At 53.6% G+C, this 57,213-nt stretch carries 55 protein-coding genes, 1 other RNA gene and 1 other annotated feature (1 of these 57 running past the window's edge); of the genes, 37 read left to right on the top strand and 19 right to left on the bottom strand.

Annotated features, from left to right (window positions below):
- Positions 1-198: 198 nt before the first annotated feature.
- The 7 genes from L579_RS16385 to L579_RS16355 all read left to right on the top strand — a co-directional run bounded on the left by L579_RS16385 (position 199) and on the right by L579_RS16355 (position 7,735).
- Positions 199-996: a GolD/DthD family dehydrogenase gene (locus L579_RS16385; protein WP_021185303.1), complete on the top strand. Its 798-nt coding sequence runs from the start codon at positions 199-201 to the stop codon at positions 994-996.
- A 65-nt stretch (positions 997-1,061) separates the two neighbouring features.
- The gene (locus L579_RS16380; protein WP_021185302.1) at positions 1,062-1,997 is read left to right on the top strand and encodes a D-ribose ABC transporter substrate-binding protein; all 936 of its coding nucleotides are present in this window, start codon (positions 1,062-1,064) and stop codon (positions 1,995-1,997) included.
- Positions 1,998-2,041: 44 nt separating this feature from the next.
- Positions 2,042-2,653 carry a DUF2291 family protein gene (locus L579_RS16375; RefSeq protein WP_021185301.1) on the top strand — a complete coding sequence of 204 codons (612 nt, stop codon included), beginning with the start codon at positions 2,042-2,044 and terminating at the stop codon, positions 2,651-2,653.
- A gap of 10 nt (positions 2,654-2,663) precedes the next feature.
- Complete coding sequence (locus L579_RS16370; protein ID WP_021185300.1) at positions 2,664-4,196, top strand: sugar ABC transporter ATP-binding protein; 1,533 nt, start codon at positions 2,664-2,666, stop codon at positions 4,194-4,196.
- A 17-nt stretch (positions 4,197-4,213) separates the two neighbouring features.
- Positions 4,214-5,281 carry an ABC transporter permease gene (locus L579_RS16365; RefSeq protein WP_021185299.1) on the top strand — a complete coding sequence of 356 codons (1,068 nt, stop codon included), beginning with the start codon at positions 4,214-4,216 and terminating at the stop codon, positions 5,279-5,281.
- An 11-nt stretch (positions 5,282-5,292) separates the two neighbouring features.
- Positions 5,293-6,090, top strand: a complete 798-nt coding sequence (locus L579_RS16360) for a glucose 1-dehydrogenase (RefSeq protein ID WP_021185298.1) — start codon at positions 5,293-5,295, stop codon at positions 6,088-6,090.
- A gap of 208 nt (positions 6,091-6,298) precedes the next feature.
- Positions 6,299-7,735, top strand: a complete 1,437-nt coding sequence (locus L579_RS16355) for a YchO/YchP family invasin (protein ID WP_051337982.1) — start codon at positions 6,299-6,301, stop codon at positions 7,733-7,735.
- Between the two features lie 83 nt (positions 7,736-7,818).
- Here L579_RS16355 and L579_RS16350 read toward each other — a convergent pair whose 3' ends face one another.
- Entirely contained in the window at positions 7,819-8,898 is a 1,080-nt protein-coding gene (locus tag L579_RS16350; protein ID WP_021185295.1) for a porin, read from the bottom strand.
- An 887-nt stretch (positions 8,899-9,785) separates the two neighbouring features.
- On the opposite strand from L579_RS16350, the gene L579_RS16345 reads away from it, so the two are divergent.
- From L579_RS16345 to spy, 6 genes are all read left to right on the top strand, one after another.
- A complete protein-coding gene (locus tag L579_RS16345; protein ID WP_021185294.1) occupies positions 9,786-11,006 on the top strand; it encodes an aspartate aminotransferase family protein in 1,221 nt (406 codons plus the stop codon).
- Positions 11,003-12,034, top strand: a complete 1,032-nt coding sequence (gene astA / locus L579_RS16340; RefSeq protein WP_021185293.1) for an arginine N-succinyltransferase — start codon at positions 11,003-11,005, stop codon at positions 12,032-12,034. The genes L579_RS16345 and astA overlap by 4 nt, the downstream gene beginning before the upstream one ends.
- Complete coding sequence (gene astD, locus L579_RS16335) at positions 12,031-13,500, top strand: succinylglutamate-semialdehyde dehydrogenase (RefSeq protein WP_036626960.1); 1,470 nt, start codon at positions 12,031-12,033, stop codon at positions 13,498-13,500. The genes astA and astD overlap by 4 nt, the downstream gene beginning before the upstream one ends.
- Positions 13,497-14,825, top strand: a complete 1,329-nt coding sequence (astB, locus tag L579_RS16330; RefSeq protein WP_036626958.1) for an N-succinylarginine dihydrolase — start codon at positions 13,497-13,499, stop codon at positions 14,823-14,825. Before astD ends, astB begins: the two co-directional genes overlap by 4 nt.
- 46 nt (positions 14,826-14,871) lie before the next feature.
- Positions 14,872-15,867, top strand: a complete 996-nt coding sequence (astE, locus tag L579_RS16325; RefSeq protein WP_021185292.1) for a succinylglutamate desuccinylase — start codon at positions 14,872-14,874, stop codon at positions 15,865-15,867.
- A gap of 294 nt (positions 15,868-16,161) precedes the next feature.
- Entirely contained in the window at positions 16,162-16,659 is a 498-nt protein-coding gene (gene spy, locus L579_RS16320; RefSeq protein ID WP_036626977.1) for an ATP-independent periplasmic protein-refolding chaperone Spy, read from the top strand.
- A gap of 78 nt (positions 16,660-16,737) precedes the next feature.
- On the opposite strand, the gene cho is transcribed toward spy, so the two are convergent.
- The 5 genes from cho to L579_RS16295 all read right to left on the bottom strand — a co-directional run bounded on the left by cho (position 16,738) and on the right by L579_RS16295 (position 21,337).
- Positions 16,738-17,598: an excinuclease Cho gene (cho, locus tag L579_RS16315; RefSeq protein WP_021185290.1), complete on the bottom strand. Its 861-nt coding sequence runs from the start codon at positions 17,596-17,598 to the stop codon at positions 16,738-16,740.
- A gap of 62 nt (positions 17,599-17,660) precedes the next feature.
- Positions 17,661-18,551 (bottom strand): aromatic amino acid DMT transporter YddG, encoded by an 891-nt coding sequence (yddG, locus tag L579_RS16310; protein ID WP_021185289.1) that lies wholly within the window; start codon positions 18,549-18,551, stop codon positions 17,661-17,663.
- A gap of 66 nt (positions 18,552-18,617) precedes the next feature.
- Positions 18,618-19,445, bottom strand: coding sequence for an ammonia-dependent NAD(+) synthetase (gene nadE, locus L579_RS16305; protein WP_021185288.1), 828 nt, complete (start codon positions 19,443-19,445; stop codon positions 18,618-18,620).
- A 117-nt stretch (positions 19,446-19,562) separates the two neighbouring features.
- The gene (locus tag L579_RS16300) at positions 19,563-20,753 is read right to left on the bottom strand and encodes a multidrug effflux MFS transporter (RefSeq protein ID WP_021185287.1); all 1,191 of its coding nucleotides are present in this window, start codon (positions 20,751-20,753) and stop codon (positions 19,563-19,565) included.
- Positions 20,750-21,337 (bottom strand): TetR/AcrR family transcriptional regulator, encoded by a 588-nt coding sequence (locus tag L579_RS16295; protein WP_021185286.1) that lies wholly within the window; start codon positions 21,335-21,337, stop codon positions 20,750-20,752. Before L579_RS16295 ends, L579_RS16300 begins: the two co-directional genes overlap by 4 nt.
- A gap of 193 nt (positions 21,338-21,530) precedes the next feature.
- Here L579_RS16295 and osmE point away from each other — a divergent pair, with 193 nt between their 5' ends.
- Positions 21,531-21,866 (top strand): osmotically-inducible lipoprotein OsmE, encoded by a 336-nt coding sequence (gene osmE / locus L579_RS16290; RefSeq protein ID WP_013508809.1) that lies wholly within the window; start codon positions 21,531-21,533, stop codon positions 21,864-21,866.
- A 53-nt stretch (positions 21,867-21,919) separates the two neighbouring features.
- Here the strand turns inward: osmE and L579_RS16285 are convergent, their stop codons facing one another.
- The 6 genes from L579_RS16285 to hxpB form a co-directional block, all read right to left on the bottom strand.
- Positions 21,920-22,291: a DUF6515 family protein gene (locus L579_RS16285; protein ID WP_021185285.1), complete on the bottom strand. Its 372-nt coding sequence runs from the start codon at positions 22,289-22,291 to the stop codon at positions 21,920-21,922.
- A 228-nt stretch (positions 22,292-22,519) separates the two neighbouring features.
- A complete protein-coding gene (locus L579_RS16280) occupies positions 22,520-23,911 on the bottom strand; it encodes an L-cystine transporter (RefSeq protein ID WP_021185284.1) in 1,392 nt (463 codons plus the stop codon).
- A gap of 152 nt (positions 23,912-24,063) precedes the next feature.
- Positions 24,064-24,654 carry a metal-dependent hydrolase gene (locus L579_RS16275; RefSeq protein ID WP_021185283.1) on the bottom strand — a complete coding sequence of 197 codons (591 nt, stop codon included), beginning with the start codon at positions 24,652-24,654 and terminating at the stop codon, positions 24,064-24,066.
- 132 nt (positions 24,655-24,786) lie between these two features.
- Positions 24,787-25,548 carry a 2-dehydro-3-deoxy-D-gluconate 5-dehydrogenase KduD gene (gene kduD / locus L579_RS16270; RefSeq protein WP_021185282.1) on the bottom strand — a complete coding sequence of 254 codons (762 nt, stop codon included), beginning with the start codon at positions 25,546-25,548 and terminating at the stop codon, positions 24,787-24,789.
- Positions 25,549-25,565: 17 nt separating this feature from the next.
- The gene (gene kduI, locus L579_RS16265) at positions 25,566-26,402 is read right to left on the bottom strand and encodes a 5-dehydro-4-deoxy-D-glucuronate isomerase (protein ID WP_021185281.1); all 837 of its coding nucleotides are present in this window, start codon (positions 26,400-26,402) and stop codon (positions 25,566-25,568) included.
- 165 nt (positions 26,403-26,567) lie between these two features.
- Positions 26,568-27,236: a hexitol phosphatase HxpB gene (gene hxpB / locus L579_RS16260; RefSeq protein WP_021185279.1), complete on the bottom strand. Its 669-nt coding sequence runs from the start codon at positions 27,234-27,236 to the stop codon at positions 26,568-26,570.
- Between the two features lie 133 nt (positions 27,237-27,369).
- Here hxpB and L579_RS16255 point away from each other — a divergent pair, with 133 nt between their 5' ends.
- A complete protein-coding gene (locus L579_RS16255) occupies positions 27,370-27,906 on the top strand; it encodes a YniB family protein (protein ID WP_036626946.1) in 537 nt (178 codons plus the stop codon).
- A gap of 4 nt (positions 27,907-27,910) precedes the next feature.
- Here L579_RS16255 and L579_RS16250 read toward each other — a convergent pair whose 3' ends face one another.
- Together L579_RS16250 and ghoS are read right to left on the bottom strand one after the other, a co-directional pair.
- Positions 27,911-28,804 (bottom strand): fructosamine kinase family protein, encoded by an 894-nt coding sequence (locus tag L579_RS16250; protein ID WP_036626944.1) that lies wholly within the window; start codon positions 28,802-28,804, stop codon positions 27,911-27,913.
- 90 nt (positions 28,805-28,894) lie between these two features.
- On the bottom strand, positions 28,895-29,179 hold the full coding sequence (ghoS, locus tag L579_RS16245) for a type V toxin-antitoxin system endoribonuclease antitoxin GhoS (RefSeq protein WP_021185278.1): 285 nt from the start codon (positions 29,177-29,179) through the stop codon (positions 28,895-28,897).
- 331 nt (positions 29,180-29,510) lie between these two features.
- Here ghoS and L579_RS16240 point away from each other — a divergent pair, with 331 nt between their 5' ends.
- The 16 genes from L579_RS16240 to L579_RS16170 all read left to right on the top strand — a co-directional run bounded on the left by L579_RS16240 (position 29,511) and on the right by L579_RS16170 (position 43,784).
- The gene (locus tag L579_RS16240) at positions 29,511-30,272 is read left to right on the top strand and encodes a DUF481 domain-containing protein (RefSeq protein ID WP_021185276.1); all 762 of its coding nucleotides are present in this window, start codon (positions 29,511-29,513) and stop codon (positions 30,270-30,272) included.
- Between the two features lie 245 nt (positions 30,273-30,517).
- Positions 30,518-32,446: a threonine--tRNA ligase gene (thrS, locus tag L579_RS16235; RefSeq protein ID WP_013508821.1), complete on the top strand. Its 1,929-nt coding sequence runs from the start codon at positions 30,518-30,520 to the stop codon at positions 32,444-32,446.
- 3 nt (positions 32,447-32,449) lie between these two features.
- The gene (gene infC, locus L579_RS16230) at positions 32,450-32,992 is read left to right on the top strand and encodes a translation initiation factor IF-3 (RefSeq protein WP_013508822.1); all 543 of its coding nucleotides are present in this window, start codon (positions 32,450-32,452) and stop codon (positions 32,990-32,992) included.
- Positions 32,993-33,092: 100 nt separating this feature from the next.
- Positions 33,093-33,290 (top strand): 50S ribosomal protein L35, encoded by a 198-nt coding sequence (gene rpmI / locus L579_RS16225; RefSeq protein ID WP_006118955.1) that lies wholly within the window; start codon positions 33,093-33,095, stop codon positions 33,288-33,290.
- 43 nt (positions 33,291-33,333) lie between these two features.
- Positions 33,334-33,690: a 50S ribosomal protein L20 gene (gene rplT, locus L579_RS16220; protein WP_007892678.1), complete on the top strand. Its 357-nt coding sequence runs from the start codon at positions 33,334-33,336 to the stop codon at positions 33,688-33,690.
- A gap of 115 nt (positions 33,691-33,805) precedes the next feature.
- Positions 33,806-33,931, top strand: a sequence feature (Phe leader region).
- On the top strand, positions 33,811-33,855 hold the full coding sequence (gene pheM / locus L579_RS23830; RefSeq protein ID WP_106120997.1) for a pheST operon leader peptide PheM: 45 nt from the start codon (positions 33,811-33,813) through the stop codon (positions 33,853-33,855). Its footprint overlaps the feature before it by 45 nt.
- 71 nt (positions 33,932-34,002) lie before the next feature.
- Positions 34,003-34,986 carry a phenylalanine--tRNA ligase subunit alpha gene (pheS, locus tag L579_RS16215; RefSeq protein ID WP_021185274.1) on the top strand — a complete coding sequence of 328 codons (984 nt, stop codon included), beginning with the start codon at positions 34,003-34,005 and terminating at the stop codon, positions 34,984-34,986.
- 14 nt (positions 34,987-35,000) lie between these two features.
- On the top strand, positions 35,001-37,388 hold the full coding sequence (gene pheT / locus L579_RS16210) for a phenylalanine--tRNA ligase subunit beta (protein ID WP_021185273.1): 2,388 nt from the start codon (positions 35,001-35,003) through the stop codon (positions 37,386-37,388).
- Positions 37,389-37,392: 4 nt separating this feature from the next.
- On the top strand, positions 37,393-37,695 hold the full coding sequence (gene ihfA, locus L579_RS16205) for an integration host factor subunit alpha (RefSeq protein ID WP_007892687.1): 303 nt from the start codon (positions 37,393-37,395) through the stop codon (positions 37,693-37,695).
- Between the two features lie 193 nt (positions 37,696-37,888).
- Entirely contained in the window at positions 37,889-38,245 is a 357-nt protein-coding gene (locus L579_RS16200; protein WP_021185272.1) for a DUF2502 domain-containing protein, read from the top strand.
- 97 nt (positions 38,246-38,342) lie between these two features.
- Positions 38,343-39,326: a vitamin B12 ABC transporter permease BtuC gene (gene btuC, locus L579_RS16195; protein ID WP_021185271.1), complete on the top strand. Its 984-nt coding sequence runs from the start codon at positions 38,343-38,345 to the stop codon at positions 39,324-39,326.
- Between the two features lie 40 nt (positions 39,327-39,366).
- Entirely contained in the window at positions 39,367-39,909 is a 543-nt protein-coding gene (locus tag L579_RS16190; RefSeq protein ID WP_021185270.1) for a glutathione peroxidase, read from the top strand.
- Between the two features lie 3 nt (positions 39,910-39,912).
- Positions 39,913-40,659 carry a vitamin B12 ABC transporter ATP-binding protein BtuD gene (btuD, locus tag L579_RS16185; protein ID WP_021185269.1) on the top strand — a complete coding sequence of 249 codons (747 nt, stop codon included), beginning with the start codon at positions 39,913-39,915 and terminating at the stop codon, positions 40,657-40,659.
- A 74-nt stretch (positions 40,660-40,733) separates the two neighbouring features.
- Positions 40,734-41,192: a C40 family peptidase gene (locus tag L579_RS16180; protein ID WP_021185268.1), complete on the top strand. Its 459-nt coding sequence runs from the start codon at positions 40,734-40,736 to the stop codon at positions 41,190-41,192.
- Between the two features lie 310 nt (positions 41,193-41,502).
- Positions 41,503-42,246 carry an EAL domain-containing protein gene (locus tag L579_RS16175; RefSeq protein WP_021185267.1) on the top strand — a complete coding sequence of 248 codons (744 nt, stop codon included), beginning with the start codon at positions 41,503-41,505 and terminating at the stop codon, positions 42,244-42,246.
- A 98-nt stretch (positions 42,247-42,344) separates the two neighbouring features.
- Positions 42,345-43,784, top strand: a complete 1,440-nt coding sequence (locus L579_RS16170; protein WP_021185266.1) for a protein adenylyltransferase SelO — start codon at positions 42,345-42,347, stop codon at positions 43,782-43,784.
- Positions 43,785-43,793: 9 nt separating this feature from the next.
- On the opposite strand, the gene L579_RS16165 is transcribed toward L579_RS16170, so the two are convergent.
- Positions 43,794-44,840, bottom strand: coding sequence for a 3-deoxy-7-phosphoheptulonate synthase (locus L579_RS16165; protein WP_021185265.1), 1,047 nt, complete (start codon positions 44,838-44,840; stop codon positions 43,794-43,796).
- A gap of 193 nt (positions 44,841-45,033) precedes the next feature.
- On the bottom strand, positions 45,034-45,861 hold the full coding sequence (locus tag L579_RS16160; RefSeq protein WP_021185264.1) for a posphoenolpyruvate synthetase regulatory kinase/phosphorylase PpsR: 828 nt from the start codon (positions 45,859-45,861) through the stop codon (positions 45,034-45,036).
- Between the two features lie 448 nt (positions 45,862-46,309).
- On the opposite strand from L579_RS16160, the gene ppsA reads away from it, so the two are divergent.
- Positions 46,310-48,694: a phosphoenolpyruvate synthase gene (ppsA, locus tag L579_RS16155; RefSeq protein WP_021185263.1), complete on the top strand. Its 2,385-nt coding sequence runs from the start codon at positions 46,310-46,312 to the stop codon at positions 48,692-48,694.
- 239 nt (positions 48,695-48,933) lie between these two features.
- Here ppsA and rprA read toward each other — a convergent pair.
- Positions 48,934-49,041, bottom strand: an RNA gene (gene rprA, locus L579_RS23380) — antisense sRNA RprA.
- A 254-nt stretch (positions 49,042-49,295) separates the two neighbouring features.
- Entirely contained in the window at positions 49,296-50,408 is a 1,113-nt protein-coding gene (gene ydiK, locus L579_RS16150) for an AI-2E family transporter YdiK (RefSeq protein ID WP_021185261.1), read from the bottom strand.
- A 207-nt stretch (positions 50,409-50,615) separates the two neighbouring features.
- On the opposite strand from ydiK, the gene L579_RS16145 reads away from it, so the two are divergent.
- Positions 50,616-53,669, top strand: a complete 3,054-nt coding sequence (locus L579_RS16145; protein WP_021185260.1) for a D-2-hydroxyglutarate dehydrogenase YdiJ — start codon at positions 50,616-50,618, stop codon at positions 53,667-53,669.
- Between the two features lie 41 nt (positions 53,670-53,710).
- On the opposite strand, the gene L579_RS16140 is transcribed toward L579_RS16145, so the two are convergent.
- Complete coding sequence (locus L579_RS16140) at positions 53,711-54,115, bottom strand: hypothetical protein (protein WP_013508839.1); 405 nt, start codon at positions 54,113-54,115, stop codon at positions 53,711-53,713.
- A gap of 388 nt (positions 54,116-54,503) precedes the next feature.
- Between L579_RS16140 and sufA the strand changes: the two genes are divergently transcribed.
- The 4 genes in view from sufA to sufD are tightly spaced (at most 35 nt apart) and all read left to right on the top strand, a layout consistent with a single transcriptional unit that may run on beyond the window.
- Positions 54,504-54,878 (top strand): Fe-S cluster assembly scaffold SufA, encoded by a 375-nt coding sequence (gene sufA / locus L579_RS16135; RefSeq protein WP_021185259.1) that lies wholly within the window; start codon positions 54,504-54,506, stop codon positions 54,876-54,878.
- A 7-nt stretch (positions 54,879-54,885) separates the two neighbouring features.
- On the top strand, positions 54,886-56,379 hold the full coding sequence (sufB, locus tag L579_RS16130) for a Fe-S cluster assembly protein SufB (RefSeq protein WP_021185258.1): 1,494 nt from the start codon (positions 54,886-54,888) through the stop codon (positions 56,377-56,379).
- A 35-nt stretch (positions 56,380-56,414) separates the two neighbouring features.
- Positions 56,415-57,161: a Fe-S cluster assembly ATPase SufC gene (sufC, locus tag L579_RS16125; RefSeq protein WP_021185257.1), complete on the top strand. Its 747-nt coding sequence runs from the start codon at positions 56,415-56,417 to the stop codon at positions 57,159-57,161.
- On the top strand, positions 57,136-57,213 hold the beginning of the coding sequence (gene sufD, locus L579_RS16120; protein WP_021185256.1) for a Fe-S cluster assembly protein SufD. 1,200 nt of this gene lie beyond the right edge of the window; the window shows 78 of its 1,278 coding nt (coding positions 1-78); its start codon is at positions 57,136-57,138; its stop codon lies beyond the right edge, outside the window. The genes sufC and sufD overlap by 26 nt, the downstream gene beginning before the upstream one ends.

Below are 57,213 nucleotides of genomic sequence, written 5' to 3'. Positions count from 1 at the left end.
GCCTGTTTTTTGCATAACAAATAATTATTATTTAATTCAGCGAGATAAAAAATATTCCAGTAATTTGTATGAAATTTGATCTCACCCACAAACCGTTAACAAACGATAGCTTATATTTTTGTTCGAAAATGAGTGGCGTAAGTCACAACCCGACCAACCATAACCAGAGCCATCGACAAACAACCAAGGAGAGTGAGGATGAGTGGGGAATATGATGTCAATCTGCGCTACGGCGTGAACACCGATCTTGATCTGACCGGCAAAGTGGCGGTGGTGACGGGCGGTCTCGGCGGTATCGCGATGGCAACGAATGCCATGCTGCTGGAGAAAGGAGCCCGGCTGGCGCTACTTTACCCGCCCTTCGAAAGTGACAAAGTCGCCAGCGTCAGCAGCCAGTTTGATGCCGGTCGCGTGTTGTTGGTCTGCTGTGATGTTACCGATCCTGTCTCGGTGGAAGAGGCGTTCGCGACCGTGGAGCAGCATTACGGCCAGCTCGATATCCTGGTGAACTGCGCGGGCTACGTCATGTTGCAGCCGGTACTGGAAACCGATTTTGCCGAATGGCAGAAGCAGATCGCCGTCAACCTCACCGGGCCTTTCCTTTGTTCACAGGCGGCTGGCAAACGCATGGTGCGTGCGGGTAAGGGCGGCAAAATTATCAATATCGCCTCACAAGCGGCGTCCATCGCCATTGATAACCATGTGGCCTACACCTCAGCCAAAGCCGGTCTGCTGGGAATGACCAAAGTGATGGCGAAAGAGTTCGCCCCGCATCGCATCAACGTCAACACCCTGTCACCGACGGTGGTGCTGACACCAATGGGGGAAAAAGCCTGGCGTGGTGAGAAAGGGGAAAAAATGAAAACCCTGATCCCGCTGGGGCGTTTTGCCTACACCGACGAAATCGCTGCGGCCGTGCTGTTTTTTGCCAGCAACGGCAGCGACATGATCACCGGTGCCGATCTGATGATCGACGGTGGTTTCACCATTTGGTAATTCCGCGCCTGCACCAGAGAAGGCGACACCCTGCAAATGTAATAATTACAAAGAGAGACATCACCATGAAAACCCGTACCCTGCTGTTTACTGCTCTTGCCGGTTGCCTGGTTTCGCATGCCAGCCTCGCGGCGGATAAAGGCACCATCATGATTTTGGTGAATTCACTGGATAACCCTTATTACGCATCTGAAGCCAAAGGAGCCAACCTTAAGGCGCAGGCGCTTGGTTACAAAACCACCGTGCTATCGCATGGTGAAGATGTGAAAAAGCAGAGTGAACTGATCGATGCCGCTATCGGTAAAAAAGTGCAGGGTATCGTGTTGGATAACGCCGACTCCACCGCCAGCGTGGCCGCGATTAAAAAGGCTAAAGATGCCGGTATTCCGGTGGTGCTGATTAACCGTGAAATTCCGGTGGATGATGTGGCGTTGGTGCAGATTACCCACAATAACTTCCAGGCCGGTTCTGATGTTGCCAACGTGTTTGTCGAGAAGATGGGTGAAAAAGGCAAATACGCTGAACTGACCTGTAACCTCGCAGATAACAACTGCGTTACCCGCTCTAAATCCTTCCATCAGGTACTTGACCAATACCCGGATATGCAAAGCGTGGCACGCCAGGATGCCAAAGGCACCCTGATTGACGGCAAACGCATTATGGACAGCATCTTGCAGGCGCACCCGGATGTGAAAGGGGTGATTTGTGGCAACGGTCCGGTAGCGCTGGGTGCCATCGCTGCGCTGAAAGCGGCAGGGCGTAATGATGTCATCGTGGTGGGCATTGACGGCAGCAACGATGAGCGCGATGCGGTGGAAGCGGGTTCATTAAAAGCCACCGTGATGTTACAGGCACAGGCGATTGCGGCAGAAGGGGTGACGGATCTTGATAACTATATCCAGAAGGGCGCGAAACCCGAGAAACAACGTGTGATGTTCCGCGGCATTCTGATCACGCCGGACAATGCGAAAAACGTGCAGGATTTTAATTACAAATCTTAATTACGTACAGGTGCGCCCGCGTGCCGGGCGCCAGGGAGAATGTGATGTACAGACGACTCTGGCTACTGCTTCCTGTCGTGATCCTCAGCGGTTGCCGCATTGTGTCGCAGCAGGAGCTGGCCGACCTGAAAAATCCCCCCAATCCGCAGATGGCGAATATCCCACAAACGTGGCAGCAGAAGCTGGTGCCACAGGTGGCGCATGAGGCTAAGCCCCTTGCGCAATTGATGAAAGAATTGCAGTCGGCGAAGGATTTTGACGCTGCCTGTAAAACCTATGGTTATCGCAGCCAGGAAGAGAACCCCTGTGTATTCAGCGTCAGCGTACAGGGGGAGGTGACGGCGGTGAACACCACCTCGCGCAGTGGAAAAATGACGGTGAAAGACAGTTCCGGTGAAGAGGTCACGGTGCAGATGGGGCCGATTATTCGCGGCACCGCCTTGCGTGATGTGTATAAAGGCGCCAGCTATCAGGATTTCAATGATCAGGTGCTGTTTGGTGACTATGGACGGGCCATCAACCAGCAGGCCTCGAATATGATGCAGGGGTTTAAACCGCAGGTGGGCGATAAAGTGGCGCTGGCTGGCGTGTTCAGCAGCTGGGATATTCCGCAACAGGCCCCGGATATCACCCCGGCGCAAATCACCCGGCAATAAGGAGATGGCGATGCAAAGTCTTCAGCCCGCCGAACAGTCGGATGTGATTATCGAAACCCGGAATGTTTCGCGCATTTATCCAGGCGTCACCGCCCTGGACCAGGTCAATTATCGCGTTTATCGCAATAAGGTGAACGTGTTAATTGGCGAAAATGGGGCGGGTAAATCCACCATGATGAAAATGCTGGCGGGGGTGGAAACACCGTCCTCTGGTGAAATCTTGCTGGATGGTCAACCGGTTTCGCTGCACTCCACCCATCAGGCCGAACAACACGGCATCAGCATTATCTTTCAGGAGCTGAACCTGTTCCCGAATATGAATGTGATGGACAACATCTTTATCGCCAACGAGTTTTTCCAGCGTGGGGTGATCAACGAAAAATATCAGTACGCGCTGGCGAAATCGCTGCTGGAGCGACTGGAGCTGGATGTCGATCCCTATGCCCCATTGGGGGAACTGGGCATTGGGCATCAGCAGTTGGTGGAGATTGCCCGTGCGCTGTCGAAAGATACGCGGGTGCTGATTATGGATGAGCCGACCAGCGCGCTCAGTCAGTCGGAGGTGAAGGTGCTGTTCAACGTGATTGAACAGCTGAAGCGACGCGGTGTGACCATCATCTACATCTCACATCGGCTGGAGGAGCTGATGGAGATTGGCGACCATATCACCATTTTTCGTGATGGGCGTTTTATCAGTGAGCGTGAAGTTCGTGATGCGTCAATCCCGTGGATCATCGAGCAGATGGTGGGTGATAAGAAAAAGCATTTTGATTACCAGCCAGCCCCCCACGGCGACACGGTACTGAATGTTAGCGGTTTGACGGCGCTGCATCAGAACGGTGGCTACAAGCTGAATGACGTCTCATTTTCGCTACGGAAAGGTGAGGTAATCGGTATCTATGGCCTGCTGGGCGCCGGGCGTACCGAATTGTTTAAGGGGCTGATTGGCATGATGCATTGCCAGTCGGGTAGCGTCAGCCTGAACGGGGAAATCCTCGACCGGCAAAACTTCCAGCAGCGACTGAAAAAAGGCATCACCCTGGTACCGGAAGATCGCCAGACCGAAGGTGTGGTGCAACTGATGTCGATCACCGCCAACATGACGCTGACGGAACTCAGCCTGCGCGGTTTTCGTCGTGCGCTGCGTCTGCTCAGCCCGCAAAAGGAACAGCGGCGGGTGGATGAAATGATCGGCCATCTGGCGATTAAAGTCAGCGACCCCGAACTGCCAATTACCTCACTCAGCGGCGGTAACCAGCAGAAAGTGGTACTGGGTAAAGCATTGATGACCGGTCCCCAGGTGGTGCTGTTGGATGAACCGACACGCGGCATTGATGTTGGGGCAAAAACCGATGTGTACCACCTGATTGGCAACCTGGCGCAGCAAGGGCTGGCGGTGATGTTCTCCTCTTCCGAACTGGATGAGGTGATGGCGCTGGCAGACCGCATTCTGGTGATGGCCGATGGCCGCATCACCGCCGATCTGCCACGACGTGAAGCGACCAGGGAAGCCCTGATCAGCGCTTCGACACCGCATGACTGAGCCTTCCGGAGAAAATCATGAATCAGAAATATTTGCTTTATATGTATCTGCTGAAGGCGCGTACCTTTATTGCCTTATTAATTGTCATCAGTTTTTTCAGCCTGATGGTGCCGAACTTTCTGACCACCTCCAACCTGCTGATCATGACCCAACATGTGGCGATTACCGGTTTATTGGCCATCGGCATGACGCTGGTGATCCTGACGGGGGGTATCGATCTGTCGGTAGGGGCAGTCGCCGGGATTTGTGGCATGGTGGCCGGGGCGTTACTCACTAATGGCCTGCCATTGTGGGGCGGCAACGTGATGTTCTTCAACGTACCGGAGGTGATTCTGGTGGTGGCGCTGTTTGGCGTGCTGCTGGGATTGATAAATGGCACGGTCGTGACGCGTCTGGGTGTGGCTCCCTTTATCTGCACCCTCGGCATGATGTATGTCGCACGCGGATCGGCGTTGTTGTTCAACGACGGCAGCACTTACGCCAATCTGGTGGGGATGCCCGCGTTAGGTAATACCGGTTTTGCGTTGCTCGGTTCCGGCACGGTGTTGGGTATTTACATCCCTATCTGGCTGATGGTGGGTTTTCTGCTGCTTGGCCTCTATCTGACTCGCAAGACCCCCCTTGGGCGCTATATCTATGCCACTGGCGGCAACGAATCCGCGGCACGCCTGGCGGGTGTGCCGATCATTAAAGTAAAGGTGTTTGTTTACGCTTTCTCCGGCCTGTGTGCGGCGCTGGTGGGATTGGTGGTGGCTTCACAGCTGCAAACCGCACATCCGATGACCGGCAATATGTTTGAGATGGATGCGATTGGTGCCACGGTGTTGGGGGGAACGGCGCTGGCGGGGGGGCGTGGCCGGGTATCTGGCTCAATTATCGGGGCATTTGTCATCGTATTTCTGGCCGATGGCATGGTGATGATGGGTGTCAGTGATTTCTGGCAAATGGTGATCAAAGGCCTAGTGATTGTCACGGCGGTGGTGATTGATCAGTTCCAGCAAAAATTACAAAGCAAGGTGGTGCTGCTGCGCAGGCATGAAAAAAAGCAGCAATCAGCCGCCCTGTCTGAAGTCACACACGGATAACAGGAGGCAATATGACGCGCGATTTTAGTGGAAAGACAGTGGTGATTACCGGTGCCTGTCGTGGCATTGGTGCGGGCATTGCCGCGCGATTTGCGCGCGACGGTGCGCGGCTGGTCATGGTGTCGAATGCAGAACGGGTGTTTGCAACGGCGAAGCAGTTAACGCAGCAGTACGGTAGCGAGATCCTGGCACTTCAGGTGGACGTCACCGACGAGGCGCAGGTACAACAGCTTTATCAGCAGGCGGCAGAACGCTTTGGCAGTATTGATGTATCCATTCAGAATGCGGGTGTCATCACCATTGATCGCTTCGACACCATGCCTAAAAGTGATTTCGAAAAGATTTTGGCGGTGAATACGACCGGCGTTTGGTTGTGCTGCCGCGAGGCCGCGAAATATATGGTGAAGCAGGGGGGCGGTAGTTTGATCAACACCTCATCCGGCCAGGGGCGACAGGGGTTTATCTACACCCCGCATTATGCCGCCAGCAAGATGGGGGTGATAGGTATCACGCAAAGTCTGGCGCTGGAACTGGCACCCTGGCACATCACCGTTAACGCTTTTTGTCCGGGTATCATTGAAAGCGAGATGTGGGATTACAACGACCGGGTGTGGGGCGAAATCCTCAGCAATGAAAAGAAACAATACGGTAAAGGCGAGTTGATGGCCGAATGGGTGGAGAATATTCCGCTGAAGCGTGCCGGGCAACCGGAGGATGTCGCCGGGCTGGTGGCCTTTCTCGCGTCTGATGATGCGCGCTACATCACCGGGCAAACCATTAACGTCGATGGCGGTTTGATTTTTTCTTAAAAGTACGTGCAGGTTGCCAGCAATGGCAACCTGCGCGATAAATTGCGCCACTACGAATCCAGCAACACCAAAATTCACCGGCAGTATCCACCCATAGCCGTAATCAGACTGCATCAGGCTGCGAAAACGCAGGAATATGTTAAGGTAAAAAGAAGTGACTTTGTGATGGACCTCTGATTTTTACCTGAACTGAACCCTGATTTTGCCCATGCTACCTGCTGTTTTATTGTCCTTATCCCAACGTTTCGTCCTCGGTGCGCTAGCACTGCTCTCCGTGATGCCTGCCGTTCAGGCGTTTACCCGCGAGGCTGCGATCTCTGACACGCCATTCAGCGATGCAACGCGTTTTCAAAAAATGGCCGAGGCACTCCCCGCGCTGGGTTACCAAAACGACAGCAGCAATTTCTCCCAAAGGCTGGCCGATATGGCCAAAAGCATTGGTGAAGCCAGTGAAAGTAGCAGCGACACGACCTTTGGTCATCAGGCCGGGATCTGGGCGTTTAATCATTTTCGTGAAGAGGTGGCACAGCGGGTGTCGAGCGAAGGGGAGTCGTTACTTTCCCCCTATGGCAACGCGCAAATCGATTTTGCTGTTGATATGAATGGCAGTTTCACCGGGAGTGGGGCTGAATTGCTCACCCCGTGGGCTGACCGCAATCGCTACCTAACTTTCAGCCAACTGGGATTCCATCAAACCGATGATGGGTTGGTGGGTAATGCCGGGCTGGGCCAGCGTTGGGTTGCCGGTAACTGGCTGCTGGGTTACAACGCCTTTGTTGACCATATGTTTACCAGTCGCTTGCAGCGCGGCTCCCTGGGCACCGAAGCCTGGGCGGATTACCTGCGTTTTTCAGCCAATTACTATTATCCGTTATCCGGCTGGCATAATGGCGATTCCACGCAGCAACAGCGTATGGCTCGCGGCTATGATTTCACCACTCAGGGTTATCTGCCATTTTATCGCCAGCTGGGCGTTTCCGTCAGTTGGGAGCAGTATCTGGGGCAGGATGTTGATCTGTTTAATTCCGGTACCCTTTATCACAATCCATCGGCGCTTACCTTCGGGTTGTCCTACACCCCGGTGCCGCTGGTCACCGTTTCCGCCAGCCACAAAACCAGCAGTGAAGGGGAGAGCCAGGATCAGTTCGGACTGCGCCTCAACTATCGCTTTGGTGTGGCATTAAGTCAGCAACTGAGCGCCGATAACGTGGCGGCAGCCCGCTCACTGCGCGGCAGTCGCTATGATACGGTGACGCGCAACTACACGCCGGTGTTGGAATATCGCCAGCGCAAAACGTTGACGGTTTTTCTCGCGACGCCACCGTGGCAATTGAATGCGGGGGAAAGCCTGCCATTGAAACTGCAAATTCGCGCTGCCAATGCCATCACGGGAGTGAGCTGGCAGGGTGATACTCAGGCGCTGAGCCTGACGCCACCTGCCAATAATCAGGATCCCCAGGGCTGGAGCATTATTATGCCTGCATGGGATAGCACGCCGGGTGCCAGCAACAGCTATCGCCTCGCGGTTACGTTGGCAGACAGCAAGCAACAGCGTGTGACGTCAAACTGGATTACCTTGCAGGTTGAGCAACCGTTTGAAATGGAGTCGGCGAGCGATAACCGGTTTGACCTGTTGGAGCCGTAGCCAGAGCAAAGAAAAGGGCAGCTTTCGCTGCCCTTTTAGCATCCGGTTGACACAGGCCGGATGTGCAATGAGGGTAAACGCCCTTAGAACTGGTACACCAGACCCACAACAGTGATGTCGTCGGTCGCCAGACCCAGCGGGTTGTTGTCCTTCAACAGGTTGATGCGGTATTCCGCATAAGTGGACATGTTTTTGTTGAAGTAGTAAGTGGCACCAATTGAGGTGTACTTCACGATATCCGCATCGCCGATGCTTTCAATGTCTTTACCTTTGGAAGAGACATAAGCCACAGACGGACGGAAACCGTTCAGGAACTGGTACTGCGCAACGGCTTCGAAGTTGACAGCTTTGTTAGCAAAGCCACCAGAGATCGGCGTAGCGTTCATGGTCTGACCATACATGGTCGCCAGGTAAATCTGGTTAGCATCATATTTGATTGCGGTAGCCCAGTGCTGCGCTTTGTCACCGTGACCACGGGTGGCGGCGTTCTGGGTTTCAGTACGATCCAGGCTGGCGTAACTACCCACCACGCTCAGACCGAAGTCGAAATCGTACGAGGTTGACAGGGCGAAACCGTCACCGTTAGAACGACGTACCGCGATGTCAGAGTAGCTGGTGCGGTCGTTTTTGCCTTCGTACTGCGCAGCAATATTCCAGCCTTTCACCAGACCGAAGAAATCTTTGTTACGCCAGGTCAGCACGCCAGTTGAACGGCCAGACAGGAAGGCGTCAGTGTAACCAGAGTCACCGCCGAAGAATGGCAGCATGTCGGTGTAGCCCAGAGCATCGTAAACCAGACCATAGTTGCGGCCGTAATCCAGTGAACCGAACTCACCGTATTTCAGACCGGCGTAGCCCAGACGGGTACGGTTACCGGTTTGTGAATCAGAACCACCTTCAGAGCGGCTCAGGCTGTACTGGTACTGCCAGAAACCATAGCCGGTCAGCTGGTCAGTGATTTTGGTTTCGCCTTTGAAGCCCAGACGGGTGTAAGAGGACGTTTCACCATCGTTGCTGCTGTCATCGGAAAACAGGTGTGAAACGTTAATTTTGCCGACCAGGTCGAGTTTGTTGCCATCTTTGTTATAGATTTCGGCGGCCTGAGCCGTAGAAAGTCCCAGCAGTAACGGCATTACTGCTGCCAGTAAAGTGCGCTTCATCATTTAATTTTTTACCCTGTGTTATTTTTTAATTGTTGCCCTGCAATGGGGCGAAATGAAAATGACACAAAAGGTTCAAGATCGAAAGTGCAATAAATGTAACTAAATATTTCTCGTTGGCTTTTTGTGCGAAATTTAATCTTCAATTCCATTATGTGGGATTGTTTATTGTTTTTACTTATCTCTCATTATGACGTTGTTAACATTAAATTAATATATAACTAAATGATTTTATTGATTTATGTGTTTTTTGATTATTTGTGTCTAATAGGTTTTCTGATGCTCGTAAATAGCACAAGCCTATGTGTTTTTGTTCAATAACAAATACGCTGCGCCTGATAATAATTAGCATGATCACTTTTTCTATAAACACACTGTTTCTGGTTATTTCTAAAATTATAATAACCTTAGTCACTAACATTATTAGGTTCATACGGAGAAGAGGAGTGGCGAAAAAAAACGCAAAGGTGTTATTTATTTGTTGGCTTTTGTATTAAAAATGACCATTCCGTGTGGTTATTTCCACGCACCACTATCGCACTTTTGTGCACTGTTATGGTTCGGTCTGAACCATTTTGGTGCTTGCGCTGCGTCATTCTGGCGAAATATTTCCTCGGCGATCACAAAAGCAATATTTCATTTTGTGAATGCATAAATCCGCTTAAGAATTCTCTGGCATATAGACGCCATCAGACGGTTATTCACTTTTTATGCAGTTAAAGTGAATAGGCGCTGGTGTTAACTCATTGATATTTCGTTGGTGAAACCCGTTTATGCATTTTTTCCGCTGGCTGGCACGGTTACTGCAATATACAGTTAAGCTGAAAGTCACCGGTTTTTAACAATTTTAAAACAAAGGCTTCACCTGGTGTGGAGCAGGAGAAAGGGCTATGTCACTGCAGGTTTCACGTCACGATTTCGATCAATGGATGATGCCGGTTTATGCACCCGCTGCGTTTGTACCGGTGCGTGCCGAAGGTTCAACACTTTGGGATCAGCAGGGCAAAGATTACATCGATTTTGCCGGAGGAATTGCTGTCAATGCTCTCGGGCATGCGCATCCGGCGTTGCAACAGGCGTTGCAGGAACAGGCCAGCAAACTGTGGCATACCGGTAACGGTTACACCAATGAACCGATTTTGCGCCTGGCGAAGCAATTGATCGACGCGACTTTTGCAGACCGGGTGTTTTTCTGTAACTCCGGTGCCGAAGCCAACGAGGCGGCACTCAAGCTGGCACGCAAAGTGGCACATGATCGCTTTGGCGCGGAAAAAAGTGGCATCGTCGCCTTTAATAATGCCTTCCACGGACGCACGCTGTTTACCGTCACCGCCGGGGGACAGCCTGCGTATTCCCGCGATTTTGCCCCGTTACCGCCTGATATCCAGCATGCCCCTTTTAATGATCTGGAAGCTGCGGCAGCCATGATCAATGACCACACTTGCGCGGTGATTGTTGAACCGATTCAGGGCGAAGGTGGTGTGGTACCGGCTGACCCGGCTTTCCTGCGCGGTCTGCGCGCACTGTGTGATAAGCATCATGCAGTACTGATCTTTGATGAAGTGCAAAGCGGCATGGGGCGTACCGGTTCCCTTTATGCCTATATGCATTACGGCGTGACTCCGGATGTCCTCACCACCGCGAAAGCGCTGGGAGGTGGCTTCCCGATTGGTGCCATGCTGACACGCGAAGATCTGGCGCTGGTGATGGGTGTCGGTACGCACGGTACCACCTACGGCGGTAACCCGCTGGCCGGCGCTGTCGGTGGCAAAGTGGTGGAGTTGATTAACCAGCCTGCGTTTATGGCCGGGGTTGCGGAACGCCATCAGTGGTTCGTCACGGCGCTGGAGGAACTGAATCAGCGTCTGCCGTTATTTAAAGAGATTCGCGGTCTGGGTCTGCTGATTGGTGCCGTGCTGAATGATGATTTTGCTGGTAAAGCCAAGCAGTTTAACCTCGCAGCGGCGGAAGAGGGCGTGATGGTACTGATTGCCGGTGCCAACGTGGTGCGCTTTGCCCCGGCGTTGAATATCAGCGAACAGGAAGCCAAAGAAGGTTTGGCGCGTTTCGCCCGTGCCTGTGAACGCGTGCTCAAAGGAGCAGCATCATGATGGTAATCCGCCCCGTCGAACGTGACGACCTTGCGCAGTTACTGTCGCTGGCGGGCAAAACCGGTGGCGGCCTGACGTCGCTACCGGCGGATAGCACGACCTTGCAGGCGCGTATCGAACGTTCCTTGCAGACCTGGCAGGGGGCACTGCCGCGTGCCGAGCAGGGGTATGTGTTTGTGCTGGCTGACAGCAAAGACAATCGTGCGGTGGGCATTTGTGCCATCGAAGTTGCGGTCGGTTTGCAGGATCCCTGGTACAACTTCCGTGTTGGCACTCAGGTGCATGCATCGAAAGAGCTGAATGTCTATGCCAGTCTGCCGACGCTGTCGCTGAGTAACGACCACACCGGCAGCAGTGAGTTGTGCACGCTGTTTCTCGATCCCGACTATCGCGATGGTAAGAATGGCTATCTGCTGTCCAAATCGCGTTTTTTGTTTATGGCTAATTTCCGCGATCGCTTTATGAAACATGTGGTTGCGGAGATGCGAGGCGTCAGCGATGACCAGGGCCATTCTCCGTTCTGGGACAGCGTTGGCAGTCGCTTCTTTTCGATGGAGTTCAGCAAGGCTGATTTCCTGAGCGGCACTGGTCAGAAAGCCTTTATCGCCGAACTGATGCCGAAACATCCGTTATATATCCATTACCTGAGTGAAGAAGCGCAAAAAGTGATTGGCGTGGTGCATCCGAAAACTGCGCCCGCCCGGGCAGTGCTGGAAGCTGAAGGGTTTCGTTACCTCAACTATGTCGACATTTTCGACGGCGGTCCGACGCTGGAGTGTGAAATTGACCGCATCCGCGCCATTCGTAAAAGTCAGTTGCTGACGGCGGTGGCCGGTGAAGCCAGTGAAGAGTGGCCGCTGTGTCTGGTGGCTAACCTCGATTATCAACAGTTTCGCGTGGCGCTGCTGCCGGTGGATATCGCTTCCGGTCGCGTGCGCCTCAACGACAGTCAGCGTGATGCGCTGTGCTGTGCTTATGGCGACAACCTGCGTGTGGTCACGTTGGGTCGCGAGGAGAAAAAAGCATGACGCATTTTATTAACGGTCAATGGCTGACCGGCGGCGCTGAAGCCTTTAGCAAACAAAATCCGGTCAGCGGTGAAACTCTGTGGCAGGGCAAATCCGCGTCAGCTTCTCAGGTCGCTGCGGCCTGTGAAGCGGCGCGCGCCGCATTTCCACACTGGGCGCGTAAGCCTTTTGCCGAGCGCCAGGCGTTGGTGGAAGCCTTTGGACGTCAGTTGGACGCGCATAAAAATGAACTGGCTGAGACGATCGCCCGTGAAACCGGTAAACCTCGTTGGGAAACGCTGACTGAAGTGCAGGCGATGATCAACAAAATCGCCATCTCGATAAAGGCATACCATACCCGCACCGGCGAAACGGCGGAGGGAGAAAGCTCGCTACGTCACCGGCCACACGGCGTGCTGGCGGTCTTCGGTCCGTATAACTTTCCGGGCCATCTGCCGAACGGCCATATCGTACCTGCCTTGCTGGCGGGTAACTGCGTGGTGTTTAAACCAAGCGAACTCACGCCGATGACGGCGGAAAAAACCGTGCAACTGTGGCAAAAAGCCGGTATCCCCGCCGGGGTACTTGGCCTGGTACAGGGCGGTCGCGATACCGGTCAGGCGCTGGCGGCGGAAACCCAGATTGATGGCCTGCTGTTTACCGGCAGTGCGGCAACCGGTTATCACCTGCATCGACAATTTGCCGGGCAGCCGGAAAAAATGCTGGCGCTGGAGATGGGCGGCAACAACGCTTTGATCGTCGAAAATCCGGCGGATATTGATGGCGCGGTGCATATCGCCATCCAGTCAGCGTTTATTACCGCCGGGCAGCGCTGTACCTGTGCCCGTCGTTTGCTGGTGAAACGGGGGGCGGCGGGCGATGCCTTTTTACAACGTCTGGTCGAGGTCAGTGCCCGCTTGCAACCTGCGGCCTGGAATGCCGAGCCTCAACCCTTTATGGGTAGCGTGATCTCCCCAACCGCTGCCGGGCAGATTTTTGCCGCCTGGCAAAAGCGTGTGGATTTGGGAGGCAACGTGTTGCTGGGGATGCACTGGCCCGATCGCGACAGCGCCATCATTACGCCGGGTATCATTGATATGACAGAGGTGCGTGCGTTACCGGATGAAGAAGTGTTCGGCCCGCTGTTGCAGGTGGTGCGCTATGACAACTTTGAACAGGCGATTCGCCTGGCGAATCAGACGCGCTATGGCCTCTCCTGTGGCTTGATTTCACCTGATCGCGCGCAGTTCGATCAGTTATTACTGGAAGCCCGCGCGGGTATCGTTAACTGGAATAAACCGCTGACCGGCGCGGCCAGTTCCGCACCGTTTGGTGGTATTGGTGCCTCCGGTAACCATCGCGCCAGCGCCTGGTATGCGGCGGATTATTGTGCCTGGCCGATGGCCTCGTTGGAGAGCCCCAGTCTTGATCTGCCGGGCACGCTGTCGCCAGGTCTTGATTTCTCTGCGGCGGGGGCGGCGAAATGAAAGCCTTTGAAGCCAACTTTGACGGCCTGGTGGGGCTGACGCATCATTACGCCGGATTATCCTTCGGCAACGAAGCCTCGACACGCAACCAGTTGCAGCCCTCCAACCCGCGTCTCGCGGCGAAGCAGGGGCTGCTGAAGATGAAAGCGCTGGCCGATATGGGCTATGTGCAAGGGGTGATTCCACCACACGAACGTCCCAATCTGCCACTGCTGCGGCAGTTGGGTTTTAGCGGCAGTGATGAACAGGTGCTGGCACAGGCAGCGAAACAGGCACCACAACTGCTGTCGGCCGCCAGTTCCGCTTCGGCTATGTGGGTAGCGAACGCTGCCACCGTCTCACCGTCAGCCGACAGCGCCGATGGGCGCGTGCATTTCACCGTGGCTAACCTCAACAACAAATTCCATCGCGCCATTGAAGCGCCGGAAACCGCCGATTTGCTGCGTGCTATCTTCCGCGATCCGCAGCATTTCAGCGTCCATGATGCGTTGCCGCAGGTGGCGCTGTTTGGCGATGAGGGGGCGGCTAACCATAACCGTTTCGGCGCGGATTACGGTGATGCCGGGGTGCAGTTGTTTGTTTATGGTCGTGAGGGCAAGTCATCAGGCACAGAACCGGCGCGCTATCCGGCACGCCAGACGCGAGAGGCCAGTGAGGCGGTGGCGCGCCTGCATCAGCTGTATCAGGAACGCACGGTCTATGCCCAACAGAACCCGGCGGTTATCGATCAGGGAGTGTTCCATAACGATGTTATCGCGGTGAGTAACCAGCAGGTGTTCTTCTGTCATGAGGACGCCTTTGTCAATCAACCCCAATTGCTGGCAGATTTGCAGTCGCGAATTCCCGGCTTTTGCGCGATTGAAGTGCCGCGCAGTAAGGTTTCGGTCGCCGATGCGGTCAATACTTACCTGTTTAACAGCCAGCTGTTGCAACGGGCCGATGGCGGTATGCTGCTGGTGTTGCCGGAGGAGTCACGCCAGCATAGCGGCGTATGGCGTTATCTGAGTGAACTGGTGGAGAGCGGTGGGCCGATTCGTGAGCTGAAGGTGTTTGACCTGCGCGAAAGTATGTACAACGGCGGTGGCCCAGCTTGTTTACGGTTACGTGTGGTACTGACGGAAGCGGAGCGTCAGGCGTTGAATCCGGCGGTATTGATGAATGACCGCCTGTTTGGCGTCCTCAATGACTGGGTCGACCGCCATTATCGCGATCGCTTAACCCAGGCGGATTTGGCCGATCCGCAATTGCTACGTGAAGGGCGCTACGCACTGGATGAACTGACACAGCTGCTAGACTTAGGCTCTGTCTACGCATTTCAGCGCTGACGCCGGGGGCGCATATGTCGCCCCTTGATTTACGTAAGGAGAAAGAATGCAGGACTTTTTACAACAAACATTGTCTGGTCGGGTGCCACTGGAGCGTCAGGGGCAAAACGCCCACCTCAGTTGGCAGTGGCTGGACGAGGGCATTCTGTCCTTAACCCCGCATACCCCAACGTCGCAGGCGCTGGTGTTGTCGGCGGGGATCCACGGTAATGAAACCGCGCCGGTTGAGATCCTGAACCTGCTACTGACGCCCTTGCTGCGCGGCGAAAAACCGCTGGCGGTACGTCTGCTGGTGCTGTTGGGTAATCCGCAGGCATTACGCAGCGGCAAACGTTATCAGCAATATGACATCAATCGTCTGTTTGGTGGCCGCTGGCAGCAGGTGTCTGATGTGGCGGAGGCACGGCGTGCATTGCGGCTGGAACAGGCGTTGGAAACCTTCTGGCACACCTGCCTGACGACTGAAACACGCTGGCATCTCGATTTGCATACCGCGATCCGTGGTTCTTACCATACCCGCTTTGGCGTGATGCCCCTCAATCAACGTCCGTGGCCGCAGGATTTTATGCACTGGCTGGCGGCCGCAGGGCTGGAAGCGTTGGTATTCCATCGTTCTCCCGGCGGTACATTTACCCATTTCAGTTGCGAACATTATGCCGCCGCCAGTTGTACGCTGGAGCTGGGTAAGGCGCTGCCGTTTGGTGAGAACGATCTGACTCAATTCAGCGCGGCATATCAGGCGCTGGCGGCGTTGTTATATGGAGACGCACTACCAGAGGTACAGGCGCAGCCCCGCCATTATCAAGTGGCGCAACAAATCACCCGGCATGGCGAAGACTTTGTGCTGCATATGGGCGCGGAAACCCTCAACTTCACCGCTTTTCCCCAGGGGACGTTGTTGGCGGAAGAGGGGGATACCCGTTACTACGTGCAGCAGGCACGCGAGTATGTCTTATTTCCCAACCCGAATGTGGCAGCGGGATTGCGTGCCGGCTTGATGCTGGTGGAAGAGAATGAGCAAACCCAGGCGTTGACGTTATAACGACTGACGTGGCGGCGCGATGTATCGCGCTGCTGCGCCGCAATTTATCCTTTCGTTACGCCGACAATACCGTTACACTCCTCCTTAATTCCTGCGTTTTTTGCCTTATTCGTCATACTCTTTTGCAATTCCTCACGCATTTCTTCTCATTCTCTCCATGATCGCCTGATATCTGTCTTTTATGCTTTCAGGGCTTTACTCAGCCTCTGAGTAGTTGACGTTCAGCGTCGTATGCTTGTTTCCGAAGACGCGACACAGGCTGTCGTCATGAAACTGATAAGTAAGGACAATATTATGCGTAAACTGACTTCCCTCTTCCTGGCTACCGCGATGGCTCTCGGTGCTGCCAATATCGTCCATGCTGCGGCAGACAATCTGACGCCACCGCCGGCCGGCAGCGAGAAACCAATGCATAAGCCGCCGATGCGTCATGGTGGTATGGACATGATGTTCAAAGGTCTGAACCTGACCGACGCCCAGAAAAAACAGATGCATGACATCATGCGTGAAAGCCACAAAGACTTTAAACGTCCGTCGCTGGAAGAACGTCGCGCTAACCACGCGCTGATTGCCTCTGACACCTTCGACCGGGCGAAAGCCGAAGCACAGGCAGAGAAAATGACGGCCAATGCCAAAGAGCGTGCTGTGGCGATGATGGAAACGCAGAACAAACTCTATAACGTGTTGACGCCGGAGCAGAAAAAGCAGTTCAACGCGAACTTTGAGAAACGTCTGACAGAGAAACGCCCGCACGATGGTAAGATGCCACCACCACCGGCTGAGGGCGAATAATTCGCATAGCCTGACGGTTTGAGACCGCCGACGTTGTCCATCGCATTCGATGCTTTGGGCAGCGTCGGCGGTTTTGCTTTATAGCTCGATCAGCGGGAACTCACCCGATAGCAGAGGGCGGCAGAGGATTTTATAGCCGTCGTGATCAAAGCCATGAGGGATGCGTTGTAGCTGGCGAGCTTCGGCTTCGCTACTCACTGAACCCAGCCAAAACCAGTGATCAATAACGTGGATTTGCGTCATGGCGGTACCGCGTTCCACCATTCCCACCGCGCCGGACCACGGCCAGCACACCACCCGTAACGCTTCCAGCGCCTGTTGCAAACGTTGTTGATGCGCTTCTGGCGGTTCGTTGCCGCAGCAGGCGCCGGCACAACGTTTAAGCGCGGCACGAAAACAGCCCCGGCCGCTGCGCAGATTCTCCAGCCCCAGCAAACCGTGACACAGGCGTTGTTCATCGGCGATGCTTTTCAGCTTTTCCAGCGCGGCGTGGCGGCTACGAAACAAACCATAAAGGTTTGAGGTGCAGGAGAAATCGAGATCGCGGGCGTAAACCACTTGCGGCACGGTGTCGTTAAGCTGGAGTGAGCAGAGCTGGCGGTTTTTGCGCAGGCGTTTATTGAACAACGGCTGTTGCGTTTTGATCATCTGCGCTTCCAGTAACTGCGCACCCAGATCGCCAGCCGTGGGGATCCAACTGACACGTCTTGCCTGGCGCAGCATGCTGGCTTCATCTGGCGTGCGGAAATGGGACATCACGCGACTGCGCAGGTTAACGCTTTTGCCGATATATAGCGGCAGGTTGTCGCTTTCGCCGTGGAAGACATATACGCCAGGCTGATTGGGTAAGCCGTCCAGCCACTGGCGAAGATGTTCGGGATACTGGTAAATGGCTGCCGCATCGAACTCAAGGCGGTAACTTGTGGCTCGTCTGACCAAGGAGGACTCCGGTTACTGGTTGTCCATCCAGTATACCAGCGAGCCTGTTTTTTCGCCAGCCGCTACAGGCGACGGGTCGCCAGCCAGCAGATCAACGAGCCGAGGGTGATCATCAGCACCCCTTGCCAGAAGGTCAGGGAGGGCGTCAGGCCAAGCCAGAGTGACGCCAGCAGCGCCGACAGCACCGGTGTGAAGTAGGATGCCGTTGCCAGTAATGTCAGATTACCGTGTTGAATGCCGTGGTTCCACGCCGAGTAGGCTACCGCGGTGGAGACGCCCATAAATAACACCTCCAGTGCCGGGATCAGGCTGAAATGCAGTGAGCTGACCTGTTCGGTGAGGGCGAATTTGAACCACAGCGCCAGCGCGGTGACGACAAAGAACAGATTGACGCCGCTTTTGCCGTTGGCATAACGGCGTGTCACGTTGTTGTATAACCCCCAGGCGAAAGCAGCAATAAACGCCAGACTATACGCCAGTGGGTTACTCAGCAGATTATGCCCGAGCTGAGATAATGAACTGCCGCCGCGGCTCTGTAGCACCCAGACAATGCCCGCCAGTGACAACAACAATCCCGGCCATAGCCAGACACGGAAGCGCTGGTGGTTGATCGGAATGGCAAACACGACGGTCAGACAGGGCCACAGGTAGTTGATCATCCCCAGCTCCAGCGACTGGGCACGGTCCTGCGCCAGACCAATCGCCAGCGCGAGGCAGATTTCATAGCCGACAAACAGCAACCCTCCGCCCCACAAATAACGCGTTGGCATCTGGCGGAAATCCGGCAGGCCGCGTGTCAGGCAGAGCAGGATCGCCGTGGTAGTATAAATCAGCGCTGCGCCACCGGTGGCGCCAAAGGCTTCACTGACGCTGCGCATCAGGCCAACGGTAGTGCTCCAGAGTAAAATCGCGCTTAAACCGATCAGGGTGGCGCGCGGCAAATGTGCAGGCATATAAAAGTGTTCAGAAAAGGCAAAGAAAGGCGTCTTCCGTCCCGAACTGGAAAACGCCGGATGGGGTTATTTTTTCCAGAAATCGTCGAACACGGTAATCGGTGGGCGACGTTTATGCTCGGTTTTCAGATACCAACCTTCAATGATTTTGGCAGCAGACGCATCAATGGTTTTGCCTTCCAGATAAGCATCAATCAGTTGATAGGTCACGCCGAGAGCCACTTCATCCTGTAATCCTGGACGATTATCTTCAAGGTCAGCCGTCGGATGCTTCAGATAGAGATGTTCCGGGCAGCCCAGCAACTTCAGCAGCTGCTTACCCTGGCCTTTATTCAGACGGAAAATCGGGTTGATGTCAGTGCCGCCATCGCCATATTTGGTGAAGAAACCGGTTACCGCTTCGGCAGCATGGTCAGTACCCACCACCACCCCTTTGGTCATCCCGGCGATGCTGTACTGAGCTTTCATGCGCTCACGCGCTTTCTCGTTACCGCGAATGTAGTCAGACAGGGTGATGCCCGCGTCCTGTAAGGCGCGCTCACTCGCCAGCACCGCTTCTTTAATGTTGACCACCAGCGACCGATCCGGTTGGATAAACGCCAGCGCATCCTGACAATCCTGCTCATCGGCCTGCACGCCATAAGGCAGACGCACGGCAATGAAGGTGTAGTCGTTATCACCGGTCTCTTCACGCAGTTCACGAATGGCGGTTTGTGACAGGATGCCGGTCAGTGTGGAATCCTGACCACCGCTGATACCCAGTACCAGGGTCTTAATCCCCGGATTGGTTTTCAGGTAGGACTTCAAAAAATCAACGCTGACGCGAACTTCTTGCTGGGGATCGATGACGGGTTTAACACCAAGGGCTTCAATGATTTCCTGCTGCAGTGACATGAACCTCTCCTCAAGTCAGTTGCCGGACGGCACAATGCGAATCATTTCCTAAAGCTAACGCGGCTGGCCCAAAACAACAAGCCGTATGGCTTGTTGTTCGGGTTATTTGCTGGCAAATCAGGCGCTTTTTGGCTTCTGAGCCAACACCAGGAACATCACAATCGCCAACATAAAACAGCCAAAAATCGTGCCAGTCATACTCAGTAGCGAGGTGCCACCGAGACCAGTGAGCGGTACGCTGATGGCCCCCAAGGTGAACATGGTAACGCCAATCACTGCTGAGGCGCTGCCTGCGCGGTGGCCCTGGCTCTGCATGGCCAGTGATGAGGCGGTGGTGGCGATAACACCGTTGCTGGCGATGGTGAAGAACAGCGCCAGCAGAATCACCGGCAGCGATGCACCGAGGATGCCCGCGAGTAACAGACAGGCGGAGGCGACAAAGGCCAGCAGCAGGCCACCTTTCAGTACCCGGTATTCTCCCCAACGTCGGCACAGGCGGGCGCTGGTCTGAGAAGCAATAATCAGACCGAATCCGTTGGCGGCAAAGCAGAAGCTAAAGGCCTGCGGAGACAAACCGTAGATCTGTTGCAGGACAAACGGTGATGAACCGATGTAAGCGAGCATCCCCGCCATCATAAAACCCTGCGTCAAACAGAAGCCCATAAACGAACGATGGGTAAATACCTCACCCAGCGCGGCCCAGGCGGAGAAAATGGAACCCCGATTGCGTTTTGCTTCGGGCAAAGTTTCATGCAGTTTCCAGCGCGTCAGCAGGATGAGCAAAATGGCCACCGCTCCCAGCACCATAAAAATGCCACGCCAGTTCAGCACAGTTAGCATAAAACCGCCGAGAACCGGGGCGGCGATCGGGGCCAGACCATTGACCAACATCAACAAGGCAAAAAAGCGCGTCAGTTCATAGCCACTGTACATATCACGCGCGACAGCACGCGACAGCACGGCGCCACCACCCCCCGCCAGGCCTTCAAACAGACGGGCCACTAGCAGCTGATTTATATCTTGCGCCACGGCACAACCGATTGAGGCGACAAACAGCAGCAGCAGTGAGACGCGTAAAGGACGCAGGCGACCAAATTTGTCGCTCAACGGACCGAACAGCAGTTGGCCGGCACCAAGGCCTACCAGTGTCGCGGTGAGGCTTAACTGGGCAGTGGCGGTTTCGGTGTGCAGGTCCTGTGCCAGTTCAGGCAGGGCGGGCAGGTAGAGATCGATACAGAGCGGCCCAAGGGCAGCGAGCAGGCCAAGGGTTATGGCATAAACCAGACGGTTAGAAGGTGCAGGTGTCATTTATCCTCTGTCTTTATTAGGTGTGAAATCAGGTTCTGATAAAGGTGTTGCAGGGTCACCGCTGACGCTTTCTGTGGCGTCAGGCGACGCAGGGCCGTACCGTCAAACAACACGGCCAGTACTTCGACACAGGCGTCCACCTGTTCGTCGCTCAGTTCAGGATGACTGGCGCGGATCTTGTGACGGGCCTGGCTGAACATGCGGGCATCCGCCGCTTCGAGCATTGCCGCGACGCGTGGATTACGACCGGCTTCGGCGGCGACATCCAGCATCAATAATTCATCTTCCGGGTTCAGGCTTTCCCGCCAGGCAAGCGTGGTGGCGATTTGATCGCTGTCGACCCGATCGCGCATCGCGGCAACGCGACCATCGACAATACGTTTCACCATCTCTTCAATGATGGCGTCCTTGCTGGGGAAGTACCGGTAGATTTGCCCCACGCTGAGATTGGCGGCGCACGCCAGCCGCGCCATGCTGGCAGCATGGAACCCCTCCCGACGAAAACATTCACGCGCAGCACGGATGATTTCATCCTGGCGCAGGCGGTGGCGTTCATCTTTATTATTTTCTCGTTGTCTGGTCATAACCGCCCTGAAAATAGTTTTGAGAGTGCTCATTCTCATTTGGCGATTATACGGAGCCTGCCAAAGGAACACAGGCACTTTTACGCAATCCTGACGCTTCGGAACAAACCGAATATGCTGCCATAAAATTGATTAATCTGGATTTATGTTCCAGGCTTAGCGTTACATGGACACAGTAATGAGGAACAACAAGATGAATAAAGTGCTGGGATGTATCGCTGCTGCGTTAACGCTGGCAGCACTCTCTGGTTGTACGGCTTACGATCGCGCAGAGAGCTTCGTGACCAAACCTGTGGTGAAGGATGTGAAGAAAGGAATGACCCGTGATCAGGTGCGTCAGATTGCCGGGGCACCGTCTACTGAGATCACTATGGTGCATGCGCGCGGCACCTGCCAGACTTATGTGCTGGGTGAGCGCGATGGTAAACTCCAGACTTACTTCGTCAGCTATAACGACACGGGACATGTGATGAACTACGGCTTCCAGAGCTGTAAAGAGTACGATACCGACCCGCAAGCGACGCAGTAAAGGTTGCAGAATAGCAAACGGCCCGTCAGTGACGGGCCGTTTTTGTTTGTGGCTTACAAGCCGTAGGGGCGTGGCACTTCGTTATAGCTGCCGTTGATATCGCGCTGATAGTAATGACCATCCTGCACGTAATAACGCTTGCCGTTGAAGTCGAGCACACGCATACCGGCTACCGGCTCTGACTGCGGTGGCTGCACCACAACGTAGGTATCGCCCTGACGCTGATAGTAGCTGCCATTCAACAGATAGTAGGTCAGGCCGCCAATCAACACCGCTGTCGCGGCATCGGGTAAGAAACGTAATGGACCTGGTCCACCCCAGTGCGGTCCAGGACCTGGGCCGGGTCCCCACGGACCTGGGTGGGCAAGGGCGATGGCTGGTGTTAATAAGGTTAACGCCAGCACGGAGGCGATAACTTTTTTCATCGGTAGTTCTCCTGCTATGACTGGTAGCAGGATTGGCTTTTCACCGGCAAAACACAAGCGGAAAGTGGCTGGTTTTTCCACTATTTACCATGCTTAACACTTTCCTGACGGTAGCGCCATGATTGCCAGAGATTGAGGAGAGGAACGCGTAGCGGCGCGATTTATCACGCGGATTTCGGGTGTGGAACCTCGCACGATACATCGTGCCGCTACGGGATGTGCAGGTAATTAACGATGCGCCAGTTCGGCGTGGTCGTCGCTCTCCAGCACTTTTTTGTCGGTCAGGCCAAGCCAGCGGCTGGTCAGGGAGCCAGCGGTCATTGCGCCATTGACGTTGAGAGCGGTGCGGCCCATATCAATCAAGGGTTCGATGGAGATCAACAGCGCGACCAGCGTTACCGGCAGGCCCATCGCGGGCAGCACGATCAAGGCGGCAAAGGTGGCACCGCCGCCCACACCGGCCACACCGGCTGAGCTGAGGGTGACGATCCCTACCAGGGTGGCAATCCACAGCGGGTCAAACGGGTTGATCCCGACAGTCGGTGCAACCATCACCGCCAGCATGGTCGGATACAGACCGGCACAACCATTCTGTCCAATGGTGGCACCAAAGGAGGCAGAGAAGCTGGCGATGGATTCCGGCACACCAAGGCGACGCGTCTGGGTTTCAACGTTCAGTGGGATACTGGCGGCGCTGGAACGGCTGGTAAAAGCAAAGGTAATCACCGGCCACACTTTGCGAAAGAAACGCAGCGGATTGATGCCGTTGAAAGAGAGCAGCAGCGCGTGCACGCCAAACATAATCGCCAGGCCCAGATAAGAGGCCACAACAAAGCCACCGAGCTTAATGATGTCCTGAAGGTTAGAACCCGCGACCACTTTGGTCATCAGGGCCAGCACACCGTAGGGTGTCAGCTTCATGATCAAACGAACCAGTTTCATCACCCAGGATTGCAGGGTGTCGATTGCCACCAGCACACGTTCGCCTTTCGCTTTGTCATCTTTCAACAACTGCAACGCGGCCACGCCAAGAAACGCGGCGAAAATCACCACGCTGATGATCGAGGTCGGGCTAGCGCCGGTGAGATCGGCAAACGGATTTTTAGGGATAAAGGAGAGCAGCAGTTGTGGCACGGTCAGATCGGCCACTTTTCCGATGTAGTTGCTCTGAATCGCGTTCAGGCGCGCGGTTTCCTGCGCACCTTGCACCAGGCCATCTGCGGTTAAACCAAACAGGCCAGTGACCATCACGCCTACCAGCGCTGAAATCGCCGTAGTAAACAACAACACGCCGATGGTCAGTACGCTGATTTTGCCCAGTGAAGAGGCATTGTGCAGGCGAGCCACCGCGCTGAGGATGGAAGCGAAGACCAGCGGCATCACGATCATCTGCAACAATTGCACGTAACCGTTGCCGACAATGTTGAACCAGCCAATCGAGGCTTTGACCACCGGGCTGTTCTCACCGTAAATGGCTTGCAGCGCCAGACCAAACAACACGCCGATCACCAGGCCAGTTAATACGCGTTTTGACAGGCTCCAGCGCGCGTTGCCAATGCGTGCTAATAACACCAGCAACGCGGCGAACACCACGAGATTAATAATCAGGGGAAAATCCATGCTCTACTCCAGAGATTTGCCGCGCCTCTGCATGTTCAGGCGCGGAATACAGGGTGATTCCTGAAAGGAATCCGCGCATGTTAACAGTTCATAAATGGGCAGGCTTATATCCAAATGGAATTGATTATAACTTTATCCTGATTTTTGTCTGATTAGCGCGCAGTTTGACTGTTTATTAAACGACCTACGCCATTTTGTAAGGTATTGAACAACTGTTCAGGCCAGCCGTTTGCACCAAAAGACGGCAAGCCAGGTGGGAACCACAGCGCGTAGCCGACCAGTGCGAGGCAAAGGGCGCGCTCCAGTTGGTTGCCTTTTTGGCTGTTCAGCAGTGGCAGGCGAAAGCGCCAGCGGCAGGGCCACAGCAGGGGAACGCCAGCGGGTGTCAGCATATCGGCGACAATATGGCTGAGATAGCCCAGGGTCATGCCCTGCAATACATCCGCAGGGATGGGCCAACTGGCGGGGACATTAATCTGAAACAGCCACAAGCTTACTGCCACCGCCAGCAGGCTGTGGGTAAAACCGCGATGACCAAAGGCGCGAGCGATGGGCTGGGAAAGCCACTTCAGACGTTGTCCCAGCACCGATTTGGGATGATCAATATCCGGCAGCAAACAGGTCAGCAGTGCAGCCGGCACCAGATGCCACCAGTCGGCACTGGCCATTACCGGCGTGAGCTCCGCGCGCTTGGCAAAAATAGCACTGGCAATGGCGAAAATGATGTGGCCTTCGGCCGTCATGATAAAACCTGGCTGCAAACTGTCGATGCATCCAGTATAGGGATTTATCCAGTGAATGAGAATATGTGACGCTGTAACCAGGCATGAATTTAAGACGATACCCGCGTCAGAATGACGCGGGAAAAGAGCAGCTTAGCGCGCCAGCCAACCGCCATCCACCGCTAGCGTATAGCCGTGAACGTAATCCGATGCACTGGAAGCGAGGAACACCACTGGCCCCATCATGTCGTCCGGTGCGCCCCAACGTCCGGCCGGGATACGGGCGAGGATCTCTTCACTGCGCGATTCATCATCACGGATTTGTTGCGTGTTGTTCGTCGCCATGTAACCGGGGGCAATGGCGTTGACATTGATGCCGTGCTTCGCCCATTCATTGGCCATCAGCCGTGTCAGCCCCATGACGGCGCTTTTCGATGCGGTATAGGAGGGCACGCGGATTCCACCCTGGAAAGAGAGCATCGAGGCGATGTTGATGATCTTGCCGCCATTCCCCTGAGCGATAAACTGTCGCGCCACCTGTTGAGAGAGGAAAAACAGGCTCTTGCTGTTGATATTCATCACATCGTCCCAGTCTTTTTCGCTAAAGTTCAGCGCATCCTCACGCCGGATAATCCCTGCGTTATTGACCAGAATATCAATGCGTCCCGCCAGTGCGACCGCCTGTTCCACCACCTGTGGCACGATGGAGGGGTGGCTCAGATCGGCCTGAATCGGCCAGAAACGGCGTCCCAGAGCTTCAACTTTGGCGGCGGTATCATCCGGTCCGGCGCGGTTGACACCAATAATATCGCAGCCCGCCTGTGCCAGGCCGATCGCCATCCCCTGACCGAGGCCAGTGTTACAACCGGTGACCAGCGCGATTTTTCCTTCAAGATGAAAAGCGTTCAGAATCATTATCTTCTCCTCAGGCACTAGCGCAGAGCGCTGACGCTGACGTGGTCCATGTCATCAAACACCTGATTTTCACCCACCATGCCCCAGATAAAGGTATAGCGTTGGGTGCCAACACCGGCATGGATTGACCAGCTTGGCGAAATCACTGCCTGTTCGTTATGTACCAACAGATGGCGGGTTTCCTGCGGCTGCCCCATCATATGAAACACCGCGCTGTCCTCAGCCATATCAAAATAGAAATAGACCTCCATGCGGCGTTCATGGGTGTGGCACGGCATGGTGTTCCACAAATTGCCGTCGTCAAGACGCGTCAGGCCCATGGTCAGCTGACAGGTTGGCAGTACATCCGGCACGATAAATTTGTTGATGGTGCGGCGGTTAGAGGTGGCGGCATCACCGAGGGTGGCTTTCACGGCATCCTCAAGGGTGATTTTTTTGTCCGGATAGTGGGTATGCGCCGGGGCGCTGTTGTAATAAAACTTCGCCGGATGACTGGCTTCGCTGCTGCGAAAAAGCACCTGTTGTGCGCCCTGGCCGACATACAACGCTTCCTGGTGACCAATTTCCCAAGTTTTGCCATCCACTTCAATCAGCCCGGGGCCGCCGATGTTTATCACCCCCAGTTCGCGGCGTTCGAGAAAATAACTCACGCCCAACTGCTTACCCACTTCACTGCCGATGGTCACCGGCCTGGTCACCGGCATCACGCCACCAATGATGATGCGGTCGATATGGCTGTAGGTCAGGGTGTAATCATCCGGGGTGAAAATTTTTTCAATCAAGAACTCGCGGCGCAGGGCGGCGGTATCGAGAGTTTTGGCATGTTCGCTGTGAATGCTTTGACGTATGTCCATCTCAGGCCTCTGGATAAAAGAAGGTATAGGTCCCGATGCGGGTCTGTTGGCATCTTAGGCAGGATGGGATGTGAATTCAATAAAAATGAAACGTTGTTTTATTTATTTGTGTTGGCGATCAAATCGACATAAAAAAGCCCGCTGTGAGAGCGGGCTGCTGGGCGCTTAACCGTGTAGATGTTCGGCGGCGAGTTGGGTAAGGTCATCCAGCCTGACATTCGCCAGTGCCCAACGTGCATCATCACGATGTTCTGCCGCAGGCACCACGATGGAGCGCATACGTGCCGCTTTACTGGCGACCATGCCGTTGAACGAATCTTCCAGCGCCACGCAGTTGAGGGGATCAACGCCTAATTGTGCGGCGGCATCCAGATAAACCTGCGGATGCGGTTTGCTGTAAGGAAGATGCTCGGCGGAGGCGAGTTGATCAAAATAATGGCGCAGGTTGAACATCTCCAGAACCCGCTCCAGCATATGCAGTGGGGAGGCGGAGGCGAGGGCAATTTTCAGACCCTGGTCGCGACATAAACGCAGTGCCTGTTCCACCCCTGGCAGCAGAGGGCGAGTTTCTTCCACCAGTTCAAGAGCGCGTGCGATGATGCGGTCCGTCACTTCCTGTTGGTCCGGGCCGTTCCACGGCAGTGTTTCGTACCACATGCGTACGGTTTGATCGATGCGTAATCCCAGGGTATCTGGCAATTCGTGGCGGCGGGTGAGATCCACCCCCAGCGTGGCGAAAATATCGAGTTCGGCGCGATCCCACAGCGGTTCTGAGTCAATCAGCAATCCATCCATATCAAAAATGGCGGCGAGAACAGGGCGACGATAAGACATACAACGGCTCCGTTTGAAATTTGGCCTACCTTAGCATGAATGCCAGGCAACCAGCATGCTGCGCTTTTTTCAGGAAAAAAAGATGCAGTACAGGTAGACTTAGGGCAAATCTTATTCCGTTCAGGGAGACACCATGACTTACCAACAGGCTGGCCGCATCGCCATCCTTAAGCGAGTGGCTGGCTGGGTGATTTTTATTCCGGCGCTGCTTTCCACCATCATCTCCGTATTGGGCTTTATGTTTAAGCACAGCGAAAAGCAACCGGGTATTGACGCGGTGATGCTTGATTTTGTGCATGTGATGATTGATATGGTGAAATTCAACACGCCGTTTCTCAGTTTCTTTTGGCAAAACTCCCCGGTGCCGGAATTCAACGGCGGCACCAATATCGGTTTCTGGATTATCTATTTTTTGATTTTCGTCGGTATCGCGTTGCAGGCTTCAGGCGCACGTATGTGGCGTCAGTCGCGCCATATCAAAGAGGGTATTGAGGACCAGTTGATTCTTGAGCAGGCGAAGGGCAACGAAGGACGCAGCCGGGCGCAGCTTGAGGAGAAAATTAATGTGCCACGTCACACCATTTTATTGCAGGTGTTTCCGTTATATATCCTGCCAATTGTGATCGCGATTGCCGGTTACTTTGTGCTGAAACTGCTCGGACTGCTGTAAGGCGTCAGGCCGGTCTGGCCTGACGTTGTCCCATCACATCTTCATCCAGCAACTGACCGATGGCGAACGTCGCTTCGTCCATCCAATTGCCGCCAAACACATTGGCGCGATTAAGCAGGTAGTAAAGTTGATATACTGGCTGACGTTGCGAGAAGCCTTCAGGCAACGGCCATACGGAATGATATCCTTCGTAAATCTGCCGTGGCAGCTCGGCGTAATAGCTCAACATTGCCAGATCACATTCGCGATCGCCCCAGTAGCAGGCGGGATCAAAAATCCACGGCCCAGCAGGGCTACCGGCGCAATTTGCCGGCCACAAGTCGCCATGCAACAATGAAGGCTGTGGATGGTGGTTGGCCAGAGCGCGCTGCACACAATCAACAATCAGGTCAGTGTCACCATAATTGATGCCTTTCTCCGCTGCCAGTTGCAACTGCCAGCCAATGCGCTGCTCGGCAAAAAAGACCGACCAGCGTCGCAACCAACTGTTGGGTTGGGGAGTGGTGGTGATGTTGTTGTCGAAATCGAGGCCAAACTGGGGTTGCTCGCTCCATTGATGGAGGTGCGCCAGTTGCTGACCAAGCTGAAACGCGGTGTGCTCATTGAGGGGTTCAGGCGGCAAATATTCCAGCAGGAGAAAGCTGGTGTCACGATCGTTGCCGACACCATAAACCTCTGGGACGCGCACGGTATGCGTACGCGCCAGCAGTGCCAGCTGATCCGCTTCCCAACTGAACAGGGTGAGCATATCGCGCGTGTTGCATTTGACGAAAACGTCGAGTTTGCCGTAACGAATGCGCCAGGCAGGATGGACATCGCCCCCGGGCAGTTCGTGACGTTCGGTGATTTCGGCATCGCCGGCGTATTCGCTTAACAGTCGACTAATGGCTGACCACATGGGGTAATCCTCTTTATTCGCTGCCTGAGTTCAATTGTAACGCTCAAAACATGAACAAAACCAGCACCGGCGCGCGCTTTTCACATCCCGTCAGGGCTGTGCTCTTAAAAACGCTTCCAGTGTGGTGATTTCAACCTCGGGTTTTTCGCCCAGCGCTACCGAAGCCAGTCCGGCGGCCTGTTCAGCCAGCGCCTGCTCCTCCAGCGCGCTGACCACACCGAAACTGTTGGTACCCAGCTCGTGCGGGTGTCCCTCGGTATCTTTTAACGTGGTGTTATAGCCCGCGTTAAGCATTTCGCTGTTGAGGGATTGCAGGTCGCTCAGTCCCTTCTCCTGATAATGAAAGGTCACAATGTAACGCTTTAAGTCGCTCATCTTTCACCTCATTGTTCCGAAACAGATGTCAGCGTAGACCAGTGGACCAGATTGAGCGAATTTGCAGCAATTTGACATTGATGAGCGTCAAAAAACATCGCCAGCGGGTTCAGAAAATTCTTGTAGCAATTCAGCTGCTATTTCGCTAATTGCCCTCTATAATGCGCGCGGTTAATGGGATTAATCCCATTTGGCGCGCGGCTTCAGCGCAAAAACAGGCTTTTCCGGTGACTTCATACTTATTTACAAAACTTACCGTAAATTGCGTTGATCGTCCGGGAAAACTCTTCAGACTCATCACTTTTTAAACCGTCGTACGGATCACATTTAAATGAAAGCCTTTAACAAGCTGTCCGCTGTTCTTTTGCTCTCTGCTGGAGCATTTTGTCACCAGGCATTTGCAGATAACACCGTCTTCACCTCCATGGATGACCCTTCAACGGCGAAAAAACCGTTTGAAGGCAGCGCGTCAGCGGGTTACCTGGCGCAAACGGGTAACACCACCAGTTCCGCGCTCAGTGCTGCAACCTCAATGACATGGTATCGCACCAACACCGCATGGAGTTTGTGGGGCAACGCCGCCAACAACTCATCTAACGATGAACGTTCGTCCGAGACTTACAATATTGGTGGCCGTTCACGTTATAACCTCAACAGCGCCGACTACTTGTTTGGTCAGGCTAGCTGGTTGAGCGATCGCTTCAACGGCTACGATTCACGCGATGTGCTGACTGCCGGTTACGGTCGTCAGTTGTTGAGTGGTCCGGTGCACTCGCTGCGTGCTGAATTTGGTCCGGGTGTGCGTTATGACGATTTCCATGATGGCGGCCACGAAACCAAAGCGCTGGGCTATGGTGCGGTAAGCTATCAGTGGCAACTGACTGATACTACTAAGTTCATCCAGGGTGTTTCTGTGCTGAGCAGCTTCGGTGAAGACACCACGGTGAACTCAGAAACCGGTTTGCAGGTCGCGATTAACGAACACTTCGCGCTGAAGATGGCCTACAACGTTACCTGGAACAACAATCCGCCAGAATCTGCGCCGGATCGTACCGATACCAAAACCACCATCCAGTTGACTTACGCTATGTAAGATCACCTGAGGGTGAACGCCGCTGCCTGGCCTGTGCCGCGCAGCGGTTTTTTTTTAGCTGGCGCAGGCTTAGCGCATTTTCTGCGGGTTTTGCTTGCCGCAGAAAGCTGTTATCATTTGCGGCGCTTTATTTCCCTGGCGTCATTCCGACAATGTGGGTCTGACATCACGCCGGGTTACTCTTATTGAACTCAATGTTGCATGTAGGCTTTCGTGTGGCTTACCACTGCAATTAAGGATATGAAATGCCAGTAATTACTCTTCCTGATGGCAGCCAGCGTAGTTTTGACCGTCCGGTCAGCGTGATGGATATCGCGCTGGATATCGGTCCGGGTCTGGCCAAAGCCTGTATTGCCGGTCGCGTGAATGGCGAGTTGGTGGACGCAGTTGATCTGATTCATGACGATGCTCAGGTGGCGATTATCACCGCCAAAGATGAAGCGGGTCTGGAAATTATCCGTCACTCCTGCGCGCACCTGTTGGGTCATGCTATCAAGCAGTTGTGGCCGAACACCAAAATGGCCATCGGGCCGGTGATTGATAACGGCTTCTATTATGATGTCGATCTCGACCACACCCTGACTCAGGAAGATATTGAGCAGCTGGAGAAGCGTATGCACCAGCTGGCAGAGACCAATTACGACGTTATCAAGAAAAAGGTGAGCTGGCAGGAGGCGCGTGACGTCTTTGCCGCGCGTGGTGAAAGCTACAAAACCACCATTCTTGATGAAAACATCAGCCATGATGACCGTCCGGGTCTGTATCATCATGAAGAATACATCGACATGTGCCGTGGTCCGCATGTGCCGAACATGCGTTTTTGCCATCACTTTAAGCTGCAAAAAATCTCCGGCGCTTACTGGCGCGGCGACAGCAACAACAAAATGTTGCAGCGTATTTATGGCACCGCATGGGCCGATAAAAAACAGCTGGCTGCCTATTTGCAGCGTCTGGAAGAGGCAGCGAAACGCGATCACCGTAAAATCGGTAAACAGCTCGACCTGTATCATATGCAGGAAGAAGCGCCGGGTATGGTGTTCTGGCACAACGACGGCTGGACCATCTTCCGCGAGCTGGAAGTGTTCGTGCGTAGCAAGCTGAAAGAGTACCAGTACCAGGAAGTCAAAGGTCCGTTCATGATGGACCGTGTGCTGTGGGAAAAAACCGGTCACTGGGAAAACTATAAAGAAGCGATGTTCACCACCTCTTCGGAGAACCGTGAATACTGCATCAAACCGATGAACTGTCCGGGACACGTCCAGATCTTCAATCAGGGTCTGAAATCCTACCGTGACTTACCGCTGCGTATGGCGGAGTTCGGTAGCTGCCATCGTAATGAGCCGTCAGGTTCCTTACATGGTCTGATGCGTGTGCGTGGCTTCACCCAGGATGATGCTCACATCTTCTGTACCGAAGATCAGGTACGTGATGAGGTGAACAGCTGTATCCGTATGGTGTATGACATGTATAGCACCTTCGGTTTTGAAAAAATTGTGGTAAAACTTTCCACCCGTCCGGAAAAACGTATCGGTACCGATGAAATGTGGGACCGTGCGGAAGTGGATTTGGCGGAAGCACTGAAAGAAAACCAGATTCCGTTTGAGTATCAACCGGGTGAAGGGGCTTTCTACGGTCCGAAAATTGAATTCACCCTGCACGATTGTCTTGATCGTGCCTGGCAGTGTGGCACCGTTCAGCTAGACTTCTCGCTGCCGAAGCGTCTGGACGCCACCTATGTGGGTGAAAACAACGATCGTCAGACACCGGTTATGATTCACCGCGCGATTTTGGGTTCTATGGAACGCTTTATCGGTATTCTGACCGAAGAGTTCGCTGGCTTCTTCCCAAGTTGGCTGGCTCCGGTACAGGCGGTGGTGATGAATATCACCGATAGTCAGGCAGAATATGTCAGCGAATTGACAAAGAAATTGCAGAATGCAGGCATTCGTGTCAAAGCAGACTTGAGAAACGAGAAGATAGGCTTTAAAATCCGCGAGCACACATTACGTCGCGTCCCTTACATGCTGGTTTGCGGTGAGAAAGAGGTGGAAGCAGGCAAAGTTGCCGTGCGCACCCGCCGTGGTAAAGACCTCGGGAGCATGGACGTAGATGTGTTTGTTGAGAAGCTGCAACAAGAGATTCGCAGCCGACATCTTCACCAATTGGAGGAATAAGGTATTAAAGGCGGAAAACGAGTACAACCGACGCGTCCTAATCGTATCAACGGCGAAATTCGCGCTACTGAAGTGCGCCTGACTGGCGTTGATGGCGAGCAACTTGGCATTGTCTCTCTGCGCGAAGCTATCGAGAAAGCAGAAGAAGCTGGCGTAGATTTAGTTGAAATCAGCCCGAACGCCGAACCGCCGGTTTGCCGTATTATGGATTACGGCAAGTTCCTCTATGAAAAGAGCAAATCTTCTAAGGAACAGAAGAAGAAGCAGAAAGTTATCCAGGTTAAGGAAATTAAATTCCGTCCTGGTACCGACGAAGGCGACTATCAGGTAAAACTCCGCAGCCTGATTCGTTTTCTGGAAGAGGGCGATAAAGCCAAAATCACGCTGCGTTTCCGTGGTCGTGAGATGGCGCACCAACAGATCGGTATTGAAGTGCTTAACCGCGTGAAAGAAGATCTGAGTGAACTGGCAGTGGTCGAATCCTTCCCATCGAAGATCGAAGGCCGCCAGATGATCATGGTGCTCGCACCTAAGAAGAAACAGTAGGCTTTCAAGTAATAAATGCCGCGCAGCGTTCGCGCTGTGCGGATTTTTATTCGCCTGTCTGGTTCATTTTATTAACAATGCGAAGTGGATATTTGTAAAAATGCCAAAGATTAAAACTGTACGTGGCGCGGCTAAGCGCTTCAAGAAGACCGCTTCTGGCGGCTTCAAGCGTAAGCACGCAAACCTGCGTCATATTCTGACCAAAAAATCAACTAAGCGTAAACGTCACCTGCGTCCGAAAGGCATGGTGTCTAAAGGCGATCTGGGTCTGGTAGTAGCCTGCCTGCCGTACGCTTAAGTTTAATTTTTTTTCACTCGGAATATAGAAACAGGAGAGTCCCATGGCTCGCGTAAAACGTGGTGTAATTGCTCGCGCACGTCACAAGAAAATCTTAAAACAAGCTAAAGGCTACTACGGTGCACGTTCTCGTGTATACCGCGTTGCCTTCCAGGCTGTTATCAAAGCTGGTCAGTATGCTTACCGTGACCGTCGTCAACGTAAGCGTCAGTTCCGTCAGCTGTGGATCGCGCGTATCAACGCTGCGGCACGTCAGAACGGCATCTCTTACAGCCGTTTCATCAATGGCCTGAAAAAAGCGTCCATTGAAATCGACCGTAAGATCCTGGCAGACATCGCTGTATTCGACAAAGTGACCTTCACGGCACTGGTTGAAAAAGCGAAATCAGCTCTGGCGTAAGTCAGGTAAAAAAGGGAGCTTGCTCCCTTTTTTATTATCCGCAAGCCACGCAAAAGATTGACATTTTACTCGCCGCGCTTTTCAATAGTGCCGTTGAAATCATGACAAGGTAACGCAAGCATGAATGCTGCTATTTTCCGTTTCTTTTTTTACTTTAGCGCCTGATATCCGGGGGCTTTTGCGCATAAGAAAAGAAACGAAAAATCGCGCTGAAAGCCTCCCTCGTGGAGGCTTTTTTGTTTCTGGCGACACTACATTGGATCGAAAGATCCCAACGAGAACAGACCAGCCTGACTGGAAGAAGAGGAAATCATGTCCCAACTCGCAGACCTGGTGGCCCGTGCCACGGCCGCCATCGACGAGGCGTCGGATATCGCCGCTCTGGACGCTGTGCGCGTCGAATTCCTGGGGAAAAAAGGCCATCTGACATTACAGATGACCACCCTGCGCGAACTGCCGGCAGAAGAACGTCCGGCGGCCGGTGCGGTTATTAACGACGCCAAGCAGCAGGTACAGGATCGTCTTAACGCGCGTAAAGAGACGCTGGAGAACGCCGCGTTGAATGCGCGTCTGGCGGCAGAAACCATCGACGTTTCACTGCCGGGTCGCCGTACAGAGAACGGTGGTCTGCATCCGGTCACCCGCACCATCGATCGTATCGAAACCTTTTTCGGTGAATTGGGTTTCGCGGTCGCCACCGGGCCGGAAATTGAAGACGACTACCACAACTTTGACGCGCTGAATATTCCGGGTCATCACCCGGCACGCGCTGACCACGATACCTTCTGGTTCGATGCCACCCGCCTGCTGCGTACGCAGACCTCGGGCGTGCAGATCCGTACCATGAAAAACCAGCAGCCGCCGATTCGCATCATCGCGCCGGGCCGTGTGTATCGTAACGATTACGATCAGACTCACACCCCGATGTTCCATCAGATGGAAGGGCTGATTGTGGATAAAGATATCAGCTTCACCAACCTGAAAGGCACGCTGCACGATTTCCTGAATAACTTCTTTGAAGAAAATCTGCAAATCCGCTTCCGTCCGTCGTACTTCCCGTTCACTGAACCGTCCGCAGAAGTGGATGTGATGGGCAAAAACGGCAAATGGCTGGAAGTGCTGGGTTGCGGCATGGTGCATCCGAACGTGTTGCGTAACGTTGGTATCGACCCGGAAATCTACTCCGGCTTCGCCTTCGGTATGGGTATGGAGCGTCTGACCATGCTGCGCTATGGCGTAACCGATTTGCGCGCCTTCTTCGAAAATGATTTACGTTTCCTCAAACAATTTAAATAAGGGCAGGTTATCCAATGAAATTCAGTGAACTCTGGTTACGCGAATGGGTAAATCCAGCCCTGGACAGCGCTGCGCTGTCTGAACAGATCACCATGGCCGGCCTGGAAGTGGACGGCGTTGATGCGGTTGCCGGTGCATTTAACGGCGTTGTAGTGGGAGAAGTGGTGGAGTGCGGCCAGCATCCTAACGCAGACAAACTGCGTGTCACCAAAATCAATGTCGGTGGCGATCGCCTGCTGGATATCGTTTGTGGCGCACCAAACTGCCGTCAGGGCCTGAAAGTTGCGGTAGCAACCGTGGGCGCGGTACTGCCGGGTGATTTTAAGATTAAAGCCGCCAAGCTGCGTGGTGAGCCGTCTGAAGGCATGCTGTGCTCGTTCTCTGAGCTGGGTATTTCCGACGATCACAGCGGCATTATTGAGCTGCCAACCGATGCGCCTATCGGCACCGATATTCGCGAATACCTGAAGCTGGACGATAACACCATCGAAATCAGCGTGACGCCGAACCGTGCCGACTGTCTTGGCATCATCGGTATCGCCCGCGATGTGGCGGTGCTGAATGGTCTGCCGTTGAATGCGCCTGTTATCGAGCCGGTAAAAGCCACCATCAGCGATACCTTCCCGATTCGGGTTGAGGCTACCGCTGCCTGCCCGCGTTACCTTGGCCGCGTGGTAAAAGGTGTCAACGTCAAAGCGGCAACCCCGCTGTGGATGCGTGAAAAACTGCGTCGCTGCGGTATCCGCTCTATCGATCCGGTGGTCGATATCACCAACTATGTGCTGCTGGAGCTGGGTCAGCCGATGCATGCCTTCGACCTTGATCGTATCGACGGCGGCATTGTCGTGCGTATGGCGAAAGAGGGCGAAAGCCTGACGTTGCTGGACGGCAGCGAAGCGAAACTCAGCAGCGACACGCTGGTGATTGCCGATCACCACAAAGCGCTGGCTATGGGTGGCATCTTCGGTGGTGAACATTCTGGTGTTAATGAAGAGACGCAAAACATTCTGTTCGAATGCGCGTACTTCGATCCACTGGCAATTACCGGTCGTGCACGCCGTCAGGGTCTGCATACCGATGCTTCTCACCGTTATGAGCGTGGTGTCGATCCGGCACTGCAATACAAAGCGATTGAGCGTGCAACCCAACTGCTGCTGGATATCTGTGGTGGCGAAGCCGGTCCGGTTATTGACCAGACTGACGCGGCGACATTACCGCCGCGTGCCACTATCCGTTTACGTCGCGAAAAGCTGGACCGTCTGATCGGTCATGTGATTGCGGATGAGCAGGTCACCGATATCCTGACGCGCCTGGGTTGTGAAGTCACGGTTAGCGCCGGTGAGTGGACCGCCATCGCACCAAGCTGGCGTTTCGATATGGCTATCGAAGAAGACCTGGTTGAAGAAGTCGCACGTATCTACGGCTACAACAACATCCCTGATGTTCCGGTGAAGGCCAGCCTGGTCATGACCCAGCATCGCGAAGCAGATTTGTCACTGAAACGTGCCAAAACACTGCTGGTGGATAAAGGCTATCAGGAAGCGATCACCTATAGTTTCGTCGATCCGAAGGTCCAGCAACTGCTGCATCCGGGCGAAGAAGCGCTGATTCTGCCCAGCCCGATTTCCAGCGATATGTCGGCGATGCGCCTGTCTTTATGGACCGGTTTACTGGGTGCGGTAGTGTACAACCAGAACCGCCAGCAGAGCCGGGTACGCCTGTTTGAGAGCGGTTTGCGCTTTGTGCCTGATACTCAGGCCGATCTCGGCATCCGTCAGGATCTTATGCTGGCGGGCGTATTAAGCGGTAATCGCAATGAAGAGCATTGGGATCTGGCGCGCCAGGCGGTTGACTTCTATGATTTAAAAGGCGATTTAGAGTCGCTGCTGGATTTAACCGGCAAACTGGATGCGATTTCTTTCCGTGCAGAAGCGAATCCAGCCCTGCATCCGGGACAAAGCGCAGCAATTTATTTAGGCGATGAACGAATCGGATTTATCGGGGTGGTTCATCCGGAGCTGGAACGTAAGCTGGATCTCAACGGTCGCACCTTAGTGTTTGAACTGCTTTGGAATAAGGTCGCAGACCGCGTCCTGCCTGACGCGCGCGAGATTTCACGCTTCCCGGCGAACCGTCGCGATATCGCTGTGGTAGTGGCTGAAAACGTGCCCGCAGCAGATATCATCGCGGAGTGTAAGAAAGTTGGCGTAAATCAGGTAGTTGGCGTAAACTTGTTTGACGTGTACCGTGGTAAGGGCGTAAACGAAGGCGAAAAGAGCCTTGCGATTAGCCTGATTTTGCAGGATACCAGCCGGACACTCGAAGAAGAGGAGATTGCCGCGACCGTTGCCAAATGCGTTGCGGCATTAAAAGAGCGATTCCAGGCAACCTTGAGGGATTGAACCTATGGCGCTTACAAAAGCTGAAATGTCAGAGTACCTGTTTGAAAAGCTCGGGCTGAGCAAACGCGACGCCAAAGAGTTGGTCGAGCTATTTTTTGAAGAGGTTCGCCGCGCGTTGGAAAACGGAGAACAGGTTAAACTTTCCGGATTTGGTAATTTTGATCTGCGTGACAAAAACCAGCGTCCGGGCAGAAACCCAAAAACCGGGGAAGATATTCCGATCACTGCCCGTCGGGTGGTGACTTTCCGTCCCGGTCAGAAGTTGAAAAGCCGCGTTGAGAACGCGACACCCAAGGATGCTGACTAATTTCAGTAAAACAAAAAGGCCGCTTAGCGGCCTTTTTTATTTTGGTGAGAAAATCACCGTTCTCCATGCTTTTTTCATAATGTAAAGAATTCGTAAGTATGCGGAAAATAGCATGAAAATCGGCACTTGCTGATAGTGACCTCTTCAGCGCTTTTGTTATAACAGCGCCAACATAAAACAAGAGGTTAAGCTGATGAAAAAGACAGCACTTTTATTAAGCATCCTGTTAGGCATGCCGCTGCTCGCCAGTGCAAATGTTTCCGTAAACATCAACACGCCGGGCGTATCGATTCATATCGGTGATCAGGACAAACGCGGCTATTTCTGGGATGGTTACGACTGGCGCTCACCGTCATGGTGGAAGCAGCACCATAACCAGCGTGTGGGGATGAAAGGCCCGCACGGTTACTGGAATGGTAATGGCTGGCAGACACAGCATCCGGGTAATAAAGAACCGAAGAAGCGCCCGCCACAGCACGACAACAAGCCGCAGCAGAATCACGACAACCGTGATAACCACAACGGCCAACCCGTTCCTCCGCGTAATTAATGCTTCATCAGCGGCGTCGTTCTGACGCCGCAATTGCCTTTCTTTTTGCTGTAATCTCACTACAATCAAATCTCTGTTTTCTCAGCCAATCTTATTTATGACTCTGCTGGATCAGCTTGCCCATCAGGCCGACCGCCGCAGCCAGCGTTGGCTCATCGCCCTGGGCGCGTTACTGATTATTCTGCTGGTAGTAAGCCTGTGCGCGGGTGACAGCTGGATATCACCGCTGCGCTGGTTCTCAGGCGAGGGGGATCTCTTCGTCTGGCAACTGCGTCTGCCACGTACTCTCGCGGTGCTGTTGGTAGGGGCAGCGTTAGCCGTGTGCGGCGTGGTGATGCAGGCGCTGTTCAATAATCCGCTGGCTGAACCAGGCTTGCTAGGCGTATCAAATGGCGCGGGTATCGGTTTGGTGCTGGGTGTGATGCTCGGTAACGGTTCGTTATGGAGCCTGGCACTGGCGGCGATGGCCGGGGCGCTGTTGATTACCTTAATCCTTCTTCATTTCGCCCATCGTCATTTATCTGTCAGTCGTTTGCTGCTGACGGGCGTCGCGCTGGGGATTATTTGCAGCGCCATCATGACGTGGGCGGTGTACTTCAGCACCAGTCTCGACCTGCGCCAGTTAATGTACTGGATGATGGGGGGCTTTAGCGGTATCGACTGGCGTTATGGCTGGATGATGCTGGCGCTGATCCCGGCCATCATCGCGTTGATTGCTACGTCACGCGTTCTCAACCTGCTGGCGTTGGGAGAGACGTCAGCACGCCAGTTGGGCCTGCCGATGTTGCTGTGGCGTAACCTGCTGGTGCTGACGATGGGTTGGCTGGTGGGCGTCAGCGTGGCGCTGGCCGGTGCTATCGGTTTTGTCGGGCTGGTGATACCGCATTTGTTGCGTCTGTGTGGTTTCAGCGATCATCGTTATCTGCTCCCCGCCTCAGCGCTGGCCGGTGCCGTGGTATTGTTGGCGGCGGATATTATTGCCCGCCTGGTCCTGACCTCGGCTGAATTACCCATCGGCGTGGTGACCGCCACACTCGGTGCACCACTGTTTATCGTGTTATTAGTGAAATCCTCGCGCTAGCTGCGGCTGGCACTCTTGGCATCAACAACAGGAATCGACAATGAGCATTTATCAAACAGAACTGGTTACGCTTGACGGTGAAAAAACCACCCTGGAACAGTGGCAGGGTAAGGTGCTGCTGGTGGTGAATGTGGCCTCGAAATGTGGCCTGACGCCGCAGTACGAGCAACTGGAAGCGCTGCAAAAAGAGTGGCAGGCGCAAGGTTTTAGCGTACTCGGTTTTCCGTGCAATCAGTTTCTGGAGCAGGAGCCAGGCAGCAGCGAAGAGATTAAAACCTTTTGCAGCACGACCTACGGCGTCACTTTCCCGATGTTTGAGAAAACCGATGTCAATGGCCCGGCGCGCCACGCATTGTACAGCGTGCTGGTGGCAGCACAGCCGGAAGCGCTGCGCCCGGAAGGCAGTGGCTTCTATGAGCGTATGGTGAGCAAAGGCCGTGCGCCGAAAGCACCGGGTGATATCCTGTGGAATTTCGAAAAATTCCTGATCAATAAGCAAGGTGAAGTGGTTGCGCGGTTTGCGCCAGACATGACACCGGATGATGCCACCATTATTGCCAGCATCAAACAGGCGTTGGCATAAGCCATGCTGATGCAGTGCCAGGGAGCCAGCGTCAAAGGGCGGTTGGCTCCCGTCGACCTTGAGCTGCATGCCGGAGAGTTGGTCCATCTGGTGGGGCCGAATGGTGCCGGTAAAAGCACGTTACTGAACGTGCTGGCGGGTTTACTCCCCGCCATCGGCGATATTCGTTTTTCCGGCCAGCCATTGGCGCAAATGAACGGTGCCGCGCTGGCCCGGATGCGCGCCTGGTTGCCACAGCAACAGTCAGCACCAGGACAGATGCCTGTCTGGCACTATCTGCGCATGCATCTGCTGCACGTCAACGCTGAAGCCGACAGGCTGTTAATCCAGGTGCTGGAGATGCTGGGGCTGAAGGATAAGTTGATGCGCAACGTGCTGCAACTTTCCGGCGGTGAATGGCAGCGGGTACGTCTCGCGGCTGTTGCACTGCAAATTCATCCAGCAATTAATGCGCAGGGCAAATTGCTGATCCTCGATGAGCCGATGAGCGCGCTGGACGTTGCGCAGCAAAAGGCGGTAGACACATTACTGGCACAGTTATGTGCAGCTGGTATCGCCATTGTTGCCAGCGGTCATGATCTGAACCACAGTCTGCGCCATGCTGATCGGGTCTGGCTGATGCATCAGTCGAGGTTGGTGGCACAGGGGACGGCCGCCAGCGTGCTCACCGTCGGGCAATTGGCTCCGTTATACAACATTCAGTTTCAACGTATCGAAACCCCCCAGGGCTCATTATTACTGGTGCCCTGACGGTGCGCGCCTTGCACCGAATCAGGTTTTGCCGCTAAAGTGTTGCTCGGGCAACGGATTTAAGGATTTTTCTGATGCGGCTGATAATGTTGATTCTGGTGCTGTTGTTGGCAGGATGTAGCCACCATGCGCCTCCGCCCAATGGCCGCTTGTCCGATTCCATCACCGTGATTGCGCAACTTAATGAGCAGCTCAACAACTGGCACGGGACACCTTATCGCTATGGTGGTTTGAGCCGAGGCGGTGTTGATTGCTCCGGTTTTGTCTATCTCACCTTCCGCGATCGGTTCGATCTCCAATTGCCACGCTCAACCGACGCCCAAAGCGATATCGGTACGCGTATTGATAAAGATGATTTATTGCCCGGCGATTTGGTGTTTTTTAAAACGGGCAGTGGTGAAAATGGCCTGCATGTTGGCATTTATGATACCGATAACACCTTTATTCATGCCTCTACCAGCCAGGGTGTGATTCGCTCATCACTGGATAACGTTTACTGGCGAAAAGTATTTTGGCAGGCACGGCGTATTTAGTACGTATTTGTCTGAGAACACTTTTGGCTAAAAGTGTGCCGCCAAAATCTGTACTTAAATTAAATCCTGCCCCTAAAGTGCTCTGCTTTAAAATGGCACTTTACCTGAAGGGGATTTAATACTATCTATGATGCCTTAATGTAATTAACGGTATGGATAATATTCGATGGTTATTTGGCTTAAGGATTAATTCAGCGTAAAAATGACACCATCAGGCAAAAAAGCACCTCTCTTCTAACGTTTGGTCCTATTGCCTGAGCGTTTTCATTGATATACGATGCGCCAATCGCCACTGCTTCTGGCTGTTAAAATGAAAGTTCATTTATCTGCCGACTATCAGTCGGAAACCTGGTTTTATCCAGCCTATTCTTTAGCGGGCCAGCTAACTACGGTTGAACTGGTTACGCAATTTGTCCACGACAGTGCTCCTATCACGCTGCCGCAGGATTTGCTATTGCCTCAATTAGATGATGCACAACAACTGCGCCTGTTGCAGAGCCAGCTGGCACTGCTGGAAAAGTACCGCGACTTTTTTGAGTTAAATCAAATTACCGCCCTGGTACGTATTGATGATTCGATGGCAGTGACGCTGCTGGAGAGTGACTTTCTGTTAAGGAAATTTAAGCAACTGCCATTTATTGCGTTGGATATCAGCGAAAGCTTTCCTCAATTATGGCAGGGTAAATCACATCCACTATTGAGTACCTTGAAAAGTGAATTTCGTTTATCGCTTTCGCAATTTGGTGCAGGAAAAGCACCGGCAACGGCGGTTTACGATAATCTTTTTAGCGTTCTGAAAATGGATAAGAACTTTATTCAGGCGCTGGCAAAACGTGCATCTTTTATACCTTTTATTCAGGCGCTTATCGACAATTTTACCGGCGATGACACGCAGATTATTATTTGTGGTATTGATGATTCAGCAATGCTGGAGAAAGTGACGGCACTCAGCGGCGCACATTTGCAGGGCAGTCTGTTTCCGGTGGTCAAAGCTGAACGGCTGAATGATTTGATTTATCCCGATGTGACTCTTAATTCTCCGTTGCAGCAGTAATCCTTTCATCTGTTTTCTCCGCAGTGTCGGCGTTACACTATCCGTTGATTTTCAACCCAATCGCGGTGCCTGAAAACGATGCACCTCGCGGAGTGACTATGCAGTTTACCAACAGCTGGCAGCAGGAGTTGCCGGGATTCTATACCGCGCTGGACCCAACCCCTTTGCAGGGTGGCCGTTTGCTTTACCATAACGCGCCGCTGGCAACAGAAATGGCGCTGGATCCCGCGTTATTCAACGGAGCTGGACATGGCGTCTGGTGTGGGCAAGCGCTGTTACCGGGTATGGCACCGCTGGCACAGGTCTACAGTGGCCATCAATTTGGTGTCTGGGCCGGTCAGTTGGGTGATGGGCGTGGCATCCTGCTGGGTGAACAGCAACTGACGGATGGCCGTAAGCTGGACTGGCATCTGAAAGGCGCGGGGCTGACGCCCTATTCACGAATGGGTGATGGGCGTGCGGTGATCCGTTCCACCGTGCGTGAATTTCTTGCCTCGGAAGCCTTATATCATCTGGGGATCCCGACCACTCGCGCACTGACTCTGGCGATCGGTGATGAACCTGTGTTACGTGAAACCCCGGAACGTGGCGCGATGCTGATGCGTATCGCTGAAAGTCATCTGCGCTTCGGCCATTTCGAGCATTTCTATTATGGTGGCGAGCAGGACAAGGTTCGTCAGCTGGCGGATTATGCCATTCGTCATCACTGGCCAACGTTACAGGATGAGGCAGATCGCTATATGTTGTGGTTCACGGATATTGTGAAGCGCACCGCCAGTCTGATCGCCCAATGGCAGAGCGTCGGCTTTGCCCACGGTGTGATGAATACCGATAATATGTCGATACTCGGGCAGACCCTTGATTATGGCCCCTACGGTTTTCTTGACGATTATCAGCCTAACTTCATCTGCAATCACAGTGATTATCAGGGGCGCTACGCTTTCGATAATCAACCTGCGGTCGGTTTATGGAATCTCAACCGTCTGGCACATGCCCTGTCCGGATTGATGACCACCGATCAACTGAAGCAGGCACTGAGTCAATATGAACCAGAATTGATGCGCGTCTGGGGTGAGAAAATGCGCGCCAAACTCGGACTACTGACTCCGGATGCCAATGACAACGCGATTCTGACCGGATTGCTGGCACTGATGACGCATGAACACAGCGACTATACCCTGACGTTCCGTCTGCTGAGTGAGACACAACAGCAGCAAACGCGTTCGCCATTGCGCGATGAATTTATCGATCGTGATGCGTTTGACCGTTGGTACGAGGACTATCGTCAGCGTCTGTTGCGCGATGAAGCCAGCGACGAAACGCGGCAACAAGTGATGAAAGCTGCAAACCCGGCATTGGTGTTGCGCAACTATCTGGCCCAGCAGGTGATTGAAGAGGTTGAGCGTGGCGAAACTGGCGCGCTGTCTCGCTTGCATCTGGCTTTACAGCAGCCATTTAATGATGAGGCCGTCAGCGCGGAATTGCGCCAACGGCCCCCTGAGTGGGGTAAAACGCTGGAGGTGAGCTGCTCCAGCTAACGCCGTGAATCAGAAACGGCTGTCGACGGCGGCAGCCAGGCGAGCCAGCACTTCGGCGCTGTCGTCCCAACCGAGGCAAGGATCGGTAATCGATTGACCGTACACCAATGGTTGGCCGCCGACCACCTTCTGATTACCTTCCTCGAGGAAGCTCTCAATCATCACCCCGGCAACGGCACGGGAACCCGCGCGGATCTGTGTCGCCACATCCTCGGCTACATCACGCTGACGCCGGTGTTGTTTCTGACAGTTGGCATGGCTGAAATCAATTACCAGTTGTTCCGGCAGATTAAAATCACGCAGGTTAGCTGCTGCGGCCGCCACATCATCTGCATGGTAGTTGGGCTGACGACCACCACGCAGGATCACATGGCCATGTGGATTGCCGCTGGTCTGATAGATGGTCATCTGACCATTTTTGTCAGGGGACAGAAACATATGGCTGGCACGCGAGGCACGAATCGCATCAACGGCGATCTGCACGTTGCCGTCAGTGCCATTTTTAAAACCTACCGGGCAGGAGAGCGCAGAGGCCATTTCGCGATGGATCTGGCTTTCGGTGGTCCGCGCGCCGATGGCTCCCCAACTGATCAGGTCGGCAATAAACTGACCGATCACCATATCGAGGAATTCGGTTGCTGTTGGCATGCCGGTCGCGTTGATATCAAGCAGTAACTGGCGGGCAATAGCAATGCCGCGATTCACATCAAAGCTGCCGTCCAGGTCTGGATCGGAGATCAAGCCTTTCCAGCCAACCACGGTGCGTGGCTTTTCAAAATAGGCACGCATCACAATTTCCAGCCGGTCCTGGTACTGTTCGCGCAATACGTTCAGGCGCTGAGCATATTCCAGCGCAGCTTTCGGATCGTGGAGCGAGCAGGGGCCAATAATCACCAGCAGGCGACGGTCTTCTCCGGTGAGAATACGGGCAATGCGCTGACGCGCTGCCGTCACAGTTGCGGCAATTTCTGCCGAAATAGGGTGTTGTTGCGCTAACGCGGCGGGCATTATCAGGCTGCCGATGCGCGCGGTACGCAGTTCATCAGTTTTGTTCATCAGGGTTCTCGAAAATCTGTTCTTCGCAACGGTGAAATACCGGGAAGTGATGAGGGTCACAATAAACCATTAGCCTGCGAATTCAACCTGCTAAAGCGAAAGGGATTTCAATAGTTCGGCAGCCCCGCTTTACAAACACGTATTGGTCACCTTCCGGCGCGGCGCGATGGGCAAAAAATCGCGCCGCGGCAGGTCAATACATCCGGCGTGTCAGGCCCATGATGTCGAGAATTTTGGTGGCGATCTCTTCCACCGAGTAGTTGGTACTGTTGAGATAGCGAATCTGATGGGTGCGGAACAGGGCTTCAACTTCACCCACTTCCAGTCGGCACTGGCGCAGCGAGGCATACCGCGTGTTCTCTGCGCGTTCCTGGCGAATGGCGGCCAGTCGCTCGGGGTCGATAGTCAAACCAAACAGTTTATGTTGATGGGCACGCAGGGCGGGCGGCAGTTTCAGGTTATCCATATCGTCAGCAATAAACGGATAGTTGGCGGCGCGGACGCCAAACTGCATCGCCAGATACAGGCTGGTAGGGGTTTTACCACAGCGCGATACACCCAGCAGGATCACCTGCGCATCCTCAAGACCGCGCAGCGAGATGCCATCATCATGGGCCAGGGTGTAATCAATCGCGGCGATACGCGCATCGTATTTGCCCAGATTGCTGGCGGTCAGCCCGTGAGTACGGTGGGCAACGGGCATGGAGGGCACACCTAACTCGCTTTGCAACGGGCCGACCAACGCCTGGACAATATCCTGACAGAAGCCTTCGCTCTCAAGGATAATTTCCCGCACATCAGGCGTGACGATTGAAAAAAATACCAGCGGGCGGATACCGCTTTGCTGATAAAGTGCGTTGATCTGGGCTTTAACTGCCTGAGCACGTTGCACATTTTCGACAAATGGCAGGGTTACGCTATTGGTGTTCACCGGGAATTGCGATAACACCGCGTGGCCCAACACTTCAGCGGTAATGGCGGTGCCATCGGAGATATAAAACACACTACGTTCTGTGCTCATAATGAAAGCCTTCCTCCTGATAACCTTTATGCAACATTATCATTGCCAATATTTCATTTTTTATAATAATAAAATGAAATCTCCATATAGCAAAGAACCCTGGCCTCGAGATATTAATCTAACCTTCAATATAGATGAAATAGCGTTTCGGAAATCGTCATTTTTTTCGGTTATTTTGCTTCGCGCACAAAATAAAGTCTGATTTTGTTGCGCAACAAAATGCAAGCGCTAACCCTCTGAAATTGAGAAATTTAATGATACAGCAATCTGTTAGCGTTAATTGCTGATGTTGCGCAACCTGGATAATTGCGGGTACTAATCCGATTTTTCAATTCTTTCGCTGCTTTAACGATTCAACACTTAGTCTTTATATTCTGCTTGTGCCAGGCTGTATTTGCGAATAGCAAAATGTTCCATGTGCCCCCAATCATTTAAAAGGATAATCTCGATGTCCAATAAAGGCGAACAGCCGCTAGTGCTCTGGTACAACCAGCTTGGCATGCATGATGTTGATCGGGTGGGAGGTAAAAATGCCTCTCTGGGTGAAATGATTACCAATTTGTCGTCGCTGGGCGTGGCTGTACCCAATGGTTATGCGACAACATCTTATGCTTTTAATCAGTTTCTCGATCAAAGCGGGCTGAACCAGCGTATCTATGATCTGCTGGACAAGACTAATATTGATGACGTTGATGAGTTGGCGAAAGCGGGTAAGCAAATCCGCCAATGGGTGGTTGATACACCGTTCCAGCCTGAACTGGAAACAGCCATTCATGATGCCTACCAACAATTATCTGCCGATGATGCCGAAGCCTCGTTTGCCGTGCGTTCTTCGGCGACCGCTGAGGACATGCCCGATGCCTCCTTTGCCGGACAACAGGAAACGTTCCTGAATGTGCAGGGCATTGATGCGGTAATGGTGGCGGTCAAGCACGTTTATGCGTCGTTATTTAACGATCGCGCCATCTCTTATCGTGTGCATCAGGGCTATGACCATCGCGGCGTCGCGCTGTCGGCAGGGATCCAGCGGATGGTGCGTTCCGATCTCGCCTCGTCTGGCGTGATGTTTACCATTGATACCGAATCGGGGTTTGATCAGGTGGTGTTTATCACCGCCGCCTTTGGTTTAGGTGAAATGGTGGTACAAGGGGCGGTGAACCCGGATGAATTCTACGTGCACAAACCGACGCTGGCGGCGAATCGTCCGGCTATCGTCCGTCGCAACATGGGTTCTAAAAAGGTGCGGATGGTGTACGCCGACTCCCATGAACACGGCAAGCAGGTTCGCATTGAAGATGTGGCTGAAGACGAACGTGATCGCTTCTGTCTGAGCGATGATGAAGTGCAGGCGCTGGCGCGTCAGGCAGTACTCATCGAGCAGCACTACAAACGCCCAATGGATATCGAGTGGGCGAAAGATGGTCACACTGGCAAACTGTTTATTGTCCAGGCGCGCCCGGAAACAGTACGTTCCAGTGGTCAGGTGATGGAACGTTACAATCTGCATGGAAAAGGCAACATTGTCGTGGAAGGCCGTGCGATTGGTCACCGTATTGGTGCCGGTGAAGTGAAGGTGATTCAGGATATCAGCCAGATGAATCGGATCGAAAAGGGGGACGTGTTGGTTACCGACATGACCGACCCTGACTGGGAACCGATCATGAAAAAAGCGTCAGCGATTGTCACTAATCGCGGTGGACGTACCTGCCATGCGGCGATTATTGCCCGTGAATTGGGTATTCCGGCGGTAGTGGGATGCGGCGATGCGACTGAACGTCTGAAAGATGGTCGCAAGGTCACGGTGTCCTGCGCTGAGGGTGACACCGGCTATGTTTATGACGACCTGCTGGATTTTGAAGTCACCAGTTCTCAGGTGGACAGCTTGCCGGACCTGCCGCTGAAAATCATGATGAACGTCGGTAACCCGGATCGTGCATTCGATTTTGCCTGCCTGCCGAATGAGGGCGTGGGCCTGGCGCGTCTGGAATTCATCATTAACCGTATGATCGGCGTGCACCCGAAAGCGTTGCTGGAATTTGACCAACAGACGCCAGAGCTGCAACAGGAAATTCGTCAGATGATGAAAGGGTTTGACGATCCGGTTGAGTTCTATATTGCTCGACTCACCGAAGGGATCGCTACCCTGGGTGCCGCGTTTGCTCCGAAACGTGTGATTGTGCGCCTGTCGGATTTCAAATCGAATGAGTATGCCAACCTTGTAGGTGGTGAACGTTACGAACCGGAAGAAGAGAACCCGATGCTGGGCTTCCGCGGTGCTGGCCGCTATGTGGCTGACAGTTTCCGCGACTGCTTCGCGCTGGAGTGTGCGGCGGTGAAACGTGTGCGCAATGAAATGGGGCTGACTAACGTGGAAATCATGATCCCGTTTGTTCGGACCGTGGCGCAGGCGGAAGCGGTGATTGAGGAACTGGCGAAACAGGGACTCAAACGCGGTGAGAATGGCCTGAAGGTGATCATGATGTGTGAGATCCCGTCGAATGCATTGCTGGCGGAACAGTTCCTGCAACATTTCGATGGATTCTCTATCGGTTCCAATGACATGACGCAACTGGCGCTGGGTCTGGATCGCGATTCCGGCGTGGTTTCCGCGCTGTTTGACGAACGTAATGATGCGGTGAAAGCGTTGCTGTCGATGGCGATTCAGGCTGCGAAGAAACAGGGCAAGTATGTCGGGATTTGTGGCCAGGGCCCGTCTGATCATCAGGATTTCGCCGCCTGGCTGATGGAAGAGGGAATTGACAGCTTGTCGCTGAACCCGGATACCGTCGTGGAAACCTGGCTGAGTCTGGCAGAGCTGAATAAGGCTAAATAACTGTGTAAACCAGAGTCCCGGAAAGTTTCCGGGACTTATCTCTCCCACATCCATCTTCCCGGATAAGTATTTTTCCCATCGTTGTTGTGATAACTCTCCTTATCACCTCCCTGATTACCGTATTAACAACGCGCCAGTCAGAAGGTCGAAGTCACCTTCGGCAGGTAAGGTGTAAGAGGCGATAGGGGGGCTCATCGGGCATTTAACCTGTGAATGCGCTGCTCTGAGGCAAAAAATCCCCAAAAAAAAGCCCATCACAGGGGATGGGCAAAGACTACACACAGCAATTCTTCACTTTACTCAGGGGAAAAAGGTTGTTTAAAAATCAGTGGTTTGATCTCAAACATAGGAAACATGTTATTCACAGCCGCTTCTGGCGTCTTTAAGAATCCTCTTATTAGTTTAAAGCTGATAATCTTTTAAACGTGTTTTTAGTGGATTTTGGCCGTCAATCAGTACAGAAAATAATCTTTCCGTTATCAAAACTGACGGAAATGGCGTGAAAATGCGGTTTTTCTTAAAAATCGCTTATGGAAATTTTCGTTAACAAAAGGGAATTGTGTGACGGTGGTTAACTGGCGTTAACCACCGTAAGGCAGGGTCAGGCAGTATGGTCGTCGTGCTCGGTGAGTTCTTCTACCACGGTTTCAGGATCGTCATCCGGTGCCGGAGCCTCATGCATCCATACTGATACCAGGCGATAGGATACCGCTAACACCACCGGTCCGATAAACAGGCCAATCATGCCAAAAGCCACCAGACCGCCGATCACGCCGGAGAGAATCAAAATCATCGGCAAATCGGCACCCATGCGGATCAGCATCGGACGCAGTACGTTGTCGAGTGTCCCGACCACGCAACTCCACACCAGCAACACGGTGCCCCAGGTGGTATCTCCACTCCAGTAGAGCCAGATAATCGCCGGGACCAACACAATCAATGGGCCGAGCTGCACCAGGCAGGAAAGAATCATTACCACGGTAAGCAGGGTGGCATACGGGATACCCGAGATGGCTAAACCGATACCGCCCAATACGCCCTGCACCAGCGCTGTCACCACTACCCCAAGCGCGACGGCGCGGATGGCCTGACCGGCCAGTAACACCGCGGCATCGCCACGGCGTCCACCCATACGGTAAGCAAAATGCCGAATACCCAGCCCGACCTGCTCACCACGCCAGTACAGCAGCACGCTGAACAGCAGCATCAATCCCAGATGCAGCATAAAGCGGCCAAAATGACCCGCCTGGGCGACAAAGAAGCCGGTGGTGCGACCAATATAGGGCTGCAACTTGCTCATAATTGCTGAGCCACCGCCATCAACCAACTTGTGGTAGCTGACAAACAGTTTGTCACCGACCATCGGCACTTCTTTCAGCCAGTCAAGCTGTGGCACCGTCATATGGCCCTGTGTGGCCCAGGCAATAACCGGCGCGCTATTGTCGATCAGGCTATTTACCAGCACGGCGATGGGGATGATAAACAGCAGCAGCAACAGGATGGTCATGGCGATTACCGCCAGCGAGCGGCGTCCCCATAACAGATGCTGCAACTTAATCATCAGCGGCCAGGTGGCGATTACCACCATACTGGCCCAGGCGAAACCCAGAATAAAAGGTTGAACTACCCAGAGGCAGGCGATGATCATCAGCAGGATGAACATCAGTGAGAACAGCATTTGCGGTAAGTCCAAACCGCCTTGCAGGTTTTTCATAACAGCCTTTTGACCTCAATTGAATCCTTCACAGTGGGGTTTACTGTCCCCAATCAATGATTACCTATTTCAGAAGGATTAAACAGAGAAATGCAGGCCGCTTTTTACGTTTCCTGAAAAAACAGCGAGCGACTGAAAAATGTGATAAAACGAATAATTCATAAGAATCGACTACGCAAACGTTTACAACATCTCGGTCACTCAATAATGATCCCACAGATTTCCCAGGCACCGGGCCTCGTTCAACTGGTGCTGACATTCCTGGCGTCCTTAAAAGAGCAAGGATTTACTGGCGATACCGCCACCAGTTACGCTGATCGTCTCTCACTTTCAACCGATAACAGCATTTATCAATTGCTGCCGGATGCGGCGCTCTTTCCCCGTTCCACCGCGGATGTCGCGCTGATTGCGCGTCTGGCAGGGGAAGAACGTTTTGCCAGCCTGGTGTTTACTCCACGCGGCGGCGGCACGGGCACCAACGGGCAGTCCCTGAACCAGGGGATTGTGGTTGATATGTCGCGCTACATGAACCGCATCCTCGAAATCAACACCGAACAACGTTGGGTTCGCGTCGAAGCCGGGGTAGTGAAAGATCAGTTAAACGCCTGGCTGAAACCCTACGGTTTCTTTTTCTCCCCTGAGTTATCGACCAGTAACCGCGCCACCCTGGGCGGGATGATCAACACCGATGCTTCCGGGCAAGGGTCGCTGGTGTATGGCAAAACCTCCGACCATGTTCTGGGTCTGCGCGCGGTGCTGCTGGGCGGTGATATTCTTGATACCCGCGCGATGCCGACCGATTTAGCGGAGAAACTGGCGCAAACGCCAACCAAAGAAGGGCGCATTTATCAGCAGGTGATGACGCGTTGTCGTGAACAACGTGCGTTGATTCTGGAAAAATTCCCGAAACTGAACCGTTTTCTCACCGGTTATGATTTACGCCATGTGTTCAGTGACGATCTGCACACCTTTGATCTGACGCGCCTGCTGTGCGGTGCCGAGGGCACTCTGGCGTTTATCAGCGAAGCGCGACTCGATATCACGCCGATCCCGAAAGTGCGCCGGCTGGTAAATATCAAATATGACTCCTTCGACTCTGCACTGCGCAACGCCCCCTTTATGGTCGAAGCAAAAGCGTTATCGGTGGAAACCGTCGACTCAAAAGTATTGAATCTGGCGCGTGAAGATATCGTCTGGCATTCGGTTAAAGAGTTGATTACCGATGTGCCGGATAAAGAGATGCTGGGACTGAACATCGTCGAGTTCGCCGGAGATGACGGTGAACTGATTGAGCAGCAGGTATCGACCTTGTGCGCGCGTCTGGATGAACTGATGACGCAGCAGCAGGGTGGAGTGATCGGTTATCAGCTGTGTAACGACTTGGGCGGCATCGAGCGCATCTATAATATGCGCAAGAAAGCGGTGGGTCTGCTCGGAAATGCCAAAGGGCGCGCCAAGCCAATTCCGTTTGTTGAGGATACCGCTGTGCCGCCGGAGCATCTGGCGGATTATATCGTCGATTTCCGCGCTCTGCTTGATAGCCACGGTCTGAGCTATGGCATGTTTGGTCATGTCGACGCTGGTGTGCTGCACGTCCGTCCGGCGCTGGATATGTGCGATCCGCAGCAAGAGATGCTGATGAAACAGATCTCCGATGAAGTGGTGGCCTTGACCGCACGTTATGGCGGCCTGCTGTGGGGCGAGCATGGCAAAGGTTTCCGCGCGCAATACAGTCCGGCGTTTTTCGGTGAAACCCTGTTTAACGAATTGCGTCGCATCAAAGCGGCGTTTGACCCCGATAACCGCATGAACCCCGGCAAAATCTGTACGCCGCTGGGTAGCAACGAACCGATGATGCAGGTCGATGCGGTGAAACGCGGCACATATGATCGCCAGATCCCGCTCACAGTGCGCAATGACTGGCGCGGCGCGATGGAGTGCAATGGTAACGGTCTGTGCTTCAACTTTGATACGCGCAGCCCGATGTGCCCGTCGATGAAAATCACCCGTAACCGCATCCACTCCCCCAAAGGCCGTGCCACGCTGACGCGTGAATGGTTGCGCCTGCTGTCCGAGCAGGGGGTGGATCCGGTGCTGCTGGAGAAATCCCTGCCAGAGCAACGCGCCAGCCTGCGTACCTTGATTCAGCGTACCCGTAACTCATGGCATGCGAAGCAAGGCGAGTATGATTTCTCTCATGAAGTAAAAGAAGCGATGGCGGGCTGCCTCGCCTGTAAAGCCTGTTCGACCCAGTGCCCGATTAAAATTGACGTACCGAACTTTCGCTCTCGCTTCCTGCAACTGTATCACACGCGTTATCTGCGCCCGATGAGCGATCATCTGGTTGCCACGGTAGAAAGCTACGCGCCGCTGATGGCGAAAGCGCCAAAGGTGTTTAACTTCTTCCTGAAACAGCCGTGGATGCGCGAGCTCAGCAAAAGCCATATCGGCATGGTCGATTTGCCGTTGCTCTCCTCACCGAGTCTGAAGCAGCAACTGAGTGGCCATCCGGCGATGAACCTGACGCTGGAGCAACTGGAAGCGCTCGACAGCAACGCGCGCAAGGATTGTGTGCTGGTGGTACAGGATCCGTTTACCAGCTATTACGAAGCCCAACTGGTGACTGACTTTGTCAAACTGATTGAGAAACTCGGTTACCGCCCGGTGCTGCTGCCATTTTCACCGAACGGCAAGGCGCAACATGTCAAAGGCTTCCTGCAACGTTTTGCCCGCACGGCGGAAAAAACCGCTGACTTCCTCAATCGTGTGGCGCAGTTAGGCATGCCGATGGTCGGTGTCGATCCAGCTACCGTGTTGTGCTACCGGGATGAGTACAACCAGGTACTGGGCGAGAAGCGCGGTGATTTTAATGTGTTGTTGGTCCATGAATGGTTGCAGACTGCGGTGGCGGAACGTGCCGTGCAAAACACCGGGGGCGAGGCCTGGTATCTGTTTGCCCATTGCACTGAAGTGACCGCGCTACCCTCAACCCCCAACCAATGGCAGGACATTTTTGCCCGTTTCGGAGCGAAGCTGGAAAACATTAATGTCGGCTGCTGCGGTATGGCGGGCACCTATGGACACGAAAGCAAAAATCTGGAGAACTCGCTGGGGATTTACGCGTTGTCCTGGCATCCGCAGATGCAAAAACTGCCGCGTCAACGCTGTCTCGCCACCGGTTTCTCATGCCGTAGTCAGGTGAAACGCGCGGAAGGCAATGGCATGCGTCACCCGCTTCAGGCATTGCTGGAACTATTGTAAACAAATTGTAGAATTCCAGGAGACGTCAGGACGCAGCTGGATTAGAATATCCAGCCTGCGTGACGGACGAAATCACTTTGCAGGCTGGTGGCTTGATCCCACTCGCCGCTCAGCGCCAGTTGATGACACAAGCGAGTCAGCGACAGGCGCGCCAGTTGATAGGCCTGAATACGGAACAAACGGTCGCGATCGGCATTGCCCATCTCCTGCACTAAGCGGTGATGGAGCTTGCCCATGGCGTGTAGATAGCTTTGGTCATCGCCATTCAATTGGCAGATTTCCGCCATATCGAGACAGGTGTCATTAAAACGACGCAGTTGTTCGATTGTACAATCGGTGCGGTTGAGCTTTGCCTGAGCCATATAGAAGTCAACGGTGATATCACGTACCGAAAACTTATATTCATCGATTTTGTGTTGTAACCAGGCTGAGACGGAAAGCGTCATGTCGCCACCTTAATGGGTTAATGATAATCATTATCATATTCAACCACGTCAGGAATGCAATTCCCTAGAGAAATTTTATTGATTTACTTTGCCTGTTACTCAAATCGGCAATAACAATTTCTTCACATTAAGGAAAGGCGTAACCTATCAATCAGCGGAAAATCGTAAAGTGACAAAATGAAATTTTGCGATTTTTTAACAGGTTACAATTGTATCGGCGCGGCAGTTTTCCCCGCCGCAAAGCAGTTTGAAGCGACTATGCTTAACAAAGCAACAGTAAAAAATAGCACGAGATGATTATCCCTGCAAAACAAGAGGTTGAAGTGATATCTGATATCACTACCATAGGGGGATAGCCTGAAAAGGCCCAGACTTACGAGGTAGCACTATGTCATCAGTAAATGCAGCTTCTTTTTCACCCGATGATTTCGTCTGGAAGGGGCTGACGCTGACCGAATCGGCAGCAAAACAGATTCTTAACCTGGTCGCACAGGATCCTGAAGTCAAGGGCCTGCGGGTAGGAGTGAAACAGTCCGGCTGTGCCGGTTTTGGTTATGTCATGGACCTGGTGAAAGAACCTGCCGCTGACGACCTGCAGTTCCCATACTTCGGCGCAACCCTGTATGTGCCGCTACAGGCCATGCCGTTTGTCGATGGCACCGAAGTCGACTACGTCCGTGAAGGCCTGAACCAGATCTTTAAATTTAACAACCCTAAAGCTCAGCACGCCTGCGGGTGCGGTGAAAGCTTTGGCGTCGAGTAAGTGAAATATGTCACGACACAGCGAAACATCTGACGATGTACAAATGTGGGAAGGCAAGCTCAACTACAAAGAGGGCTTCTTTACCCAACTGCAAACCGAAGAATTTGCTCATGGCCTCAATGAGGACGTGGTACGGGCAATTTCGGCTAAGCGTAACGAGCCAGAGTGGATGCTGGAGTTTCGTCTAAAAGCCTTTCGTGCCTGGCTGGAAATGGAAGAGCCGCACTGGTTGAAAGCGCATTATGAGAAACTCGACTACCAGGATTACAGCTATTACTCCGCGCCCTCCTGTGGCAACTGCGATGACACCTGTGCTTCTGAGCCAGGTGCGACTCAGGCTTCCGGCAGCGCCCCTGCCAGTGAGTATCTGACGCAGGAAGTGGAAAATGCCTTTAATCAGTTGGGTGTACCGGTACGTGAAGGTAAAGAAGTGGCGGTCGATGCGATTTTCGACTCCGTTTCGGTTGCTACCACCTATCGTGGCAAACTGGCGGAGCAGGGCATCATTTTCTGCTCCTTCGGTGAAGCGATTCAGGAACACCCTGAGCTGGTGAAAAAGTATCTTGGCACCGTGGTTCCGGCCAACGATAACTTCTTCGCAGCGCTGAACTCTGCGGTAGCGTCGGACGGCACTTTCGTCTACATCCCGAAAGGCGTGCGCTGTCCGATGGAGCTGTCGACCTATTTCCGCATCAACGCGGCAAAAACCGGTCAGTTTGAACGTACCATTCTGGTGGCGGATGAAGACAGCTACGTGAGCTACATCGAAGGCTGTTCTGCACCCGTGCGTGATAGCTATCAGCTGCATGCGGCGGTGGTGGAAGTGATTATCCACAAGAACGCCGAAGTAAAATATTCCACGGTGCAGAACTGGTTCCCGGGCGGAGAAGGTGAGGGCGGTATCCTCAACTTCGTCACCAAACGCGCCCTGTGTGAAGGCGACCACAGCAAAATGTCGTGGACGCAGTCAGAAACCGGTTCAGCCATCACCTGGAAATACCCGAGCTGCATTCTGCGCGGTGATTACTCCATCGGTGAGTTTTACTCCGTGGCGCTGACCAGTGGTCATCAGCAGGCCGATACCGGCACCAAGATGATCCACATCGGTAAGAACACTAAATCGACCATCATTTCGAAAGGCATCTCGGCCGGTAAGAGCCAGAATACCTATCGCGGTCTGGTGAAAATCATGCCGACCGCCACTAACGCGCGTAACTTTACCCAGTGTGATTCGATGCTGATTGGCCCGGATTGCGGTGCGCATACCTTCCCGTATGTGGAAGCGCGTAACAATACCGCGCAGCTGGAGCATGAAGCCACGACATCGCGTATCGGTGAAGATCAGATGTTCTACTGTCTGCAACGTGGCATCAGTGAAGAAGATGCGATCTCGATGATCGTTAACGGCTTCTGTAAAGATGTTTTCTCCGAGCTGCCACTGGAATTCGCCGTGGAAGCGCAAAAATTGTTAGCAATCAGCCTTGAGCACAGCGTGGGCTGATGGCCCGTTGCCGGAAGCAATGTGAAGGAAAGAGTATGTTAAGCATCAAAGATTTACAGGTTAGTGTTGAAGACAAAGAAATTTTGCGCGGCCTGAACCTCGAAGTGAAGCCGGGTGAAGTGCACGCCATTATGGGACCGAACGGTTCCGGTAAAAGTACCCTGTCTGCAACCCTGGCTGGCCGTGAAGATTATGAAATCACCGGCGGTTCCGTAACCTTTAAAGGCAAAGATCTGCTGGAGCTGGAGCCGGAAGAGCGTGCGGGCGAAGGCATCTTTATGGCGTTCCAGTATCCGGTTGAAATTCCGGGCGTCAGCAACCAATTTTTCCTCCAGACCTCTGTGAACGCGGTGCGTAAATACCGTGAGCAGGAAGAACTGGACCGTTTCGATTTCCAGGACTTTATCGAAGATAAAATCCATCTGCTGAAGATGCCGGAAGATTTGCTGACCCGTTCAGTTAACGTAGGCTTCTCCGGTGGTGAGAAAAAGCGTAACGATATTCTGCAAATGGCGGCACTGGAGCCGGATCTGTGCATTCTCGATGAAACCGACTCCGGTCTGGATATCGATGCATTGAAAATTGTGGCAAACGGCGTCAACAGCCTGCGTGACGGCAAGCGTTCATTCATTATCGTCACCCACTACCAGCGCATCCTCGACTACATCAAGCCTGATCATGTGCACGTTCTGTATCAGGGCAAAATTGTGAAGTCTGGTGACTTTACGCTGGTGAAACAGCTGGAGGAGCAAGGCTATGGCTGGCTTACCGACGAAGAGTGATAACGCGCTGCAACAGTGGCATCACCTGTTTGAGTCGCGCGGTGACGTGCGT

It is taken from the genome of Pantoea sp. AS-PWVM4 (assembly GCF_000468095.1).
In the GTDB taxonomy this organism is placed as follows: Bacteria; Pseudomonadota; Gammaproteobacteria; order Enterobacterales; family Enterobacteriaceae; genus Pantoea; species Pantoea phytobeneficialis.
This window is presented reverse-complemented; position numbering and strand designations above follow the sequence as displayed.

What these genes read in the sequence shown, in the direction of transcription:
- L579_RS16385 (WP_021185303.1), top strand. Translation starts at nt 199, where the DNA reads ATGAGTGGGGAATATGATGTCAATCTGCGCTACGGCGTGAACACCGAT.
- L579_RS16380 (WP_021185302.1), top strand. Translation starts at nt 1,062, where the DNA reads ATGAAAACCCGTACCCTGCTGTTTACTGCTCTTGCCGGTTGCCTGGTT.
- L579_RS16375 (WP_021185301.1), top strand. Translation starts at nt 2,042, where the DNA reads ATGTACAGACGACTCTGGCTACTGCTTCCTGTCGTGATCCTCAGCGGT.
- L579_RS16370 (WP_021185300.1), top strand. Translation starts at nt 2,664, where the DNA reads ATGCAAAGTCTTCAGCCCGCCGAACAGTCGGATGTGATTATCGAAACC.
- L579_RS16365 (WP_021185299.1), top strand. Translation starts at nt 4,214, where the DNA reads ATGAATCAGAAATATTTGCTTTATATGTATCTGCTGAAGGCGCGTACC.
- L579_RS16360 (WP_021185298.1), top strand. Translation starts at nt 5,293, where the DNA reads ATGACGCGCGATTTTAGTGGAAAGACAGTGGTGATTACCGGTGCCTGT.
- L579_RS16355 (WP_051337982.1), top strand. Translation starts at nt 6,299, where the DNA reads ATGCTACCTGCTGTTTTATTGTCCTTATCCCAACGTTTCGTCCTCGGT.
- L579_RS16350 (WP_021185295.1), bottom strand. Translation starts at nt 8,898, where the DNA reads ATGATGAAGCGCACTTTACTGGCAGCAGTAATGCCGTTACTGCTGGGA.
- L579_RS16345 (WP_021185294.1), top strand. Translation starts at nt 9,786, where the DNA reads ATGTCACTGCAGGTTTCACGTCACGATTTCGATCAATGGATGATGCCG.
- astA (WP_021185293.1), top strand. Translation starts at nt 11,003, where the DNA reads ATGATGGTAATCCGCCCCGTCGAACGTGACGACCTTGCGCAGTTACTG.
- astD (WP_036626960.1), top strand. Translation starts at nt 12,031, where the DNA reads ATGACGCATTTTATTAACGGTCAATGGCTGACCGGCGGCGCTGAAGCC.
- astB (WP_036626958.1), top strand. Translation starts at nt 13,497, where the DNA reads ATGAAAGCCTTTGAAGCCAACTTTGACGGCCTGGTGGGGCTGACGCAT.
- astE (WP_021185292.1), top strand. Translation starts at nt 14,872, where the DNA reads ATGCAGGACTTTTTACAACAAACATTGTCTGGTCGGGTGCCACTGGAG.
- spy (WP_036626977.1), top strand. Translation starts at nt 16,162, where the DNA reads ATGCGTAAACTGACTTCCCTCTTCCTGGCTACCGCGATGGCTCTCGGT.
- yddG (WP_021185289.1), bottom strand. Translation starts at nt 18,551, where the DNA reads ATGCCTGCACATTTGCCGCGCGCCACCCTGATCGGTTTAAGCGCGATT.
- nadE (WP_021185288.1), bottom strand. Translation starts at nt 19,445, where the DNA reads ATGTCACTGCAGCAGGAAATCATTGAAGCCCTTGGTGTTAAACCCGTC.
- L579_RS16300 (WP_021185287.1), bottom strand. Translation starts at nt 20,753, where the DNA reads ATGACACCTGCACCTTCTAACCGTCTGGTTTATGCCATAACCCTTGGC.
- L579_RS16295 (WP_021185286.1), bottom strand. Translation starts at nt 21,337, where the DNA reads ATGACCAGACAACGAGAAAATAATAAAGATGAACGCCACCGCCTGCGC.
- osmE (WP_013508809.1), top strand. Translation starts at nt 21,531, where the DNA reads ATGAATAAAGTGCTGGGATGTATCGCTGCTGCGTTAACGCTGGCAGCA.
- L579_RS16285 (WP_021185285.1), bottom strand. Translation starts at nt 22,291, where the DNA reads ATGAAAAAAGTTATCGCCTCCGTGCTGGCGTTAACCTTATTAACACCA.
- L579_RS16280 (WP_021185284.1), bottom strand. Translation starts at nt 23,911, where the DNA reads ATGGATTTTCCCCTGATTATTAATCTCGTGGTGTTCGCCGCGTTGCTG.
- L579_RS16275 (WP_021185283.1), bottom strand. Translation starts at nt 24,654, where the DNA reads ATGACGGCCGAAGGCCACATCATTTTCGCCATTGCCAGTGCTATTTTT.
- kduD (WP_021185282.1), bottom strand. Translation starts at nt 25,548, where the DNA reads ATGATTCTGAACGCTTTTCATCTTGAAGGAAAAATCGCGCTGGTCACC.
- kduI (WP_021185281.1), bottom strand. Translation starts at nt 26,402, where the DNA reads ATGGACATACGTCAAAGCATTCACAGCGAACATGCCAAAACTCTCGAT.
- hxpB (WP_021185279.1), bottom strand. Translation starts at nt 27,236, where the DNA reads ATGTCTTATCGTCGCCCTGTTCTCGCCGCCATTTTTGATATGGATGGA.
- L579_RS16255 (WP_036626946.1), top strand. Translation starts at nt 27,370, where the DNA reads ATGACTTACCAACAGGCTGGCCGCATCGCCATCCTTAAGCGAGTGGCT.
- L579_RS16250 (WP_036626944.1), bottom strand. Translation starts at nt 28,804, where the DNA reads ATGTGGTCAGCCATTAGTCGACTGTTAAGCGAATACGCCGGCGATGCC.
- ghoS (WP_021185278.1), bottom strand. Translation starts at nt 29,179, where the DNA reads ATGAGCGACTTAAAGCGTTACATTGTGACCTTTCATTATCAGGAGAAG.
- L579_RS16240 (WP_021185276.1), top strand. Translation starts at nt 29,511, where the DNA reads ATGAAAGCCTTTAACAAGCTGTCCGCTGTTCTTTTGCTCTCTGCTGGA.
- thrS (WP_013508821.1), top strand. Translation starts at nt 30,518, where the DNA reads ATGCCAGTAATTACTCTTCCTGATGGCAGCCAGCGTAGTTTTGACCGT.
- rpmI (WP_006118955.1), top strand. Translation starts at nt 33,093, where the DNA reads ATGCCAAAGATTAAAACTGTACGTGGCGCGGCTAAGCGCTTCAAGAAG.
- rplT (WP_007892678.1), top strand. Translation starts at nt 33,334, where the DNA reads ATGGCTCGCGTAAAACGTGGTGTAATTGCTCGCGCACGTCACAAGAAA.
- pheS (WP_021185274.1), top strand. Translation starts at nt 34,003, where the DNA reads ATGTCCCAACTCGCAGACCTGGTGGCCCGTGCCACGGCCGCCATCGAC.
- pheT (WP_021185273.1), top strand. Translation starts at nt 35,001, where the DNA reads ATGAAATTCAGTGAACTCTGGTTACGCGAATGGGTAAATCCAGCCCTG.
- ihfA (WP_007892687.1), top strand. Translation starts at nt 37,393, where the DNA reads ATGGCGCTTACAAAAGCTGAAATGTCAGAGTACCTGTTTGAAAAGCTC.
- L579_RS16200 (WP_021185272.1), top strand. Translation starts at nt 37,889, where the DNA reads ATGAAAAAGACAGCACTTTTATTAAGCATCCTGTTAGGCATGCCGCTG.
- btuC (WP_021185271.1), top strand. Translation starts at nt 38,343, where the DNA reads ATGACTCTGCTGGATCAGCTTGCCCATCAGGCCGACCGCCGCAGCCAG.
- L579_RS16190 (WP_021185270.1), top strand. Translation starts at nt 39,367, where the DNA reads ATGAGCATTTATCAAACAGAACTGGTTACGCTTGACGGTGAAAAAACC.
- btuD (WP_021185269.1), top strand. Translation starts at nt 39,913, where the DNA reads ATGCTGATGCAGTGCCAGGGAGCCAGCGTCAAAGGGCGGTTGGCTCCC.
- L579_RS16180 (WP_021185268.1), top strand. Translation starts at nt 40,734, where the DNA reads ATGCGGCTGATAATGTTGATTCTGGTGCTGTTGTTGGCAGGATGTAGC.
- L579_RS16175 (WP_021185267.1), top strand. Translation starts at nt 41,503, where the DNA reads ATGAAAGTTCATTTATCTGCCGACTATCAGTCGGAAACCTGGTTTTAT.
- L579_RS16170 (WP_021185266.1), top strand. Translation starts at nt 42,345, where the DNA reads ATGCAGTTTACCAACAGCTGGCAGCAGGAGTTGCCGGGATTCTATACC.
- L579_RS16165 (WP_021185265.1), bottom strand. Translation starts at nt 44,840, where the DNA reads ATGAACAAAACTGATGAACTGCGTACCGCGCGCATCGGCAGCCTGATA.
- L579_RS16160 (WP_021185264.1), bottom strand. Translation starts at nt 45,861, where the DNA reads ATGAGCACAGAACGTAGTGTGTTTTATATCTCCGATGGCACCGCCATT.
- ppsA (WP_021185263.1), top strand. Translation starts at nt 46,310, where the DNA reads ATGTCCAATAAAGGCGAACAGCCGCTAGTGCTCTGGTACAACCAGCTT.
- ydiK (WP_021185261.1), bottom strand. Translation starts at nt 50,408, where the DNA reads ATGAAAAACCTGCAAGGCGGTTTGGACTTACCGCAAATGCTGTTCTCA.
- L579_RS16145 (WP_021185260.1), top strand. Translation starts at nt 50,616, where the DNA reads ATGATCCCACAGATTTCCCAGGCACCGGGCCTCGTTCAACTGGTGCTG.
- L579_RS16140 (WP_013508839.1), bottom strand. Translation starts at nt 54,115, where the DNA reads ATGACGCTTTCCGTCTCAGCCTGGTTACAACACAAAATCGATGAATAT.
- sufA (WP_021185259.1), top strand. Translation starts at nt 54,504, where the DNA reads ATGTCATCAGTAAATGCAGCTTCTTTTTCACCCGATGATTTCGTCTGG.
- sufB (WP_021185258.1), top strand. Translation starts at nt 54,886, where the DNA reads ATGTCACGACACAGCGAAACATCTGACGATGTACAAATGTGGGAAGGC.
- sufC (WP_021185257.1), top strand. Translation starts at nt 56,415, where the DNA reads ATGTTAAGCATCAAAGATTTACAGGTTAGTGTTGAAGACAAAGAAATT.